This is a genomic window from Alteromonas sp. 4NH20-0104 (assembly GCF_057547795.1).
The window spans coordinates 57,187-100,657 of the sequence record NZ_BAAJLP010000020.1; the positions used below are offsets into that span (position 1 = coordinate 57,187).

Genomic DNA, 43,471 nt, shown 5'->3' on the forward strand with positions numbered 1-43,471 from the left:
CTCAAGATTTTCTTCCAGCAAGGTAATCAGGCGTGGTTCGAAGTGACTGCCCGCTTCACTTTTCATTACCGACAAGGTTTTTTCAACCGTCCAGGCTTCTTTATAGGGGCGTTTACTGGTTAGCGCGTCAAACACATCGGCTACCGCCACAATCCGGCCTTCCACGGGAATGTCTTCGCCCTTCAGCCCTTTCGGGTAGCCATTGCCGTCCCACTTTTCGTGATGAGTCATGGCCACCGATTTGGCAATCCGTAATAAGTCAGAGTCGGCTTCGCCCAAAATTTCTGCGCCAATTTCCGGGTGCGTTTTCATCACCGCAAATTCTTCATCGGTCAGTTTACCCGGTTTGAGCATAATATGGTCGGGAATACCAATTTTACCGATGTCGTGCATCGGCGCCGCATGCAACAGCGTTTCAGCCTGATCCTCGCTCAAGCCATAAGCCAAAGCTAACACTTTGGAGTAATGGCTCATGCGCAGTACATGCATGCCGGTTTCGTTGTCTTTATACTCGGCTGCGCGGCCTAAGCGTTGAACCACCTGCAACCGGGTACGTTTCAGCTCATCGGCCTGCACCAGCGACAAATGGGTTTTGATTCGGGCTTTGACGACCGCCGGTGAAATAGGCTTTGTAATATAGTCTACGCCGCCAACGGCAAATCCTTCTGTTTCGTCCTGCTCCTCACTGAGCGCCGTCACAAAGATTACCGGGATAGCCCGGGTAATCGCATTTTCTTTAAGCGCCTGACAGACTTCAAAGCCGGTCATGCCGGGCATCATTACATCGAGCAAAATCAGATCAGGTAGCTGAGCTTCTGCCACCCGCAGCGCCTCGCTGCCATTTTTGGCAAATGCCAGAGCGTAATGCTCACCCAGGAGGTGTTTGAGTACCCGCAGATTAGCCGGTTCGTCATCCACTACCAGGATAGTGGGTTTTAGGGCGGTTTTATCCATGGTGGTTATTCGTCCAGTTTGCCAATAAGTGCTGACAGCATGGTAATGGCCTGTTCAAATTCAAAATCTTCTATCGCATCCAGTATCGACTGGATCTCGCTTGCAAATCGACTCTGTAAGTAGCCTGCGAGCAATGCCAGCTCCGATTCTTCAATCCGGTTATTCTTAACCGAACGATCGATACGCTCAAGTATAGCGCGTAATTCCTGATTACTGATATCAGCCGACTGTTCAATAACGCTATCCTGCTCTGTTTGCAGGGCACTTTCCACCTCAGGCACCAGCGCGTAGAGCTGTGTAACATGCTCCGTCGGGTTTGAGTTTTCATAGCAATCCTGCTCAATGGCTTTGCAGGCAAGCATTATTTTAATCAGGCCAAGGTTACCGGCCACGCCCTTAAAGCGATGAACCAGGGCTTTTAACTCGGTAAAATCTAACGACTCTGAAAGCGCCGTAAAGGCTTCCCGGGCGTGCATGATATCGTGACAAAAACGGTTAATTTCCTTGACCAGTTTATGTTTGGACCCCCACAAGCTTTCGCCACGTGACCAGTCGATTAACAGAGCTTCCTGAGGTTCAGCACGCCTGGCCAGCGCGCTGCCCTGGATCCCCAGTACCCGGGCAATTTCGTTACATAACACAGGAAAATCAATGGGCTTGTTGGCAAATCCCTCCATGCCTGCCTCGCTGGCTGATTTTTTATCCTGCGCCAGCACACTGGCAGTCAGCGCGACAATGGGCGTTGCTTTCAAGCCGTTTGCTTTTTCAAACTCCCGCCGCTGGCGGGCCGCGCTTAGTCCATCTAACACCGGCATTTGCAAGTCCATCAGCACCACGTCGTACTGATGTTGTGCCATCAGGTCGAGGGCCTGCTGACCGTCGCGGCCAATATCAACACTATGCCCGCCCCGTTTTAGCAGCAAATTGAGCAATTCAATATTTTGTTCAATATCATCAACTATCAGGATCCGTAGCGCAGGGAGTTGGATTGCGTGTAAACGCTGCACATGGCTGGTGCTGTCGATAGCGGAAAGTGGCAGCGTAAAGGAAAACTCGGTGCCCTGTCCCGGTTCGCTGCGTACATCGATGGTGCCGCCCATCAACTCGACCAGCTGTTTAGATATGGTAGTGCCCAGGCCTGTGCCACCAAACCGGCGTGACATTGAGGCGTCTGCCTGGGCAAAAGCATCAAATACCCGCTGGCATTGCTCTGCAGTCATCCCGATACCGGTGTCAGTAATAATAAAAGTAACCTCGTCACCCTCTTCCTGGCGGACCTGCAAACTTACCTGCCCGGATTCGGTAAACTTCACTGCATTACCAATTAAATTACTCAGCACCTGACGGATCCGTTCCGGCGCCCCATGGTAACCTTGCGCCAGCTTATCGCCCAAATTGACCTGTAAATCGAGTCCTTTACGTTTCGCTTCCAACCAGAAAGTCGAAATCACCGTATCAATTTCTTCACTGAGAATGAAATCCACAAACTCCAGTTCCAGCTTACCTTTGTCCAGTTTAGCGCTATCGAGAATGTCATTGAGTAAGTGCAATAAAGAACGTGCAGAGCGGTTAATGGTAGACAGATGCTTATGCTGTTCGGTATTCAGTGGGGTGTCTAACAAAATATCACTAAACCCAATCACCGCATTCATTGGCGTGCGGATCTCGTGGCTCATATTGGCCAGAAACGCCGCTCGTGCAGCGGCGGCTTGTTCGGCCGCATCTTTGGCAATAACTAATTCATCTTCCATTTGCCGACGGTCGGTAATATCCATGATAAACCCATCCAGCCAGAGAATTTCGTCGTTATCGTCGCGTATATATCTACCATGTTCCCGTAACCAGCGAATCTCGCCGGCTTTGTTGAATATGCGATATTCCATACTGTATTCGGTCTGGCCAACCAGCGCCTGTTCGATACTTTCCATATCGTCAGGATGAAACAAATCAATAAAGCTCACCGTGGGATTTGGCAATAAGAATTCATCGGGGGCGTAGCCGGTGATCCGCTTAACGGCGTCGCTGATAAACACCATAGGCCAGTCATGTTTATTCAAACAGCGATAGGCGATCCCGGGGATATTCGCAATCAGTGAGCGGAACTTAAGCTCATTCTCGCGAATGACTTTTTCCATGGCCAGCCGCTCACTGATGTCAGCAAGAAATAAAATAAACAGCGATTCACCAGCCACCTGGGTATGCGATAAGCTTATCCGCAATGGCACTAACTTACCGTCGCGGTTAATCGCTTCCACATCACGACTGTTACCAATAAGCTGAACCCCCTCAGGTTCTTCGGCATATTTAAAAAACCGATGGCTGTAAAGGTGACGGCGGTCCTCAGGCAGAAACTCGGTGAGTGGCATACCAACCAGTTCCATTCGTTGCCAGCCGAGAATGGTGGTTACCGCTTCATTTACGGTTTGAATAATTCCTTCGTCATTAATGGTCAGAATCCCCTCAACGGCAGATTCCATCAGGCTAATCATTCTCACTTGCGAGCGACGGGCATCGGCTGATGCCTCGCGATACTTCACCAACAAACTGATGCCCAGTACCAGAGCAATCATAATCGAAGCAATAAAGGTGACACTGGCTGCCAGATAAAACGACATTTCAGAAGGCTGCTCCGACAGTTCCAGCCCGGGAGGACTAACAAAGCGAGCGGCCGCCATGCCGGTATAGTGCATCGCTGAAATGGCACAGCCCATCACCGACCCGGCCAGAATATTAGTAGAAAACATTGTCAGTTTGTTGTGCAGCAAACGCCGCAGGCCGTGTCTTACCCACAGGGAGAGCATTGCCAGCACCACTGCAACGACCACCGATAGTAAGAAGATGCTCAGGTCATAACGCAGCAGCGGCGCCATATCCATCGCCGCCATGCCGATATAGTGCATAGCACCAATACCTGCACCAACCAGCACACCACCGACGACAATTTGTTTATTATTAATGGATTGCTGGGAAAGCAAATGAAGTGCGACCCAGGCTGCAGCCACCCCGGGTAACATTGAAATAAGAGTGGTAAGCCAGGTATAAGAAACCGGCGTGCACAGCTCAAACGCCAGCATGCCAATAAAGTGCATCGACCAGATGCCACTCCCCTGGGCAAAAGCCCCCACCGCCAGCAACCCACGACGACCTCGGCGGGTTTTGGCATTGGCAGCCTGTGTCGCCACCTGAAATCCCATAAATGACGCAAACACCGCTATGGCAACCGATAAAAGCACTAACGAGGGATTATATTCACCCACCAGGAGTAAGGAGGTATCAGGAATGGAAAACAAGTCCGCAATAGACGGCATTTCAGTAGGCCTTAGTAGTATAAAACAATGTTGCTAACTAAGCGTGCCTGCTTATTGCCAGCCTTCTATTAATAAAAGTAAATATGTAGCGTCCTTAATTTTATAAAGATTGCCGCAAATCTGCCGCACTTGTCAAACGACACAGCAAAACTAAATGATTCACCAACACCCGCTTTATAAAAATATATTATTTACCGGGTTATTTTGCCACGTTCATATTAGAAAACAAAGCGTTAGCTATCACCTTCGGGTGTATAATGGGCAAGATTGTGTATTTTAAACGCAATTTTAAACCCACTATCCGGCTGACTTTCATAATGAATATTACTTTGTAGCATTTCTTTCACTAAATTAAGTACGATGCTGAGGCCTAGCCCTGCATTTCCGGCCCCTCTTCGGGTTGTAAAAAAGGGGTCAAAAACTTTATGCAGAATGTCTTCTTCAACACCTACCCCATTATCGGCAAAAGTCAGCTGATAGCCATCACCAGCAGGTGCCAGGGAAATCGTAATTTCACAGGACTCCAATTTTCCTATCCCTAGTCCATGAATCAGTGTATTTGAGGTTAATGCTGTCAATATTTGTGTGATAACTGACGGGTATGTCACGGCTTCAGCACCAGGAGGGATCATTACTTTAAAAGAAATCTGCGAGTCCTTGGCATGAACACTGTGTGCCGTCACAAAATCATTGATCAGCTCCGCAATATCAACTTTTTCAAGCAAATTAGCCTCGTCGGTATTTTTTACGGCTACCTGTTTGAAGATTGATAATAATTTGGATGCCCTGCGCATATTTTTTAACATGCTGTCAGATAGATCTTTGGCCGTTCCCATAAATTCAGTAAAGGTTTGGGCGTCCAGTGAACCCGTATTATATTTATTGGACACTTCATTTAGCAGTTCGATGAGTAATGTGCAGTTGCCAATGTTCACACCCAGTGGTGTATTAATTTCATGAGACACGCCAGCCACCAGTCCACTGACTGTTTCAATACTGGCTGGCTCGTAGCTTTCAGGCATAGAACTATCGGAATTACTTTTTGACGGTGCTTTTGTCATCTTTATATTCTAATTAATTAACCCTCACTACATAACTCATTGGCATTGCTAACACAAAAAAAGGTTAACGAGTGAAGCATCATAGGTTATTGAAATATAGTGTAGAGAAACCAAAAACACCAATGCAGGACCAGCATAATTTCACTCTACAAAAACAAAGGCAGATAATTACATAGAATAGGTGGCGGGTTAACCACGCCACGCATTATGAGGACAAGTTTGGCAATGAAGCCCGCTAAAATCCATTGCGTTTTACAATCCCGGCATAAACTTTAGCACTCGGTTTTTGTTCGCGCTTAAAGGTTTTTCTGTCAACGGTATGCAGGCCAAAATGCACGTCATAGCCGTGGATCCATTCAAAATTATCAAGTAATGTCCAGTGTACGTAGCCCTTGACGGGCACACCGTCTTGCATAACCTGTTGTAAATGTTTAAGCGATTCAGTAATAAAATGAGCACGGAGTTTATCGTCATTCGTGCCGATACCATGTTCGGTAACAATGATAGGTTTACCGGTCATCTCATACGTATATTTCACGGTATTAGCCAGTGAGGTCGGGTCTATCCAGCTACCGCTGAAGTTTGTCAGCGCATCATCCGGCACGGCTACTTTTCCTTTATCATTCCATTCAACCCTTTCATAATTTTGCACGCCGATAAAATCAGCATGGTCACTGTTCCGTAACCAATCGCCATAATTTTCTTCGCGTTTTTGGGCCTGTAGACTGTTATTGCCGACCGCTTGATCATCCAGCATGGCCAGCGTAAACCCCACGTCAAGATTACTGCGTTCTGCCTTTATTGCCGCTCGACCTTGTTTGTGACCTTCCAGCAAAATACCGTTCATTTTATCCAGGTCTTCCAACCTGGCCGCATTCAACGCACTAAAATAGTTACTGTTAACTTGTTTCGCGGCTGCATCCAGCATTTTTGCCTGAAGATCCCAGACAAAAGGAGGGATACCGATAACTCTGAGTAAACGGATTAAATTTGGTTCGTTAAATGTTACGGCATAGCCAATACCTTCTGCCAGCTGAGCAGCAACCTTAGAGCAATACCTGGCGAAAATTGCGGGCGCATCCGGGTTTGTCCAGCCTCCCCTGGCGGAAAACCAAATAGGGCTGGCAAAGTGATTAAACGTAACCATCGGCAGCATATTACGTTGATGACACCCTTCAATAATACGTTTGTAATGGTCAATCATGGCCTGAGAAAACTGCCCTTCTGCGGGTTCAATTCGAGCCCATTCAATAGAAAAACGATAAGTATTCAGACCAAGGGCCTTAGCAAGATCCAAATCAGTCTCCCAAAGTTCAAGGCTATTACACGCATCACCGCTGGGTTCTTTAAATACCGAAGGTTTTACCTGTTCGAGTAACCAGATATCAGCGTTAACGTTGTTCCCTTCAACCTGATGCCCTGCACTGGCAGCGCCCCATAAAAACCCATTGGGGAACGTTCCCGTCTTTGCCGTTGAAGATGCTGACGCTTTGGCGAGTAAAGGTGTCGTCATTGCCAATGAAGATAAAGATAAAAAGTGTCGCCGACTGATCATGTGTTACCTGACTAAGATGTTTTATAAATGTTAAGCAAAGGTAACGATTTGTAGTTAAAAAATAAAATAATGAATTTTAGTATTAGTATAGATTTAACCTATACATAATGGATAATAAAGATGCGAATTGACCCACGGGCTTTACGATTATTTCTTGCGGTTTGTCGCGAAGGCACAATTAGTGGAGCCGCCAGAGCAGAATACTTATCTCAGCCATCCGTATCCGTTGCCATCAGTCAGCTTGAACGCGTACTGGCAACTAAACTGTTTACGCGTAACCGTCAGGGCATCGAACTGACTGCGGCTGGTCTGGCACTAAAAACCAAATCACAAGCAATAGAAAGCCTGCTCGTTTCAGCAAAGGAAGAGATTGATTTACTTGCCAAAGATATTGGCGGGCCGTTAACCATCGGGGGTACACCAGGTGCCCTGGCGTCTGTAATAGGTAAAGTCATTCCTGATTTTTCCAATCGCTTTCCTAAATTTAAACTGAGAATACTGGAACGTGCGGATACGGTGACTCAGGAAATGCTCAGAAATTACGAAATTGATTTAGCGGTTGTAACGGCTGGAATGCGAGAGGTCACCGATGAGTTTACAGAAAAGCCCGTACTATCTGATCCGTTTTCCATCATTGTCGGTACTGCAAACGCTGACATGCCAGATACCATGAATCTTAAACAATTGAAAAATAAGCCTTGGGTTTTACCGGACGCGGTGGGTGGTTTCCGACGTCAAATCGATGCTTTATTTATTAATAGCTCGGCTTCGATTCCTGCAAATGTCATTTTAAGTGACTCAATTCTCACCACCAAATCCATCATTAAAAACTCCGACTATATTACTATTCTGCCATTGGAAGTGGTCAAAACAGAAATCGAAAATGGCTCTCTTCGTTCAATACAAATTGAAGGCGTGAGTTTTCAACGTAAAGTGGGTTTGTTATGGCTGGCAGAAAGACAGCTATCAACAATTGCAGAAGCCTTCATTGCACATACCACAGCAGCACTCGATGTATAGTTTTTACCTATAGTTAACAAAAAAATAAATATTTGATCGAATACGTCGTTCTGCCAACAATGGTGATATTCCACAGGACAACAGGTTACGCTCATGCGAACAATAATAAATAATGTAAACATCTTTGATGGGACCGGAAAATTACCTTTTCCAGGCGCAATTGCGGTAGAAGGTAATCGTATTATCAACATTGCACCTGAGGCAATCGAACCTCAGTCAGGCGATACCGTAATAGACGGCAAAGGGCAAACATTAATGCCCGGAATGACAGAGGCACATGCGCATCTGACATGGCCCACGTCTGTCGAAAAATTCGTGCCTGGTATGTATCTTCCGCCTGAAGAGCTAGCATTGACCGCAGCGCGTAACGCCAGAATTCTGCTAGATCATGGTTTTACCAGCGCTTATTCTGCAGGTGCCCTGAGTAAATCTCTTGAAATCAGTTTAAACGAGCATCTTAAGTCAGGAGGCATGCCTGGCCCCCGCCTTATCCCATCTTCGGTAGAACGCGAGCCACCAAATACTTCAGAATTAGATCCAGGTCATGTTGAAGCGCATCAAATGGGCCCCGAAGGCATCAAAGCTTTTGTGAAGGATTGTGCAGAAATTGGCGCTAAAGCTGTCAAATTTTTAATTTCAGGTGAAAGTGCACTGAAACCCGGCGCCTCCCATGAGTTACTGTACTCCGCGGAAGAGCTAATAGCTGCAGGAGAGCAAGCACGCGAAAGTGATGTTTGGCTTACTGGTCACGCACACGCAGCAGAAGCTGTAAAGCTCGGAGTTAAAGCCGGATTTCGCATGCTTTATCACTGCACCTACGCAGACGAGGAAGGTATAGAGCTGCTTGCCGCTAACAAAGATAACCTGTTCGTTGCCCCAACTATTGGCATTGTGCAGGCAACACTTGATGCCAACCCGCCTCCGCATATGGACATGAGCCATATGAAAGAAGATGCTGCAATCGTTCTGGCTCATCAAAAAGCTTTAGTTCCAAAACTAAAAGCACTTGGCGTGAAGTTATTACCTGGCGGAGATTACGGTTTCCCCTTTAACCCTAATGGACGTAACGCTCGTGACCTTGAGTTATGGGTAGAACATTTCAACTACACTCCAGCCGAAGTACTCAACGCTGCAACCCAGCTGGGCGGTGAAGTCATGGGCATGGGCGACGAGTTAGGTCTGATTAAAGAGGGCTATCTGGCAGATCTGCTGCTCATCAACGGAAATCCAACTGAAGATGTTGCTCTGTTGCAAGATAAAAACCGCATCACACTGATAATGCAGGACGGTAACCTTTATAAAACGCCGCTTTCACAGCTAAGTCTGGCGTAAGGAGCCTCAAATGTATGATATAGCAATTATCGGCTGCGGGCCGGTAGGGGCTCTTGCGGCCAATTTTCTGGGAAAACAGGGTTGGAATGTACTGGTTGTCGAACGTGAGGCCAATCCCTATCCCCTGCCCCGCGCAGTTCATCTTGATCATGAAATGGTTCGCCTGTTCCAGGATATCAATTTGCACGATACCATTTTACCCGACATGCGAGATACCGAGGGGCATCTTCATGTTGGGGCCGATCATGGTGTATTACGTTATATGGGGACCTCAGGAAAGCCCCGTCCATTTGGCTGGTCAAATGATTACTTTTTCTATCAGCCGGAACTTGAAGAGCATTTACGCAACGCCCTTACGCGTTTTGAAAATGTCGAAGTTCGCCTTGGTACGGCACTGACTGAGATAGAGAATATCGAGAACGCCGTAAAGATCAGTCTTCAAACTGAAAGCGGCACCAATGAAGTGACCGCAAATTACGTGATTGCCTGCGACGGAGCTCGAAGTCAGGTACGCAAATCACTGGGCATTAAACTTGATGATCTGGATTTTGAAGAGCCGTGGCTGGTGGTGGATGCTGAAGTAGATGGCCCGGTGAGCTTCCCACCCATCTCTGATTTACCTGATGGCTGTGATATCCAGCAATTATCGGTCATGATGTGCGATCCTAACCGTCCGGCCACGGTCGTTCCGGGTCGCGGCAATCACCGCCGCTGGGAATTAATGTTACTACCCGGCGAAAACGACGCCGAAATGATGCAGCCTGAAAAAGTAGCAGAATTGCTTAAACCATGGCTACAGAATGTACCGCACAATATTGTGCGGGCAGCGACTTATCGCTTTCATGGTCTGGTAGCAGAACAATGGCGTTTGGGTAATGTATTTTTAGCGGGTGATGCCGCTCACCAAACCCCACCGTTTTTCGGTCAGGGTATGTGCCATGGCTTCCGTGATGCCGCTAACTTAAGCTGGAAACTGGACTTAGTGTTAAGTGGACAGTCAGATGACAGTTTACTTGATACCTATCAGGCTGAACGTGATCCCCATGTTCGAGCAGTCATCAGTGCCGCTGTTAATGCGGGCCGCTATATTTGTATGCTTGATCCGCAACAGGCCGCCGAACGTGATGTCACCATTCGCGAAAAAGTGCGTCGAAATGAATTGCCCACCACGGCTGCGGATCTCATTCCGCCAGTAGGCACTGGCATTATAGCGGCCGACACCCCCAAAGCAGGAGCCCGCTTTATTCAGCCATGGGTCCAAAAAGGTGCCGAAAGAGTGCTTCTGGATGAAATAACGCAGGGCCAGTGGCAACTATTAGTATCAGGCTCCTCTCTCTCGACTAACGAAAGTTCGCTCCTTGCTGCGATCCAGGAACAAGCGGATATACAGGCTACCTTTTTAGATGACATCGACAGCCCTGAACTGGACTCATGGTTGAAAGAGGCCAATGCCAGTGCCGTGCTGTTACGCCCTGACCATTACGTTTACGGTACCGCCTCAGCGGCATCCTTGAGTGATTTGTTACGCTCGTTGGCAGTTCAATTACTCTCTTCAACAACGACTTTTCATTTTCAGGAAAGAACTCAATGAGTCTGACTTTAAAACAAGCTGAATGTATTGCGGATGCAACGCTTGCTTATGCAACAACTAATAATGTTTCTCCTCTGGCCGTCTATGTCCTCGATGCGGGTGGTCAACCGGTCGTGTTTAAACGGCAGGACGGGGCCAGTTTATACCGTGGCAACATTGCACATGCTAAGGCCAAAGGCGCGCTTGGCATGGGGTTTAATACCAGGGGTATTGCCGAGAAAGCCAAAAACAACCCGGTTTTCTTTGGCAGTTTAACAGCGATTCCAGGCATTGAGATTGCACTCTCACCGGGAGGCAATCTCATCAAGGATGCCCGCGGACAACTGCTTGGTGCTATTGGTATCAGCGGTGACACCGGTGATGTTGACGAACAGTGTGCACTGGCCGGAATCGCGGCATTAACAGAGAATAAGGAGTAGCCTTAATGCGATTACGCAGTATTGAATTGGTCCTGCCGAATGCCGCTGAAGCGGCGGATTATCTGGTGAATATCTGGCATTCCGTGCTGGCCGCCAGCCCGGCAGATAAACGCAGTGATTGTCAGCCGGGTACTTATTATATTCGCGGTGCCGGTAACTTTCCGTATCTGGTTGCCTTGCAGGAAGGCGAATCCTCTTATGTGCGCAGTGTCACCTATGTTTGTAGTCAGCAAGCTATCGATAGCATCAGCGAAAAAGCCTGGGCAAAAGGCCTGAATGTTACCACCGAGACGCCTGTGGATTTAGGAGGCGGCAGCGGCATCATTGTAGAATTGGCCGAAGGTGAATTATTCCGCTTTATCACTGGTAGCGAAGAAGTCGACACCATCAATGATCCGGATTTGCCAGTTAAACTCACCCATGTCGTATGCAATGCTGAAGATGCCGAAAAATCGGGACACCTGGTAGAAGAGATTCTGGATTTTACCGTATCAGATCGAACCAAAGGCATGGTGTTTGTGCGCTGTAACAGCTCTCATCACAGCACAGCCTTTGCTCGTGCTGGCTTTAGCTCGCTGAACCACATTGCCTTTGAAATGGCGGATATGGACGCCGTTATGCGTGGTGTCGGGCGCCTGCGCGATCACCAGTTCACCCCGGTCTGGGGCCCTGGTCGGCATGGACCGGGAGACAATGTCTTTGCCTATTTTATCGCTCCCTTTGGTGCCGTCGTTGAATTTTCAACCGCGGTTGAGATTGTACCGGATGATTACCAGGCCGGCGCACCAGAAGACTGGACCTGGCCGGAAAACCGCATCGACCAGTGGGGCATGTCTGATAAAGATTTTTCCGGCTTGAAAGAAGCCGAAGCCGAATTCAGGTTTAAACGTACCTGGCAGCCAGAATAATTGAATTTAAAGAGAACCCAATATGAAATATGTTAGTTTTACTCACGCCGATGGTACTGCAGGCTTTGGCCGTTTAAACGGCGAGCAAATTGAAGTACTCAGCAATCAGGCTGCCGATTTAAAGTCTGCAATCAGTGAAGGTTCACTGGGTACTTTAAGCAGCGATGAAACCATCGCCTTAGAGAGTGTCACTCTGGCACCGGTTATTCCTAATCCGGGTAAAGTGTTCTGTGTTGGACATAACTACGAAACCCATCGTAAAGAAACCGGCCGCGCACCAACGGATTACCCTTCTATTTTTGTTCGCTTTGCTGATTCACTGAATGCACATGATCATCCAATCATAATGCCTAAGGTATCAACGGATCTGGACTTTGAAGGTGAATTGGCAGTCATTATCGGCAAAAGTGGTCGTTACATCAGTGAAGACGATGCAATGTCTCATGTGGCTGGCTACGCCTGCTTCAATGATGCTTCCGTAAGAGACTGGCAATGGCACAGCCGTCAGTTTACGCCAGGCAAAAACTTCCCGACTACCGGCCCCTTTGGTCCTTACATGGTAAGCACTGATGAAGCCGGTGATCTGTCAGAAATCAATGTGACTACCCGTCTGAATGATGAAATTGTTCAGCAACAGCCCATCGGTGATATGATTTTTCCTATCGCCACCGTGATTGCGTATATTTCGAGCTTCACGCCTCTGCAACCAGGTGATGTGATTGCCAGCGGCACTCCTGGTGGTGTTGGCGCGAAGAGAACTCCACCTTTATGGATGAAACCGGGAGACACTATCAGTGTGGAAATCGGTCCAATGGGTGTGCTAAGCAACACCATCGTCGCGGAGTAATACCATGCAGCAGTCTGAGTCGGTTCGTCGCGCTATAGAAGAACTTGGTACGGAGCTTGGCCCTGCTATGATGGAGGGTATGCTGGCCATATTTAATGAAGAGCAAAATGCCATGGCAGAAAAATATCCAGCCATCGCGACTGATCTGGCCTATGGCGAACACGACCGGCACAGACTCGACATTTATGGGCCTCACTCATTAATCGCCAGTGATTCAGAAAAACCTACTGCTGGATTACCGGTACTGATTTTCGCTCATGGTGGCGGCTTTCTGAAGGGTGATAAAGGCGATGAGTCTCGCTGGTATAACGCTTGTGTTGGCCGAATGGCTGCTGAGCGAAATATGCTTGGAGTTGTTATTAACTATCGTCTTGCACCTGAATTTACCTGGCCTTCTGGTGGCGAAGACCTGGCGAAAGTGGTTACCTGGTTAAAAGAAAATGTAGCTGACTGGGGAGGCAATCCTGAAAAGTTATTCCTTATCGGCACTTCCGCAGGTGCAAACCACGTTGCTACGTATAACCAACTCTATCCCCAGCAACAGGAGGTAAGAGGACTGCTGTTTCTTTCCGGCCTTTATGGCGTCACGCCGCTGGATGATCGCGACACTCACTATTACGGCGAACCCGCCTTATATCCAAATAGAATGGCCCTTCCCTCTCTGGTGAGTTGTCCCTTACCGCTTTTTATTGCCTGTAGTGAACATGATCCTCAGCGGTTTCAACAAGAATGGATGGGGTTAGTTCAGCAACGTCTGACAGTTCAGCATAAGCAGGATCGCACACTGGTCCTGTCTGGTCACAATCATTACTCCATTGCAGGCCATCTCGGTACTTCCGACACCCGCCTGGCCGATGAAATCATGACTTATATTAACGCCCGCCTGACCTAATAATCAGCTTTAAACTTACTTTTCGTAACGATCTGTCGTTTACCCGACAGATCGGTCAATATTCCAACCCTGAGGATCAGATAATGCTCACACCTGCACAACGCCGTTATGTCACAATAGAAACCCTGGTTGGGGCCATCATCAACGGTTTATTCAGTGTTTTGTTTGTCTTTTTAATTTTTTCGGGGCAAGCCCATGTGTCCACCGCAGGTGAACAGGGTCTATTGCTTGACAGCCTGCCGCAGGGGTTTGCGATTGGCTTTATGGGCGCTTTTTTTCCGTCTTTTCTTACCCGTAAACGCATCCAGGCCGGTAATATCCAGGCAGCGCCGACTGATTCATCATCGCCTCTGCCTGTCATGCCCGTCCTTAGAGCACTGCTATTTGCCGTAATTGCAGCCATTCTTTCGGTTGTGATATTTACCGTTTTGTCATTATTGGTAAGCAGTTTGTCGTTTACAGTTGCCGCGATTATAAAAACCCTTTGGGGAGTCCTGTTAGGCGGGATCGTTTCTTATATTGCCCTACTCTGCGCACTACGTGATTATGCAGAAAATCAGGAGGCTTAACTGACCTCCTGTTATTCAGGCAACTTATTTAACGCTGCAGCGATTCGTCTTTACTCACTGCTCTTACTACTGCATCCAGTGACTGCATAATTTGATAATAATTACTGACATTAAAGAACCTGGACAATTCATACCCACACCCACTCAGTCGCCTGATGACCCAAAACCAGTAAGCGTCGAGTACTGACCAGGTGTCGCCGTACCACCAGTTGTTTGCGGCCAAGTGTTCATCGAGCTGTTGCAAGGGTAGCTCCAGAGCCAAACTGGCCTTCGATTTCACTACACTAGTAGCCTGCTCATCTGCCAGCAAATCCGGACGGCAGCAGCGTGTAACCAGCGGATGAATACCGGAAGCAAGATAACTCAGGTCACTTAAGTATTGTGTCTGATCAACATGTTGGGGAAATAGCGGTCGCTCTTTGCACTGAGAGTGTAACCACATCAAGATGGCCGGAGTTTCGGTGATAACCCGATGACCAACCTGTAATGCAGGGACTTTGGACTTTGGGTTTAACGCCATATAGTGCGACTGTTTGTGCTCGCCTTTGGCCAAAATAACTGGCTTAGCTTCGTAAGCAACACTTCCATATTCAAGGGCGATAAGCGTGACCAGTGAACAGGCGCCCGGCGAAGCATACAGCGTAATTGTTTGCATGGTTTTCTCCGTAAAAAATAGGTTGTGTAAATAAAACAACAAAGGGGCATTACGCCCCTTTGGTTCACAAAGTTACTGACTTAGGATACTGACTGGCCCCAACAACCCCGATTTCCGTAGAGGAGCTTCCGGAATATAGGTAGGTAAAGTGGTAAATGTGTAAGTGTCTTTGGCACCAGGTTGAACATCGCCAATAAGGCGATTGACCCAGAGATTGGTCACTTTGAGCGTAATGCTGTTGCTGCCTGTTGACAGGTAATCCGTGACATCCGCTTGATAAGGCGGTTTCCAGAGCGTCTCCACTACCTTGCCATTTACACTGACTTCCACCAGCTCTCTGACATCACCCAAGTCCAGAATCAGCGCTTTGCCTTTCGGTAATGTAGTTATCTCGACGGTTTGTTGATAGGTCGCGGTACCAGAAAAATACTTAATACGGCCATCGCTACTTTCAGCCCAGTCACCGGCTCGCATTGTTATCGGTTCAACCGGTGCTCCTCGCCCGGTCTGAAAGCTTACTGTCCACTCATTATCCAGTGATACAAGGTTGCTGGGATTAGATGGTTGGCGTTCAGTAGCCCGGGCATCATCGCTAAACACGATATAGCCGGATTCGAACGGGGCAAGTACGTGTTTGATTTCGGTAAAACCACCCACCTGTTTATAGTCGACAGCAGTAATTGCCCCCGTTACCGCATTGTAGTGATAAGGCGTTTTGCCCGTCACAGCGAAGTGCAGAGTAACTGCTTCAGTACGGTTCTGGCGATGAGTATAGAAGTAAATGTCTTCGCTTTCAGTTTGGCGGTGTACAAAGAACATCTCGGTATCATCATGCTCGGCGTCATAACTAAAATCAGCACTGACTTGTGCCTTTTTTAGCCCCAATGTGATATCAGAAGCTTCAATCACTCTGCCTTTACCGGTTTTACCTGACCACAGGGCGTCAGCCAATGCAGAAAATTCATCCGAATCATCCTGTAACGAGGGTGATGCCTGTGGTTTACGGCCCACGACAGTAGCGCCTTTTTGTACAAGCTTTGCCAGCTTTTTCAGGACCGATAAGCTCATATACTGACTGGTACCGCCTAAGTACAACACCTGATAACGCTGACCACTTGGCGTGACTAACTGGCCATTCTCTACACTCAGAAGATCACGAATGATATCCGCATTAACATAATCGAAGCCATTTTCACGAGGCACATCTTGCGCTGGCTTGTCGTTATACAATGCCGTAAGGGGTGTTTCTTCACCATAAAAATACGCCACGTCAGCGAAGAAGCGACCTTGTTGCAGCATATAAGTATTGCGGCTGATATAGGTTACCCAGGGTTTGGCAAACTCCGCCCAGGTATCCAAGCGGTTAAAGTACTGGCCAAAAACAAACAAGCTAAGGCCCGGAGCGTTATCCAGTGGCTGATGGACTGAGGTATGAATAATCGGACGATTTACACCTAACGCAAACTCCATATCGATCATGGGCTGTAAATCCCGTGGCGAAAAAGCCCAGGGAGACGCCGCAGCAGTCAGGGATTCAGCAGCCACCTTATTTTGCCCATAAATATGTGCAACCGAAGCGGCTTCACGAATATCCGACCAATACTGAGGGGCAGGACCTATTTTTTTCTTCGTATCAAATGACCACATGGCCGCCATGGGGATATCGGCAGTGCGACGCATACGCATGCCGTCACCTAAAGCGGGGCGGCCATTCTCAAGCGCTTCCGAATAGTGCAGCATATTGTGCTCATCGAGTATGTCACTGATCACGCCATAATGATTATCAGCAATCATTTCTGCGAGAGTCAGGCGAAAGTCAAACAAAAACTTATCGCTGTCCATAGCATTATTCACCACCACACCGGTGAGCACGGGTAACCACGGATGCAGATCATACCCACGTCGAACCTTAAACTCTGCGAACATCGCAGGTGTCCAGTTTGATGGACCTATTTCAATACTGTCATTCAGCAGGGCCTGAACCCCCTCCCCTAATGGGTATTCACCGCTGGCTTTAGCATATTTACCCAGGTAATGCTCAAGATAAGCTCTTACCGCAACGGGATCGTATTTATCTACCTCAAGGCCTGTTGACTCAGGGGTGGCTGGATGATTTTCTTTACCGGTTAATGAATAACCTACCCGCAAGATTTTCCAGGTTCCTTTCAGGGGCTGCCAGGTAAGCGTGCCGTCATCTTGCAAGGCATCAGTGACATTTATTATCTCACTGGCGGGGATCCCCTCGGCGCTTTGCTGATAAGAGAGCGGATAATAGTCTTCAGCAATGCCAAAGCCTGCTTTATCCTCAAAGCGATGAACCCGAGATTGTTCGTAAAATGCCACTTCTAACAGATTAACAGGAGATACCTGTGGCTCACCAGTGGGTAATTTAAACCCTGGCGGTGGTGCTGAGCCTGGTGCTGTTGAAGATGGCAATTCAAATTTCCCATTGGGATTGGCACGCATCACGAGGCGCATATAACGAGCCTGAACCGGTGCAAACGACACGGTTTTCTGCACACTGGTTTCCACCACAAACTCTGCAACATCAGTAAACTGTTTTCCGTCCGCACTAGCCTGAACCACCGGTGCAAAAGCCGCAGGCAGGAACATGCCTGGAATAGGCATAGCAAACGAGGCGCTTTGTAAGGTACGGACTTCCCCCAAATCAAAAGTAATGGCCAGGGCTTCATCCGGGCCGGATACCGTGGTCGCGCCAGTAGTATAAGAGCCGTCCAGCATTAAAGCTAAAGACAGCGGCTCACCGTAACTGGTAGTAACGTTGGTAATGTCCACCGTCTCTGCAGTGACAGGAATTGCATAGACCGCAATATCCTCATAGTAATGAGGGCCGTGTTCAGTTGAGTGACTCTCGTCCTGAAACATTTCAGTGCCCTGAGCATAATCCTGAAATACCCCTGTTGACTGAGGTGGTTGAATCAATTTGATGGCTTTTTTCGAACCATCAGTTACATAGGTCTCACTCCAGGTGATTTTTTTCATACCATCTTTGGGTTGTAACCAAGGGCCGCCAGTTTCACTCCAGCCAGGAGAAGCAGCGATACCGAATTCAAAGTCATACTGACGCGCTTTGGCTAACGCAAACTGAAATTTTTTCTGCCAGTCATCGCTCATGTAATTTACTGGCGTCTCGACAATTTTGGGCGTCATTAAATGGGCATCAAAGTTTTGCACCCCGCCAATCCCGACCCGGTTCATCCAGGCCATATCCTTTGCGATACCAGATTCAGTCACATTACCACTCATCCAATGCCACCATACGAGAGGCTTGGCATACTGCGGAGGTTGCTCAAAATCTGTATCGCTCAGAGAACCGGCCACTGCCGACAATGACGCCATAGCACCACCTACTAACACCGCCCGGATAGCCCGGCTGAGAGGAAGAAATGAAAATCGCATAGTGAATCCTGTTATGTGATAGAAATGAAAAAAGGCTGGCAAATCTGGCCAGCCTCGATACGAATTAATGACTTAAAAGCGGGTTCTTAAACTTACCGACATAAATCTACCCATACTCTTATAAGCAACACCTTCATCAATCAGGCGAAACGGAGGGTCCTGATCCAGTACGTTATCAATATTGAAGGACACCTGAGTATCCATACTAATGTCGTAACTTGTGAACAAGGACAACGTGGTAAAGGAATCAATCGTTTCAGCGCCAACTTCTGCCTTACCACGGTAATAAACGGTTCCTGACATATACCAGTCACCATTACGTAACCCAACGGTGGCAACACTATTCAGTGCAGAGATCGGGCTGTTGAAATCTCCTAGTGTTAAGGTGTCATTGAAACCCGCGCCTTTCACATTTTCCTTGTCACGGTTCATGATATAAGTGCCGCTCAGGTTAACGTCGAGGTCACCCAGTGAAGTATCAGTATAATACTGAACTGAGTAGTCGAGACCATTCACTTCATAAGCACCCATATTTGCTTTTCGCTGATCCGATACTACATAAGGTGTACCGAAGACCGCGAACAACGTATCCAGGCTATCAAAACCCGCTACCGGAAATTCACCAAACTTCGCAATGACTTCTTCTGCTGAAGTCGGGCCAAGAATGAAATAGTCCTGGTTGACTTCTTCGTCGTAGTACGAAGGACCGAAGAAGAAACCGGCGTTTTGATCCAGACGATCTTCGTATTTTACGCTCCAGTAAGTCAGTGACATTTTTAAATCATCAGATACATACCAGTCTGTCCCTAATGACATGGTTTCTGCATTTTCTGGCTCTATACCCTCAGACGCACCGGATAATAAAAATGAAGGTTTAAAAAAGTCTGGCACAAACGGACTGTCAGAAGCGCGGAACGGGCTGAATGGCAGGAATAATTCATATTGCAGTGGTGCTGCTAAATCTGCCAGTGCCGGCGCATGGAATGACGTACCCCAGGTACCACGAACGGTCACGTTCTCACTAGGATTCCAGGTAACAGCAACCTTTGGATTGGTTGTTGAACCCACATCGTTATAGGAGTCGTAACGTGCCGATAATGAGACATCCAGATGTTGAATCAAAGGCAGTGCATTATCATCACTGATTAGCGGTAAATACAATTCACCGAACAGTGATTTAACGCTTCGATCAATATCACGTACAGAGGAAGTTGCCGGAGCAGATGCCATGCCTGTATCCACTTCCTGATAGAAGGATTCTTCACGATACTCACTACCCACTGCTGCTCGCACCGTTCCGCCAGTAATATCGAAAAGTTCACCATTAGCGATTAACTTGGCTTCAGCGAGTTCCTGCTTGGATAACGTAAACTCCTGCCAATCGGCAATTGAAGTCAGTACTGATGCACTGGTCTGACTGACATCATATGGATTAAGCGCCGAATCTGCACTTGTCGCGCTCAGGGCGGCCATTTGCGCTTCAGAATTGATTTTATAATCATGATAAGTCGATTCACTTTTACCATAGTTAAGCGTGCCTTTTAGTTTCCACGAATCAGTCAACTGGTATGTTAAGGTTGGTGTGACCTGCCACTGTTCATAGACTGAAGGATTCTGACCAGCTTTCCCCCATACATCTTCATAGCTAAAAGCGACGGTATTCGACGTTTCATCACCTACCGCTACAAAATAAGGATTTGCTGAGGTAATTTCTGCTGAGGTACGCACGTCAGCCGGATCATAATCCACGGCATCACGACGTGAGTAATAAGCCAGTACATCAACGGTAAGCCCCTTAGCCAACTCCTGATTTAAATTCGTAAATAATGAATAACGTTCTTCTTCAGGATAGTATGACTGTTCATCATAAGTTGAACAGTAATTAGGGTTCGCTGCATCAACGCCCGGTAATCCATACAAGGTATTATCCAACAGGATATTACCGGGGTTACATCCGGTAGAACGATAGTCTGCACCGCCCTGACTGGTTAAATCTTCTTTGATGTAATCCAGTTCCTTACCAAACATGGCACTACGGTCACCATAAGAGAAAGCAGCAACAAGATTACCACTGCTCCAGCTATGACCAAAACCGCCTGAAACATCGATACGATCATAGTCACCATGGCCCATGCCATACTGCACACTGATTTCTCCGCCTTCCATGTCTTTCTTCGGAATAAAATTGATCACCCCGGCAACCGCATCCGACCCATATATTGAAGAACCGCCATCAGGAATAACTTCAACCCGCTCTAACAAGCTGGCAGGGATCATAGAAGAATCTACCCAGTTTAGCGGGCCAACTGGCACTAAACGATTGCCATTAAGTAATACCAGTGTCGCCATACCACTTAAACCACCAATCCCACGAATTTGTGGCGGCTCAAAGGGAATGGAAGAACTCAGGGTATTTTCAGGTACTTCATTAAACGCATCCATTTGCGGAATCCGGCGAAGTACGTCGGTAGCAGATGTCACACCCTGCTCTATAATCTTTTCTTGATTAAGACCAATCACATTGGAACCAACCGGATTGACACCCTCAATAAGAGTACCCGTTACAGAAATGACTTCAACTTGAGCCTCTTCTGTTTTTGCAGTGCCATTGTCCTGTTGTGCAAAAACGTTTCCGCTCGAACATTGCATTGCTAGTAAAACAGACAATGCGATTTTATTTCTTTCCAGTGTGCGCTGCTTCATGTTGTTTTCTCTTTGTAAAATTGTTGTTTCAATCAGCTTCATTCACAAAAATCTAACAACCGCAACATAAAAGTAAAATAATTAATTTTCCACCAAGTATAGCTTCAGTCTATACATAATCTGTATTGCGCACGTTTAAAGGAGTTGTGGGGCTATCGAGTCCTCTATTTTTTCAATAAATACTCAGAATATTTATCCACATCCAAGCTAAAATAATCATTAACAATCATATTTAATAGGATAAGTCATTATTTATGCCTGTGGTTTTCTCTGAAAATCCCTTAGCTGTCTAACTGCAGATTGTTTGTAATACGGGTTTGTGTTGCAAAAAATGGGGATAATTGACGAACGCGCCGTCACCAGAACAGTTCACGGCGTGTAATTTAAACACTAACTTAGCGAATCAAACTAACTGGGACTCTTTATTTCATCATCACTTTATCCGAAATGGCTTTAATGCCATATTGCTGGGTTTTATTTTGCCAGGCAGCTATAAGTGAATGATAAAAATCGGGAAAGTCATCTTTTACATCTACACTTTCGGCAGGGTCATCCATCAGGTTGTACAGGGCAAAGCCATTTTCGGCATAAGAATCTTCCTGTGCCACCAGTTTCCCTGACGCACCAAAGCACGATTGTTATGATCAAGCACCGTGACATAGTCATCAGCATGTGCCGATGCCGTTTCACCACTAAACATCGGGACTAAAGAGGTACCTAACAACTGGTGTTTCTGATTTTGAGGGTAAGTCGTACCAGCCAGTGCTAAAAAGGTTGGAGCCAGATCCATCACCGTAAAATAAGCACTGTTAACACTGTCATCCCGCACCATGGGACCAGCGGCAATAAACGGAGCTCTTATCCCGCCTTCGGTGGTATAACCCTTGGTATACTTAAACGGAGCAGAAGCTTCCGCCCACGGGTAACTCAAACTCAAAAACGTATCGGCTTTTCCGTAATCGGCTAAATCGTCATTATTATACTTATTGCGTAGTGCTTTTACGAAAGGACCTCGGTTGTATAAATCTGAAGGCGCTGCACCATTGTCCCCATAAACACAATCAGCGTATTTTCCAGTTCACCACGTTCAGCAAGGTACTCAAGTAAACGGCCAATGTTGTCGTCCAAATTGGACACCATGGCAGCATATAGCTCCATTTTCCGGGATTCGCGGGCCTGCTCATCCGCAGTGAGTGAACGCCAGGGTTGCACTGTTGGATGAAGCTCTGAGAGAGTCTGATTTTCGGGAATTAAACCTGCTTTTTTGAGATTTTGCAGGTTTTCTTTTCTTAGAGCCTCATAGCCCTCATCATAAGCACCTTTATAACGGTTTAACTCATCTTCAGGAACCTGTAATGGCCAGTACGGACTGGTGTAGGCAGCGTAAATAAAGAAAGGCTTATCTTCCTTTTTGTCCTTCTCGAGGTAACTAATTATTTTATCGGTATAAAAGTCTGTGGAATATTGCCGTGCCGGCCAGGAAGTTAAGTTGCCATCATCATAATAACGGCTGTCTTCAGCCATGAAACCACGTCCGTCAAAGTGATTACCGCCACCATCTTCCAGTGCCCAGGAATGTTTGAAGCCTGCGCTGGCAGGACTGTATTGCGTGGAATATCCCAAATGCCACTTACCGGCCATCTAGGTATTATATCCGGCTTCTTGCAGGAGTTTTGGAAAAGGCACAATGCGGTCAGACAAATGATGCTCAAAACCCGGCGTATTATCGAGGATTTTAGATGGTAGTTGGTTGCCTATACCAGCGATATGATTGTTATTACCGCTTAATAACATTGCCCGGGTTGGCGCACACATTGGCGCGGTATGAAATTGAGAGAATACAGTGCCCCTTCCTGCCAGCGCATCAAGGTTAGGCGTTTTGATTCGACTGCCATGAACACCGATATCAGCAAAACCCAGATCGTCTGCAACGATGAGTAATAAGTTAGGCTGTCTGGTAACGTCAGTCGGGGATACCGAATCAACTTCTACGCCGGGCTGCTCATTATTACAGGCGGTCAGGCTCAGAATACTCACTGCACAGCCCACTATCATTTTTAACTTCATAATTTCTTCCCCAGATAGTCACAAATATTAGCGTCATGAAGAAGAGATTATCTATGTAGGCATCAAATGAATAATCAGAATTACAAACAGGCTACATTAAATTAACAATTAATAGGGGTGGTTCGGGTTGAAAAGTGGCCAAACGATTACTATCGCAGAGTACTGTAGTCTTCCATATCCTGACGCTTATCAATTTTGTGTTGATCTTCTGAGCGTCCTTTTCTCCAGTAACTGGTGAGGTAAACCTGACTGCGTGGGATCTTAAATTGTTCATCCAGTTCAGAGCGTATCACCCGCATAGACGAAAATTCACAGGCCGCCCAGACTGATGGCAAGCCAGATAACCATTCAATATCATGCAGTGCACTGGCAAGCGCATGATGGTCTTCAGCTTTAATTTGTATAATCTGGATACCTGGTGGCGTGGTAATACGGAGGTCTGTAATCTCATCTTCAACAGCCAGAATCACATATCCCTGAGAGTCAGCCGCTAAGGCTTCAACCTGAGCACTAATCGCGGGTAATGCAGTCAGATCTCCCATCAGTAACACCCAGTCACCCTGCTGTGAGATATTTTTCGAAAAGCCCGGGCCTTGTACCGCTATCTTGTCGCCGATTGTGGCAGTACTTGCCCAATAGGAAGCTGGCCCATCTTCAACCGTGCCACCATGCAGCATAAAGTCGATAGTGAGTAACTGATGTTGCTGGTCAAAATGACGTACCGTATAAGTGCGCACTAAAAGTTTCTGCTTAGAGTCAAGAGTGCAATGTACCGGCTCACCAAATTGATTAAATAACAGCTTTAAATAGCTGCCGGGCGGCGTGTTGGCAAACGGTTGTAAATCCTTGCCAGTAAAGACAATGCGTTTCATCCCCGCACAAAGGGAATTAACCGAATGGACTGTTAATACATAACGATTAGTTTTTTTCATACTACTCAACTTTCTGGAACTCAGGCTGATGTCAGTAACAATCCATTAGCCACCAGCACACTTAGTGTTTTATCCCTTTCGAACCCTGCGTTTTCAGCTCCAGGAGTAAATAATGGAGGCTGCTTTCCAAAGCCTTCTTCTAACCCCGGATCCGGTTGCCATGAGACTAACGACAAATCGGCTCCAGTTTGCTCTGCGATCTCTTCTACCAGTTCAGTCATCCCCACTCTCAACGCTGGCAAAGTGACCACCCGGTTAGTCGGCATCAAAGCACTGTCTAGCTGACTGGCATGAAACAAGTTTAATGCACATTGTTGAACGGACATTAACCACATTGTAGCTTGTTCTGAAACCGGTGAAATGAAAGGCTCTTTGCAGGCCAACAGATGAAAAACATTACTTAGAAACGCCGATTTCAAGCCGTTCTTTGCCAGCGGTCTGGCAATGATACCCGGCAGGCGTACAGCTACTGAATCAACCAAACCTCTGCGACTTAAATCAGCCAAAGCCAGTTCTACCATAGCCTTGTGAGCGCCATATGTCATGGCTGGCACTATTGGGCTGGCATCATCAACCACTTCTGGCATGGGCGCCCCCAAAACAGCAATGGTGCTGGTAAATACAATTCGCGGGCAGTTGTCCTGGGCGGCAGCACGTTCAAACATCGCGAGGGTTGCATCAAGGTTAACCGCTTTAGACAGTGCAGGATCCTGTTCTGCCGCCCCGCCCGGAACCGCAGCCAAATGAAATAAAATATCACATGGGCTGGCAAACACTTCATCAAGCACGCCGGGGCCCTGCAGACTGTTTTCTATTAGTGTTACTCTTTCCGCAGGCAAAGTAAGATGCGATAGCACATTATCAATTAGCACTAAATGCCAGTCGGTTTGCTTTGCCAATACCTCACATAACTGCCTGCCAACAAAACCACCTGCACCGGTCACAATAACCCGCTTCATACTTACTCCCGTAATACGTACATCATGTCATATGCACTATCATAAACGCCCCCTTTATTAATGCCTCATTCGTTTTACCGATACATTCTATTAATAATTGCAATGCGAATTATCCCCTGTTCCAATTGACAGACTTCATCCTCAGGCGCACTATTTTGCATAGCTATGCAATCACATCTAAAAATTATTAGTTACTGTTTTGTATATAGTTTAAATATTCTCACCGAAGGTATTTATGGGTGAAACAACACTTCATTTTTGCCAGAGTAGCCAAAACAAATGTTAAATATTTGTTTTATTTTCAACGGGATAAAATGATGATTCATGAAGTCGCTGAACTAACCGTCTCCCCGCAGGATATGCAGGCATTTGAACAAGCGGTTAACGAGGCCGCACCTCACTTTCAGGCAGCAGAAGGTTGTCACGCACTGCGACTCGAAAAAGTTATCGAGCACTCAGGTCAATACCGGTTGATTGTCGCTTGGGAAAGTGTTGAGGCGCATATGGTGACATTTCGTGAATCAGCCGGATTTCAGGCCTGGCGTTCACTAGCAGGGCCATTTTTTACTGAGCCACCAAAGGTATATCACCTGGAACTGGTGGTAGCAGGATTCTAACCGTGACAATCAGCGTTAAAAATGTGCCTGCTGCCATGGACGTTGCCCGGTTAGCCGGTGTTTCACAATCTGCGGTGTCAAGAGCATTCACCAACGGTGCCAGCATATCAGCCAAAACCCGGGCAAAAGTCATGGCGGCTGCAGAGGAATTGGGCTACCGGCCCAATCAACTGGCCCGTTCCTTATTACGCGGCCGTTCGCAGTTGATAGGCGTGGTACTGGGCAATATGGAAAACCCTTTTTTTCCACTGGCTCTGGACACCTTAACAAAGCAACTGGACGTCCACGGTCATAAAACACTGGTTTTCACCGGTGAAGCAAATCAACAGGCCGACACGTCCATTGAAGACATGCTTAATTATCGGGTTGACGCATTGATTCTGATGGCTACCACCCTCTCATCGTCTCTGGCCGAACGTTGCCAGGCCGCTGGCATACCGGTGGTCTTTGTTAACCGTATAAGCCATGTAAAACGATGCAGTTCGGTCATCGGGGATAACCAACATGGTGCAAGACTGATCGCCCGGCATTTGGTCGATAATGGGTATCAGCGAATTGCATTTATGGCCGGCATTGAAACCTCTTCTACCAGCCGCGATCGGGAACAGGCCTTCATCGATGCTTTGATTGCTTTAGGAAGATCAAAACCAATGCGCGTTGTGGGCCACTTTAACCGTACTGGCGGCATGCAGGCAATGCGGAAACTGCTTGAGCAAGGTGACCGCCCTGATGCCGTTTTCTGCGCTAACGATCATATGGCCATGGCGGCCATCGATGTCGCACGCTACGAATTTTCACTGGAACCAGGCAAAGACATTGGTGTGGTGGGCTTTGATGATATTCCACAAGCTCAGTGGCCTGGTTATGACTTAACGACTTACTCACAACCACTTCATGAACTCATTGGTCATGCTGTAGAGAGAGTACTGTCACAAATCAACCTTGATGAAGCGGTTCACACCGTGGTGAAAGGTAATTTAATTTTGAGATCCAGTACAGACGCTAATTATTAGCGGCTCCCTGTACCCTACATTAACCTTGGAGAAGAAAATGGCAACCTGGCTAAAACGCGGCGCCGCCGCTGAATATAAAGCAGACGTGGACCGTAAGGTCCGTGACATCGTAGAAGGCACTCTGGCCGACATAGATGCTCGCGGTGATGCAGCAGTACGCGAGCTGTCAATTAAATTTGATAACTGGGATCGGGAAGATTACCGTTTGACTGACGCTGAAATTCAGGCTTGCATCGATACCCTGTCACCTCAGGATTTAAAAGACATCGAATTCGCTCAAACACAAGTACGTAACTTTGCCCAAATTCAGCGTAATTCAATGAAAGACGTAGAAGTTGAAACCATGCCAGGTGTGATACTTGGTCATAAAAATCTTCCGGTAAACGCTGCTGGTTGTTATGTACCTGGCGGTAAATACCCTCTTCTGGCATCTGCCCATATGTCGGTTATTACTGCGAAAGTCGCTGGTGTACCAAGTGTTATCACTTGTGCCCCACCCTTTAAAGGGAAACCCGCTCCGGCAATCGTTGCCGCACAGGCTCTTGCGGGTGCTGATGCAATATACGCATTGGGCGGTATCCAGGCTGTTGGCGCAATGGCACTCGGTACAGAGTCGATTTCACCGGTTGATATCCTGGTAGGTCCGGGTAACGCGTTTGTTGCCGAAGCGAAGCGTCAGCTTTACGGTCGTGTTGGTATTGATCTGTTCGCAGGTCCAACTGAAACCTTAATCATCGCTGATGAATCCGTTGACGGCGAAATGTGTGCAACGGATATTCTGGGTCAGGTAGAACATGGTCCCGACAGCCCGGGAGTACTGCTGACCAACTCCGAAAAACTGGCTCGCGAAACCATGGCGGAAATTGAACGTCTGCTGGAAGTTCTACCGACTGCGGATCATGCCCGCAAAGCTTGGGAAACCTATGGTGAGGTTATTGTCGCAGACAGCTACGAAGAGATGGTACAAATTGCCGATGACATTGCCAGCGAACACGTACAGGTTATGACTCAGGATCCGGACTATTTCCTGAATAATATGACGAACTATGGTGCTTTATTCCTCGGCCCACGTACCAACGTAGCCTATGGCGATAAAGCGATTGGTACTAACCATACGCTGCCAACCAAAAAATCAGCGCGTTATACCGGCGGTCTGTGGGTCGGTAAATTCCTGAAAACCTGTACTTACCAAAAAGTGACCACGGATGAAGCATCCGCACTGGTAGGTGAGTATTGTTCACGTCTTTGTGGACTGGAAGGTTTTGCTGGTCATGGTGAACAAGCTAACCTGCGTGTTCGTCGTTATGGTCAGCAGGACGTACCTTACGCAGGTACTGCATCACCGAGCGATAAAACCAAAGCCTAAGGAGAACACCATGAGTACTGTCGAGCTTCCAGCAATGCCTAGTTTTAGTTTGTCGGGAAAACGGGCAATAGTAACCGGTGCCGGCCGCGGTATTGGCTCTGCCATTGCTGCCGGTATGGCAGAAATGGGAGCCGAGGTAACTCTGGTGGCGCGCAGCGAAGGCGAAATTACCGCCGTCGCTGACGCTATCAACGCCTGCGGCGGTCGCGCAAGTGCTGTTACACTGGATGTCAGCGATCTATTTGCCGTTGACCGCTTTTTTGAAGAACGCGATGCCTTTCATATCCTGGTAAACAATGCGGGGACTAACCGCCCCAAGCCTATGATGGAAGTTAGCCAGGACGATTACGATGCGGTGTTGGATCTCAATTTGAAAAGCGCCTTTTTCGTCGCTCAGGCCTGTGTTAAAAAGATGATTGACGCTGAAATTAAAGGCTCATTAATTCACATTGGTTCACAAATGGGGCATGTGGGCGGCCCCAACCGTTCCTTGTATTGTGCCTCTAAATGGGCAATGGAAGGTATGAATAAAGCCTTTGCGCTGGATTTAGCCCAGTATGGCATCCGTTCAAATACCATTGCTCCCACCTTCATTGAAACGCCACTCACCAAACCATTTTTCGAGGACAAAGCCTTTTTAGCCTCAGTCCTGGAGAAAATTAAGATTGGACGCATTGGTAATGTACAGGATTTAATGGGAGCAGCTGTCTTTCTGGCCAGTGATGCATCAACCTTAATGACTGGCACCAGTATGGTGGTCGACGGTGGCTGGACTGCAGAGTAAAGATAAGTAATGAGTAATATACCTGAGTTTTCATTTCACCATGGTGGCGTTAGCGTACCGGATCTGGACGCAGCAATCGCCTGGTATGGCGACACCCTGGGATTTGAACTGGAGCGGCGCTTTTTTATTGAAGCAGCTAACGCCCATGTTGCCATGGTAAAACGTGGCCCGCTTCGTTTTGAAATTTTTGAGGTCGCCGGTGCCTCCCCCTTGCCTGAGGAACGCCGTCACCCGCCATCTGATGTAAAAACCCACGGAAACAAACACGTCGCGTTTATTGTGGACGATTTGGAAGCGTTTTTAACCGTTATGGAAGAAAAAAAAGCAGACGTTGCTTTTGTGGTGCGTGAGAAATTTGGTAAAGGTTGCTTTATCCGCGATTGTGCAGGTAACCTGATTGAATTTGTTGAAGAAAACAAACCTTAAAAAATGACACTGCAGTAACAAGGGATGAAGCTTTCATCCCTTTGTCGTTTCAATTACCAGGCGATGGCACCGGCATCAACAGAAAAATCTGCGCCGGTCACAAAAGAAGCTTCGTCGCTGGCCAGATAAACCGCGCACCAGGCGATATCCTCAGGCTGTCCTAACCGTTTCAGCATATTTTTCGCCATCACAGCATCCAGAAATCCCGGTTGCTCGATAACTGGCGCTGTGGCGCCCGTAACAATTAATCCCGGAGAAATAGTATTGGCACGCAGTTTAAACGGTCCGCCTTCCATCGCCAGTTGACGGGTAAGTGACAACACGCCGCCTTTGCCAGCACAGTGTGCCAGGGCCGGCGAGCCATCCAGTGCCATGTAGGCATTAGCCGATGCAAAATTAATGATCGAGCCCGACTCACTCGCTTTTAAATGCGGCCAGGCTGCCTTACATACCAGAAATACCGAGTCCAGTTCAGCACGCAATGTCAACTGCCATTCTGCATAATCCAATTCTTCAATCCATTTAAAAACGGCGGTAGCCGCCGCATTAACCAGAATATGCAGCGCTCCATGCTCCGCAACGACCTGATCAACCATCTTATTTACCTGGCTTTCGTCAGTAAGGTCTACCGCTTGGGAAAAGTGAATGGTTAACCCTTCCTCAGCGGCTTCAGCAACCGTATTCTGAGCGCCTGGTGCATTCAGATCTGTCCCTACAACGATTGCTCCCTGACGGGCAAACATCAGTGCACAACCTTTGCCTATCCCACTACCGATACCGGTTACCAAGGCAATCTTACCTTTCAGCCGATCCCCTTTCTTAATCCTAAGCTTGTCATTTTGTTCCATAGTAAACCCTAAGTACTCTTTTTTGTCAGATTATCAAAGGGCCAGACAACAAACATTAATTTAACAATCCGATTTATCAATACACTAAATTCATCTCCAAAATAGGCCGCCACACCTTGCAGTATATATGTGTTATCGCATCGACAAATATCGACTATCCGAACTACCAATTTTTAAAATATTGTTAACTGCTTTAGCGTTCAGCTTGTGAATATTGTGTAAACAATTTATTCAGAGAATGTGGGGCAGTGCCAGTAATACAGGCATTATCAGGACAACCTGCCGGGCAGTCTAAACTTCTGTCAGAAGTCTGACCGGTTAAAAAAAATAACAATGTCCAGCGCCACAATAGTTAATTTCAATGCAGGAAAACACTATGAAGTTAAAACACTTGTCAGCATCAGTGGCTGTCGCTTTACTTACTAATTCCACCATGGCTCTGGCTCAGGAAGAAAATACAAAAGAAAGTAAAGCAACAGAAGTCGAGCAAATTGTCGTAACGGCTAATTTTAAAGAACAGTCGTTACAAGAAACCGGTATGGCGATAGATGCGATTAGCGCTGACCGCCTGGCGAAAGAAAACATTACCAGTGCTGCTGAACTTGCTACCCTTGTTCCCGCTTTGACTATTACCAATAGCGGTGGTATTGCCTCACAGGTTTATATGCGTGGTGTGGGTAACAAAGCGAACAACAACTACCTTGATCCAGCCATTATCCTTACCTATGACGGCGTCGCACTCGCCCGCGGCAGTGCAACGGCAATTGGCGGTTTTTTCGACCTGGCCCGTGTTGAGGTACTTAAAGGTCCGCAAGGAACCTTATATGGCAAGAATGCTACCGGCGGTGTTTTAAACCTTGTTCCTGTAAAGCCCAAGCTGGAAGAAACATCAGGTTTTGTCTCGGGGTTACTGGGTAATTACGGGGCCTCCAATATCAGTGGCGCACTTAACCTTCCCGTTAGTAAAAACAGCGCGGTGCGCATTGCGGCAAATAAGATAAGCCGCGATGGTATCAATAAAGATGGCACCAATGATGATGATCGCACCACTGTGAGAGTACAGTACCTGCATGAGTTTGGTGATGAGTGGAGTCTGCGCATCGCTGGTGATATGACAGACATTGGTGGTGTCGGCTTTAATACACAAGCTATGGGCGCATACGATCCTGATTTTAATTATATTCCCAGTGGGCTGGATGTGACCGAAGGCCCTGCTTCTGAGGCGTCCAATGCTTACCGGAATGGCGTGCTTTCCGCCCCGGGTTTTGGTTACCTGAATTCGATTGACGGCGATGAGTTGTATACCGATGCAACACTAAAAGGAATTAACGCGGAACTCATTTATCGCGGTGAAGATTTTACCATGACCTTTATACCTGCCTGGCGTAAATCAGAACAGGATTCACGTTTTGTAGGTCCGGGCTTTAATTCCGGTTGGTGGCAGAATTCAGCTGAGCAACGATCTGCAGAATTACGATTTGCAGGCATGGTTGGCGATAACATCGATTACATCGCTGGTTTATATTATTTCGATGAAGACCTGACCGGTAATAATACCTTTAACCAGGAGTTTGTGCTGCCGTTTCAGGACTATACCTCCAGCGGTACCTCTAAAGCCATTTTCGGCGAATTGACTTATCATATAAACGATGAAATGCGCTTAATTGGCGGGGCTCGTTTTACTAAGGACGAAAAAGAACTTACCGGTGAGATGAATAACTTCATCACATTCTGTGGTGGCTTACCACCAGCTTTAATAACGCCTCCGGCCTCTTTTGAACAAGGCTGTCATATTGAGGGTAACTTACCGCATTATCCAACGCTTGATACACCGGCTGAAGCCAGCCAGTGGTTAGTGGATAATGGCTGGGCCAGCAACTTTATTGAAATTCCGCCGGGTTATCTGATTCCACTGGATAACGGTGTCGGTCAAATTCTTAACGCAATCAATGTAACGGATACGTCTTACTCCGATAGCGAGCCAACCTTCAAGATTTCTTATGAGTGGGACATAACCAACGATTCAATGCTTTATATGACCCTGGCAACCGGTTATCGCTCAGGCGGCCTGCAACCCGCTACGAATGAGCCTTATGAGTCAGAGTTCATTAAAGCGTATACGCTGGGTGCAAACAATATCTTCCTGGATGGCTCTCTACAGTTAAATGTCGAAGCGTTTTACTGGGATTATGAAGACCAGCAGATTTCATACTTCAACGTGAATGAGCAAAACGTTCTGGAAAATACTACTACGAATGTCGGCGCCTCAACCAACAAGGGGTTTGACGTTGACGCACTTTGGCGTGCGACTGAAAACACAACGATTACAGCCAAAGTACAGTATCTGAAAGCAACTTATGATGATCTGAAATTTACCACGTCGCCACCTCGTCACAATATAAACTGCCCGATGGATGTAGTGGGGGCTCTGGATGATGGTACACCGGTAATGGAATTTGATTGTTCTGGTAATCAGTCAATCTACTCACCTGAATGGTCCTATCAACTCGGCGTAGAACACGTAGTGCCATTTAATACAATGAACCTGGTACTGGCGCTGGATACACGCTGGCAGGATGATCAGGTGTCTGGTTTTAATAACCTTGCCCATGAAAACATCAAGGCCTATTCAACCACTAATATTAACGTGACCCTGGAAGACGTTGATGGTGACTGGACCGTTGGCCTGTTTGCTCACAACCTGGAAGACAAGCACCGACTGACCTCTACTCAGACCCCGTTATTAGGGGTAGCTATGGGCCAGTACGGTCTGGATATGACCTACGGCATCCGGGCTACAGTACACTTTTAATCTCAAATGGTTCCCCCCCGTTCGCGAAAAAATTTAGGACGGGGGGAGAACCAAAACCACCTCTAACAAACTGTATTTACTAAATAAAATATTCATTTGTTACCGCAATAAGTGCTATCAGCACAACGAATTTGTGAACTCAGGTGAAGCATTTACACTGCTATTTTATTAGATACATGTTACAGATATGAAAGTGAGACGTTAATGGGTAGACTAAATGACGTGCGCCGTGTAGTGACCGGACACAATAAAGACGGCAAAGCAATTTTTAAAGATGATCAAAAATTCGAAACCAAACTGGTCAAAAGTGGTGACGCAGAGTTTGCGCTAATCTGGACTGCGCCTGACCTTCCGGTAGACAACAATGACGAAACTGATGGTCGCTTACGTGATGCCGGTTTAACACTTAACGGTGGCTCTGTCATACGCGTCGTCGATATGTTGCCCGGCAAGGAGTCTCCATTTCATCGTACCAACAGCCTTGATTACGGCATTGTGATGTGTGGTGAGTTAGAACTTGAGCTGGACGATGGGCAAATAACCCTGCTGGGCGCGGGTGATATCGTCGTGCAACGAGGCACTATTCACCTGTGGCGTAACCCCAGTGAAACCGAAGTATGCAGAATTGTGTTCATTTTAACTGAAGCTACTGCAGCTGAAGTGAATGGCGAACCTCTTCCAGAAAAACACCCTTAAGCAGTCAGGAGCGTTTTCAGATGTCCAATTATGATGTAATTGCCATGGGTGCGGGCCACAACAGCCTGACAACCTGTGCGTATTTAGCCAAAGCAGGTAAAAAGGTGTTACTGCTTGAGCGTCATGGCTACGCCGGTGGCGGTGTTGCCACCCAACAAATTTTAACACCAGGCTATCATCACGATCTGCATTCCAGTGTGCACATCATGATCCAGGCTAACCCCATGATCACCAATGATGAGCTGGATTTGTTCGCTAAATATGGCATGAAGTACAAGTATTCTGATGTGCCTCATGCAACTATATTTGCTGATCAATCAGTATTAATGACTTATCAGGACCTGGATAAAACCTGCGAATGTATGGCCAAAGTTTCTCCTCAGGATGCAGAAGCCTATCGCAAATTCGTTCAGCTAGGTCAAACCATGCTTCCTATGATTATGCCAGGCATGTACAAGCCACAACCTCCCCTTGGTGCGTTAATGGCGATGCTGGACAGCAGTGAAGAAGGCCGTCTGATGATGGACTTTATGCAACGTAGCAGCCTGGAGATTATCAACACCTGGTTTACTCACGACAAAGTCAAAATGCACATTGCCCGCGCGGTGTCTGAAAATCTTCAGTTACCGGATGAACTGGGAACAGGCATGGGTACCATCATGTTTACTGCCCTGATGCATACCTACGGTGTATCTCAGCCCTGGGGTGGTTCCGGTAAACTGTCAGAATCCATGGTCAAAGCCATTGATGCAACCGGCGGTGAAATTCGTTACAACAGCGAAATTAAACGCATCCTCGTATCAGGCGGAAAAGCCGTTGGCGTTGAGTTGATGGACGGCGAAAAAATCATGGCTAAAGATGCCGTCATCGGCTCCATGCATCCTCATAAAATCCGTCAGTTCGTTGATGGTGTGCAGGAACCCGTTCTTAAACGTGCAGAAAATGCCAGTCTGGCGGCGTTCAGTCTGTTTGTTTCTCATTATGATTTACGCGAACAAATCCAGTTCCACACTCCAGAAAAAGATGTGGAAAAAGCTATCATGCTGACCCTCTGTCAGCACGAGAACATGGCTGATATGCAGCGAGACTTTGATGCATTAAAACGTGGTGAACTGACTGACATCATGTTCTCCGCCGGCAATGACGAATCGAAAACCGATCCGACCCGGGTCCCTGAAGGTGCAGGCATGTGGCACAGTACCGGCTTTGCACCTTATGAGCTTTTCGAAGGAGGCACCTCTCGCTGGGATGAGTACAAGGAAGAGTACGGTGAAATTCGCCGTCAGCAACAAAGTAAATTTGTTTCTAACTTAAACAGCGACAATATCGTTGCCCATAAATTCTATTCACCTCTGGATTTAGAACGTAACTCACCAAACTCCATGGTTCGTGGCGATGTACATGGTGTAGCGCCCTATTTCTATCAAAGTGTGGGTCACCGCCCTACTCCGGATTTAGGCCAGTTCCGCATACCCGGGCTGGACAGCCTTTATCTGGTAGGTCCTTCAATGCCTCCTGCTGGTGGTGTTGTTGGCGCAGGTCGCGCTGCAGCAATGGTCATGTTCGAAGATTTCGGAATGGACTTTGACAGTACCTTTCAGACAGGCGAAGGCAAAGAGGTAATTCGTCAGAAAGCGCGTTCAACAGCACCGAAGGACGGCGCCATGCGTTTATTTGACGAGAACGATGCGGAGTTAATGCAGGTAAACAGCATAGAGACCGAGGACGATGAGCTCGTCATTAAAGGAAAGACCTTCGGGACTATGCCTTTGGTCGCTCGTCTAGGACCCGGTGACCTGCGCAGAGCAATGAAACTGGCCATAACACCCAAAAAGCTTGTTTCCATTATCGGCATGCTGTTTGGCAAAGACTAAACAGCACCACTCCCCCTTAGCGAGTAATAATTATGACAACAAGAACAGCGGGTACCCTACAAGGCATTATTTTAATACTGCCAATCACCTTAACTGTAATGGGGGCTGTGTTACTGGCTCCTATTATGCCCAAACTAATGGAAGCTTTTGGTGATATAGAGGGAGCTAACTATCTGGTACCGATGCTGATATCAATACCCGCCTTGTGTATAGCCCTTGGCGCCCCCGTTGCCGGCTGGCTTGCTGATAATATTGGTCGGCGTCGCCTGCTTATCTGGTCGATGGGCCTTTATTCAATCTGTGGTTTACTGCCCCTGGTTATTGATAATTACTGGCCATTGTTAATTTCTCGAATTGGTGTGGGAGTTTGCGAAGCAATAGTTATTACCTGCAGTACCACTCTGATCGGAGACTTTTTTACCGGTGATCAGCGCGATAAATGGCTCGGTAGTCAGGCTGCAATGGCTTCATTATCAGCGATGTGTTTGTTCCCACTGGCAGGTTTCCTCGGCTCAGAGTACGGCTGGAGGGGTCCATTTGCAATCTATGGCGTTGCACTGATAATGATGGCCGGAGTCATCTTTTTTACCTGGGAAATTGGTAAAAAAGAAGGACATCAGCATGATCTAATTGATCACAGTGCCAAAGGCGACGAGCCTACCGTTTTTCCCTGGTCGCACATGCTAAAGGTGTGCGGTTTTACACTGGTGGGTGGCGTGATGTTTTACATTTTGCAATTCCAGTTAAGTACGGCTTTGGGTACCTTTGACATCAATGATCCGGGTAAAGCCGGACTGTTGCTCGCCATTGCCAGTATTGGTGTACCTGCAGGGGCTATTGCCTACCGCTATGCTCATCATCATCTCTCGGTCAGAAATCTGGTTATACTTGAGTTCGGTATTCTAGCACTGGGCTTTTTTGGTATGTCGCAGTCGACATCGCCGGAAATGCTGATTGTTACGGGCTTTATTAATCAGTTTGGAGCAGGGTTATTATTACCTACCATGCTGACCTGGGCGGTTTCAAAGTTAGAGTTTACCGTTAGGGGCCGCGGCACAGGCATGTGGCAATCAACTTTCGCCATCGGCCAGTTTGCTTCCACATTAAGCTTTGCGTTTGTGCTGACTCAGGTAGGTGAGGAAAACTTTTTGCAGGCTTTTCAGGCCTTCGCTGTTGTTGCTCTGGTGATGTGTTTCATCGCTGTCTTTTTCGTCCAGAACAGCCGTGTCCAACCCGCTAAAGAAGTGTCTTCTCACTAAGGCTTGTAAAGCTTTAGTGCATGCACTAGTCACAAACACTGCCCTTCAGGTTTGTACTTGAAGGACTTTATCTTTTATGACTTAGAATTTCTAAGCCGCTTTCGCGATTTAAATGCCTCCGTAATCAAAAAAATTCCCTTGCTCTAAACAGGTGCTAACTATTTCAATTACTAAAAAGCCGGGGTGCTGTTTTAAACGCCCCGGCTTATTCTTGGTAAAACGATGTTTGAGTTATCGCTTTTACGCTTTAACCATTTTGTGATCAATCATACCGAAAACAGACTGACCCTCTGCATCTTTAACATCAAATTGCAGAGTTTCACCAAACTTCAAAAAGTCGGTTTTTACTTCACCTGTCTCAAGGATATCCAGCGCACGACGTTCGGCCAGGCAGGCAGAGCCTACTTCTTTCCAGCCTTTATTAGAGACTGTACCGGAACCTAACACCATGCCAGCTTTGATGTTGCGGTTATAAGCGATATGGCCTAGGATCTGACCAAAAGTGAAGTCCATCTCTCCACCATTTGGATTACCGAACCATTCACCATTGCGGCTTACGTGCATATCAAGGTGAATACCCCCCTCTTTCCAGGCATCACCAAGTTCATCAGGCGTAACAGCAACTGGTGCAAATACAGTGGCCGGTTTAGCCAGGATAAAACCAAAGCCCATCTGCAACTCGCGGAACAAGTGCTTACGCATACTCATGTCGTTTAACATGGTTACTAATTTGATATGCGACTCAATCTTATCGGCTGGCGTGCCTAAGGGAATATCATCAGTAATGACCGCGAATTCCCCTTCAAAATCGGCGTTATCTTCTTCAGTGATAAACGCGTAGTCTTCGTGAGGGCCCTTAAAATCGTCACTCTGACGCTGAATCAGGATAGGTATATTCGGATCTTTCTTAACGTCCAGATTAAAGGCCTTTTCCATGATATTGCCATGATTTAAAAAAGCCGATGCATCAATAAACTGATGACAGCGAGGCAGAGGCGCCATGGCCTGATAAGGGTCAAAAGTAAAACTGTTATGACATTTTCCATCATTAAGCGCTTCATAAAGACTCGATAACAGCCCCTCTACTTCTGACCAGTTTTCAATGGCGTATTGCATTGTCACGGCAATGTCTGCAGCTTCAACAGCCTGGCTCAAATTCTTCGACACAACGACTAACTTTCCGTCTCTTGTACCGTTCTTAAGGGTTGCTAATTTCATAAATTACTCCGTTAAAAATTTACGCCGCCGTCACAATTAATGACTTGGCCCGTGACAAAACCACATTCTTCCGACGTCAAATACAACATAGCGCCCACTAAGTCCTGGGGCTCTTCGGTTTGTTTGATTAGCTGAAGGTTGTTTTTCACGGCATCAAAAAGTTCAGGTGGTAAATTTTTTGCTGACTCTGGTGTGCGGGTAAGCCCCGGTGACAGTGCATTGACTCTCACCCCATTACTGCTGAATTCAGCCGCCAGTGCTCGGGTTAAACCAATACCAGCCATTTTAGTGGTTACGTACGCGCTGAACCCCGGCATTGGTGTACCGGTGGTACTGGACGCTATTTGCAGAATTCGACCATAGCCACGTTCCACCATCCCGCTACCAAAACGCTTAGCCAAAATGAAAGCAGCTTCAACATTGATGGCTTCAAACTTTTTAAACTCGTTAATATCCAAATCTGCTAGGGGAACCACAGGCATGTAGGCAGCATTATTAATAAGAATATCCACTCGACCGAAACCGGTTAATACATTTGCAGCAAATTGAGCGACCTGATTATTATCAGACAAATCGACAATTTCGCTGTAAACCCGGCGACCCAGGGCTCTGATTTCGGCTTCAACCTCAGAGGCATCCTTTATATCAGCGATGGCAATGTCACAGCCTCGCTGTGCCAGAGCCAGTGCAAACTCGCGACCTAATGCACCTGCAGCACCAGTAATGACGGCAATTTTGTTGTTGTGGCCTGCCATAAGTTTTACTCCTGAATTATTTGTAAACAAAGTGTAACAGCAGTTTTTTGCTGACACTATTCAGGAATACGGAGGCCTGTTATTTGTTGAACAAATAGTGGCGCAGGATAGTTCAGGGGGAACCAGCCAGGGGTCTATCGCTGCTAACAATAATGCTCTTTTGCTGTGGCAATAATTTGCTCACGCATCCATTTCAGACCCGGATCATGGTCTCGAAACTTGTGCCATTGTATAGCCCAGGTCACCTCAGGTAATTTCACCGGGACTGGCACTATTTTGATTGGTAAGAACTGTTGCCAGTGCTCAGCAAGATGACGATATACCGTAGCAATACGTTTGGTGCCCGGCAAAAACTGCGGGATTGCATTAAACGTTGAGGTTATAATTTCTGTTCGTGGTTCCAGGCCATACTCAACTTTTAGTAACAGCTGATCCTGGCTGGCCACACGGTTGGTGCCAAACTGCACCGTCACATGGCCTAATTTCATATAGTCTTCCAACGTCATCTGCTCGGTAACCTTACTATTGTTTTCGCAACCTATACAGACAAAGCCTTCAGAAAATAAATCAGTGGATGGGTGTGTTTCGTGAATTACTGCTCTTGGCATAATCATGAAATCCACATGCCCTCTTTCCAACTCTTCGGTGGGTTTATTGGTGGGCATAAAAAATTCCATTTGTATGCCAGGCGCTATTTCAGCTATTCGTTGGGCAACGTGGGTCATAAAAACCGACGCATTATAATCACCAATGTAAAATTTGAAGTTACGCATGCAGGATGCCGGGTCAAATTCTACCCCCCGTTCAACCGTCGCCTGAATTTGCATAAGAATGTTGTGTACGGGTTCAGCAAGGCTTTCACCGAGTGGAGTTGGTTGCATTTTAGACCCAACCCGAACCAGCAACTCGTCGTCAAAGAATTCACGCAAACGCGACAATGCACCACTGGTGGCAGGCTGACTCAGGCAAATGCGCTCTGCCGCCACAGTAATGCTTCTTTCCGTTAACAGTGCGTCCAGCGCTACCAGTAAATTCAGGTCAAGTCGATTTAATCGCACAATAACTTCCAATAAGAGTTTGATATCAAAATAGTAGAATACACATCAGTAACATATAAGCAACACCATGCAGCACTTCTTTACATTTGCCGTTAGAAACCGTTTCGCCAGACTAGTTTCCGTCGGTTATCACAGTGCCGCCGTCCACAACCAGCGTTTGACCTGTGGTAAATGCACCGGCCTGGCTGGCCAGATATAAAGCAGTTGCAGCAATCTCATCGGGTTCGCCAATTCTTCTGAGTGGTGTCATTTGTAAACGACGTGTCATGAAGGCCTCATTTGCCTGTAAATGCTGTGACAATGGCGTATTGATGAGGCCCGGAGCAATGGCATTGGCCGTGATGCCGTCAGGTCCGCACTGCACCGCATAATTCCGGGCCATCGACATAAGTGCCGCTTTAGCCACACTATAAAGTCCAAGCGCCTTGTTACCTCGCAGACCTGCAATACTGGCGACATAAATAAGCCGTCCCCCGCCTTTCTTTCGCATGGTCGGGATCACTGCGGTACTGAGCTGCTGACAGGCGAGTAAATTAATCTGCATTAATTGTTGCCATTGCGCTGGCGAACAATCTTCCAATCCACCCACCTGCCCTTCAATACCGGCACAATTAACCAGAATATCAACAGGTTGTCGGTGTAATAAATGACAAAGACCATTGACGCTGTCCGGGTCGGACAAATCAGTGATACGCGAATCAATATCGGTTTGCTCAGCGAGACTGACAGACAGCTTTGATAATGTGTCATCATCGCGATCTGTCAGCAACAAGCTGGCTCCGGCATCCGCAAACAGAGTGGCAATAGCACTGCCTACTCCCCCCGCCGCACCGGTTATCAGCGCACGCTTCCCTTCCAGGCTAAATAGCTGGGTGACGGCCAGCATGGTTAGATTGGTGCCATCAACGCACTCATCGAGAGCGCCATAATTTGCATATGCTCTACTTTTGAGCCTCCGGTTTGCTCGATTTCTCCAAGCCGTTTTGAGTTGGCGACGATCAGACTACAGCGCGTCCATCTGCGATCTTCAAAACGCTTCAGAATCTCTTCTACCGTACCGCCAGCTTTCACTTCATCGGCCAGAACGACTGCATCTTCATGGCCCATACCCGCGCCGGAAGCCAGGTGCGGCGTAGTGGCATGTACCGCATCGCCCATCAATAATACCCGGCCTTTGGACCAGGGGCGCTGCATAATCATACCTTCCAAGGGACGGGCCAGAATGCTGGAGTTTTCGTTTAACTCTGCTTTTACTTTCTCAATAACAGGGGCAGTGAATTCGGCAATTAAACCTTTTAAATGAGGCAACAGTTGCTCATCCGGAATACGAATCTTTTGGGGCTGCTGCTCGGTATAGTTGAGATACATATGAGTATTGGAAACCGGTGTGAAACCACATTTCCCGTTCGGACCATAAAATAATGCAGGACGATCCAGACCATGGCGTTCAACGACTGCTCGCCAGACTACCTGCCCGGTGTACTGTGGTGTAGGTGCATCAGGAAAGATCATCTGACGGGTTTTCGAAAACACCCCATCCGCTGCTGCGACCATATCGTAGTTATCTGATTCGCCGTTGGTAAAGGTAACCTCAACTGTGTCGCCTTTATCTTCAAGCGTTTCATAAGTATGGCCAAGAAGTACTTTTACACCGGCCTTTTTCGTTTCTTCTGCCAGAATTTTCGCCAATACCGGACGCATAATGCCGCCACCGCCAACAATGGAGCTGCCTGGTACTGCGGGAGTCGGAATTTGACGCAGATGGGTACCATCCGCAGTAAACATATCCACGTTCTGGCAAATGGCGCCATGTTGTTTAAATTGGTCAAGCACACCAATTTGCTCGATGGCTCTGAGCGATGGTCCGCTTACGGTTATTCCGGCACCATCGGTACGCCAGTTGTCATCCAGCTCAACCAAATGAACTTCAACGCCTTGCTGTTGAAGCAGAATAGCCGCTGACATGCCGGTAAAACCACCGCCAACAATAAGGATTTTCTTCACAGATTCGCTCATAACATTACTCACTTAAGTATGTGGCCACCATATCAGGTTACCGTTGCTGTCAACGGTGACCTTTTCAGGCGTTAAAAACTGGCCTTCACAGGGCCCCTGAATGCATTCACCACTGTTCAGGGTAAATAAAGCACCATGAGAACCACATTTTATATATTGCTTACTACCGTCCAGATACCTGTCGCGCCGCCATGCCATTGGCGCAGATTCATAACCCATGTGCGGGCAAGAATTTCGGTAAGCGACGATCCTGCTGGCAGTTAACCGAATGACAAATAATCGGTCCTGCGTTTCACTATCGGGGCGATACCCTTTGGATTCACCTGGTGGAATCTCTGCAAGTTCGCCAAGATAAACACCCTCACTCAATGAGGATCGCCTCCCGGCATCCAGTTAGCCGCCAGGGTAAAGTTAAAGATTTGAGATGCATCCGCTTCGGCCATTGTTTCACGAGGCACCCAGCTATCATCGTGTAAGTCCATATCGGCATCGTATTCCACATGCACGCCCATCGGACTGTTGAAATACCAGAAGTAATTGGAACCAAAGATATGGCGGCCAGGTCCCCAAAAACTTTCGTAGCCTTTATCCTGAAATCGCTTACCAGCTAGTAATAGCTCATTCGGGCCCGCGACGTGGAAGGTAAAATGCTCACAGCCCTGCATATGCGGCGGTGTTTCAATAATAAACAGGGTATGGTGTTCAAGGGTACCTGAAGGACGCAGAAACGGCCCTAACTGGGTGAAGCGATCCACTACTTTAAAGCCAAGCCTGTTAATGTAGAATGACTCCGCTTTTTTGCCATCGGGCACAAAATAAACAACATGCGATAATGATGCTGGAACGATATCGTATGAGGTATCAGCACCAATTTGATTTGGTCCGCGTACCGCGTCAAACCCTGGCGAATTCACCTGCTCGTTTTTGCCGTCAAAAGGTTTGCGGCAGGTCACCTGAAAACCCAGTGCAAAACCGCTGTCATCGACCGTGGTTAATTTGCCAGAAGCCTCTTTTCCAACCTCGCGGTCTTTACTTAATTCAGCCTCAATGGCATCCAAAGTGTCCTGATCAGCAACACCATATACGGTCTCACGTAACATTGAGCCGGTTGGCAATGGAGCAGGTAAGCTGGCATCGTCTCGATGCTTAATCACTACAGCTGTGCCATCGAGTCCTTCGAACCGGCCACCAGAGGCATCAACATTCAAAGGGATCAGGCCGTAGTCTGTCATGTACTGACAACATGCTTCGACGTCATCAACACCAAACACCAATTCATCAGGTCCGATAATATTCATATAACACTACTCTTCTAATGATTATTTATTTAAACCCAGTCTAATCAGAGATGAACCACTCTAGAAATTGTTTGCGCAGATACACTTTATTTACATTAATGATAACGATCAAATTAAAAATCAAAATACCAAAAATCAATCACTTAACTAAACGAACTCGCCCCACCAAAAAACCTGAACAATCGTTTCAATTAACAATTTTGACACAGTTCAAAGCGTACTTTGTTTTCCTTAGACTG

General features: G+C 47.2%; 35 protein-coding genes and 1 pseudogene (1 of these 36 cut by a window edge). 17 read left to right on the forward strand and 19 right to left on the reverse strand.

Annotation, left to right across the window (positions count from 1 at the left end; all coding sequences use genetic code 11):
- The 4 genes from AC27IB_RS14875 to AC27IB_RS14890 form a co-directional block, all read right to left on the reverse strand.
- On the reverse strand, positions 1–954 hold the 5' portion of the coding sequence (locus tag AC27IB_RS14875) for a response regulator (RefSeq protein ID WP_296046728.1). 39 nt of this gene lie to the left of the window's left edge; only the first 954 of its 993 coding nucleotides appear in the window; the start codon lies at positions 952–954; its stop codon lies beyond the left edge, outside the window.
- Between the two features lie 5 nt (positions 955–959).
- Positions 960–4,262 carry an MHYT domain-containing protein gene (locus AC27IB_RS14880; RefSeq protein ID WP_487121892.1) on the reverse strand — a complete coding sequence of 1,101 codons (3,303 nt, stop codon included), beginning with the start codon at positions 4,260–4,262 and terminating at the stop codon, positions 960–962.
- Positions 4,263–4,495: 233 nt separating this feature from the next.
- Positions 4,496–5,323: a sensor histidine kinase gene (locus AC27IB_RS14885; RefSeq protein ID WP_296046725.1), complete on the reverse strand. Its 828-nt coding sequence runs from the start codon at positions 5,321–5,323 to the stop codon at positions 4,496–4,498.
- A gap of 235 nt (positions 5,324–5,558) precedes the next feature.
- Entirely contained in the window at positions 5,559–6,878 is a 1,320-nt protein-coding gene (locus AC27IB_RS14890; protein WP_487121895.1) for a family 1 glycosylhydrolase, read from the reverse strand.
- 120 nt (positions 6,879–6,998) lie between these two features.
- On the opposite strand from AC27IB_RS14890, the gene AC27IB_RS14895 reads away from it, so the two are divergent.
- The 8 genes from AC27IB_RS14895 (at position 6,999) to AC27IB_RS14930 (ending at position 14,456) form a co-directional block, all read left to right on the forward strand.
- The gene (locus AC27IB_RS14895; RefSeq protein ID WP_487121897.1) at positions 6,999–7,898 is read left to right on the forward strand and encodes a LysR family transcriptional regulator; all 900 of its coding nucleotides are present in this window, start codon (positions 6,999–7,001) and stop codon (positions 7,896–7,898) included.
- Positions 7,899–7,991: 93 nt separating this feature from the next.
- A complete protein-coding gene (locus AC27IB_RS14900; protein WP_487121899.1) occupies positions 7,992–9,230 on the forward strand; it encodes an amidohydrolase family protein in 1,239 nt (412 codons plus the stop codon).
- A gap of 10 nt (positions 9,231–9,240) precedes the next feature.
- Complete coding sequence (gene mhpA / locus AC27IB_RS14905; RefSeq protein WP_487121901.1) at positions 9,241–10,821, forward strand: bifunctional 3-(3-hydroxy-phenyl)propionate/3-hydroxycinnamic acid hydroxylase MhpA; 1,581 nt, start codon at positions 9,241–9,243, stop codon at positions 10,819–10,821.
- Positions 10,818–11,240, forward strand: a complete 423-nt coding sequence (locus AC27IB_RS14910) for a GlcG/HbpS family heme-binding protein (protein ID WP_296049145.1) — start codon at positions 10,818–10,820, stop codon at positions 11,238–11,240. The genes mhpA and AC27IB_RS14910 overlap by 4 nt, the downstream gene beginning before the upstream one ends.
- A 5-nt stretch (positions 11,241–11,245) precedes the next feature.
- The gene (locus tag AC27IB_RS14915) at positions 11,246–12,148 is read left to right on the forward strand and encodes a VOC family protein (protein WP_487121903.1); all 903 of its coding nucleotides are present in this window, start codon (positions 11,246–11,248) and stop codon (positions 12,146–12,148) included.
- Between the two features lie 22 nt (positions 12,149–12,170).
- Positions 12,171–12,995, forward strand: a complete 825-nt coding sequence (locus AC27IB_RS14920; protein ID WP_487121905.1) for a fumarylacetoacetate hydrolase family protein — start codon at positions 12,171–12,173, stop codon at positions 12,993–12,995.
- Between the two features lie 4 nt (positions 12,996–12,999).
- Entirely contained in the window at positions 13,000–13,887 is an 888-nt protein-coding gene (locus AC27IB_RS14925; RefSeq protein ID WP_296049139.1) for an alpha/beta hydrolase, read from the forward strand.
- 83 nt (positions 13,888–13,970) lie between these two features.
- Positions 13,971–14,456: a hypothetical protein gene (locus AC27IB_RS14930; RefSeq protein WP_296049137.1), complete on the forward strand. Its 486-nt coding sequence runs from the start codon at positions 13,971–13,973 to the stop codon at positions 14,454–14,456.
- A gap of 28 nt (positions 14,457–14,484) precedes the next feature.
- Here the strand turns inward: AC27IB_RS14930 and AC27IB_RS14935 are convergent, their stop codons facing one another.
- The 7 genes and pseudogenes from AC27IB_RS14935 to AC27IB_RS14965 all read right to left on the reverse strand — a co-directional run bounded on the left by AC27IB_RS14935 (position 14,485) and on the right by AC27IB_RS14965 (position 25,192).
- On the reverse strand, positions 14,485–15,111 hold the full coding sequence (locus AC27IB_RS14935) for a glutathione S-transferase family protein (protein ID WP_296049135.1): 627 nt from the start codon (positions 15,109–15,111) through the stop codon (positions 14,485–14,487).
- A 72-nt stretch (positions 15,112–15,183) separates the two neighbouring features.
- Positions 15,184–18,531, reverse strand: a complete 3,348-nt coding sequence (locus tag AC27IB_RS14940) for a glycosyl hydrolase (RefSeq protein ID WP_487121908.1) — start codon at positions 18,529–18,531, stop codon at positions 15,184–15,186.
- A 72-nt stretch (positions 18,532–18,603) separates the two neighbouring features.
- Complete coding sequence (locus AC27IB_RS14945) at positions 18,604–21,234, reverse strand: TonB-dependent receptor domain-containing protein (RefSeq protein WP_487121910.1); 2,631 nt, start codon at positions 21,232–21,234, stop codon at positions 18,604–18,606.
- A 422-nt stretch (positions 21,235–21,656) separates the two neighbouring features.
- The gene (locus tag AC27IB_RS14950) at positions 21,657–21,842 is read right to left on the reverse strand and encodes a hypothetical protein (protein WP_487121912.1); all 186 of its coding nucleotides are present in this window, start codon (positions 21,840–21,842) and stop codon (positions 21,657–21,659) included.
- A 391-nt stretch (positions 21,843–22,233) separates the two neighbouring features.
- Positions 22,234–23,301: pseudogene (locus AC27IB_RS14955) on the reverse strand (sulfatase-like hydrolase/transferase).
- Between the two features lie 149 nt (positions 23,302–23,450).
- Entirely contained in the window at positions 23,451–24,233 is a 783-nt protein-coding gene (locus tag AC27IB_RS14960; RefSeq protein WP_487121914.1) for a siderophore-interacting protein, read from the reverse strand.
- Positions 24,234–24,253: 20 nt separating this feature from the next.
- Positions 24,254–25,192: an NAD-dependent epimerase/dehydratase family protein gene (locus AC27IB_RS14965; protein ID WP_296049128.1), complete on the reverse strand. Its 939-nt coding sequence runs from the start codon at positions 25,190–25,192 to the stop codon at positions 24,254–24,256.
- A 239-nt stretch (positions 25,193–25,431) separates the two neighbouring features.
- On the opposite strand from AC27IB_RS14965, the gene AC27IB_RS14970 reads away from it, so the two are divergent.
- From AC27IB_RS14970 to AC27IB_RS14990, 5 genes are read left to right on the forward strand one after another with little or no spacing between them, the layout of a single operon-like run.
- The gene (locus AC27IB_RS14970; RefSeq protein WP_296049127.1) at positions 25,432–25,809 is read left to right on the forward strand and encodes an antibiotic biosynthesis monooxygenase family protein; all 378 of its coding nucleotides are present in this window, start codon (positions 25,432–25,434) and stop codon (positions 25,807–25,809) included.
- Positions 25,810–25,811: 2 nt separating this feature from the next.
- Positions 25,812–26,822 carry a LacI family DNA-binding transcriptional regulator gene (locus AC27IB_RS14975; protein ID WP_487121917.1) on the forward strand — a complete coding sequence of 337 codons (1,011 nt, stop codon included), beginning with the start codon at positions 25,812–25,814 and terminating at the stop codon, positions 26,820–26,822.
- A gap of 37 nt (positions 26,823–26,859) precedes the next feature.
- Positions 26,860–28,188 (forward strand): histidinol dehydrogenase, encoded by a 1,329-nt coding sequence (gene hisD, locus AC27IB_RS14980; RefSeq protein ID WP_296049123.1) that lies wholly within the window; start codon positions 26,860–26,862, stop codon positions 28,186–28,188.
- Positions 28,189–28,198: 10 nt separating this feature from the next.
- On the forward strand, positions 28,199–28,972 hold the full coding sequence (locus AC27IB_RS14985) for an SDR family NAD(P)-dependent oxidoreductase (protein WP_296049122.1): 774 nt from the start codon (positions 28,199–28,201) through the stop codon (positions 28,970–28,972).
- Positions 28,973–28,981: 9 nt separating this feature from the next.
- Positions 28,982–29,398, forward strand: a complete 417-nt coding sequence (locus AC27IB_RS14990; RefSeq protein ID WP_487121919.1) for a VOC family protein — start codon at positions 28,982–28,984, stop codon at positions 29,396–29,398.
- Positions 29,399–29,451: 53 nt separating this feature from the next.
- Here AC27IB_RS14990 and AC27IB_RS14995 read toward each other — a convergent pair whose 3' ends face one another.
- A complete protein-coding gene (locus AC27IB_RS14995; RefSeq protein WP_296049119.1) occupies positions 29,452–30,246 on the reverse strand; it encodes an SDR family NAD(P)-dependent oxidoreductase in 795 nt (264 codons plus the stop codon).
- A gap of 376 nt (positions 30,247–30,622) precedes the next feature.
- Between AC27IB_RS14995 and AC27IB_RS15000 the strand changes: the two genes are divergently transcribed.
- From AC27IB_RS15000 to AC27IB_RS15015, 4 genes are all read left to right on the forward strand, one after another.
- Complete coding sequence (locus tag AC27IB_RS15000) at positions 30,623–33,058, forward strand: TonB-dependent receptor (protein ID WP_487121922.1); 2,436 nt, start codon at positions 30,623–30,625, stop codon at positions 33,056–33,058.
- 204 nt (positions 33,059–33,262) lie between these two features.
- The gene (locus tag AC27IB_RS15005; RefSeq protein WP_487121924.1) at positions 33,263–33,754 is read left to right on the forward strand and encodes a cupin domain-containing protein; all 492 of its coding nucleotides are present in this window, start codon (positions 33,263–33,265) and stop codon (positions 33,752–33,754) included.
- Between the two features lie 20 nt (positions 33,755–33,774).
- Complete coding sequence (locus tag AC27IB_RS15010; protein WP_487121926.1) at positions 33,775–35,628, forward strand: phytoene desaturase family protein; 1,854 nt, start codon at positions 33,775–33,777, stop codon at positions 35,626–35,628.
- Positions 35,629–35,660: 32 nt separating this feature from the next.
- Complete coding sequence (locus AC27IB_RS15015; protein WP_487121928.1) at positions 35,661–36,887, forward strand: MFS transporter; 1,227 nt, start codon at positions 35,661–35,663, stop codon at positions 36,885–36,887.
- Between the two features lie 240 nt (positions 36,888–37,127).
- Here AC27IB_RS15015 and AC27IB_RS15020 read toward each other — a convergent pair whose 3' ends face one another.
- The 7 genes from AC27IB_RS15020 to AC27IB_RS15050 all read right to left on the reverse strand — a co-directional run bounded on the left by AC27IB_RS15020 (position 37,128) and on the right by AC27IB_RS15050 (position 43,232).
- Positions 37,128–38,105, reverse strand: a complete 978-nt coding sequence (locus AC27IB_RS15020) for a fumarylacetoacetate hydrolase family protein (RefSeq protein ID WP_296051211.1) — start codon at positions 38,103–38,105, stop codon at positions 37,128–37,130.
- 11 nt (positions 38,106–38,116) lie between these two features.
- Positions 38,117–38,860, reverse strand: a complete 744-nt coding sequence (locus AC27IB_RS15025; protein ID WP_296051209.1) for an SDR family NAD(P)-dependent oxidoreductase — start codon at positions 38,858–38,860, stop codon at positions 38,117–38,119.
- 143 nt (positions 38,861–39,003) lie between these two features.
- On the reverse strand, positions 39,004–39,918 hold the full coding sequence (locus tag AC27IB_RS15030; RefSeq protein ID WP_296051206.1) for a LysR family transcriptional regulator: 915 nt from the start codon (positions 39,916–39,918) through the stop codon (positions 39,004–39,006).
- Positions 39,919–40,030: 112 nt separating this feature from the next.
- Complete coding sequence (locus AC27IB_RS15035) at positions 40,031–40,804, reverse strand: SDR family NAD(P)-dependent oxidoreductase (protein ID WP_296051203.1); 774 nt, start codon at positions 40,802–40,804, stop codon at positions 40,031–40,033.
- 2 nt (positions 40,805–40,806) lie between these two features.
- The gene (locus AC27IB_RS15040) at positions 40,807–41,934 is read right to left on the reverse strand and encodes an FAD-dependent oxidoreductase (RefSeq protein ID WP_487121931.1); all 1,128 of its coding nucleotides are present in this window, start codon (positions 41,932–41,934) and stop codon (positions 40,807–40,809) included.
- Between the two features lie 12 nt (positions 41,935–41,946).
- Positions 41,947–42,303 carry a Rieske (2Fe-2S) protein gene (locus AC27IB_RS15045; RefSeq protein ID WP_487121933.1) on the reverse strand — a complete coding sequence of 119 codons (357 nt, stop codon included), beginning with the start codon at positions 42,301–42,303 and terminating at the stop codon, positions 41,947–41,949.
- Positions 42,300–43,232 carry a VOC family protein gene (locus AC27IB_RS15050; protein WP_487121935.1) on the reverse strand — a complete coding sequence of 311 codons (933 nt, stop codon included), beginning with the start codon at positions 43,230–43,232 and terminating at the stop codon, positions 42,300–42,302. The genes AC27IB_RS15045 and AC27IB_RS15050 overlap by 4 nt, the downstream gene beginning before the upstream one ends.
- Between the last annotated feature and the right edge of the window lie 239 nt (positions 43,233–43,471).

Coding starts and splice junctions, on each gene's coding strand:
- AC27IB_RS15050 (WP_487121935.1), bottom strand. CDS start 43,232: ATGAATATTATCGGACCTGATGAATTGGTGTTTGGTGTTGATGACGTC.
- AC27IB_RS14915 (WP_487121903.1), top strand. CDS start 11,246: ATGCGATTACGCAGTATTGAATTGGTCCTGCCGAATGCCGCTGAAGCG.
- AC27IB_RS15005 (WP_487121924.1), top strand. CDS start 33,263: ATGGGTAGACTAAATGACGTGCGCCGTGTAGTGACCGGACACAATAAA.
- AC27IB_RS14940 (WP_487121908.1), bottom strand. CDS start 18,531: ATGCGATTTTCATTTCTTCCTCTCAGCCGGGCTATCCGGGCGGTGTTA.
- AC27IB_RS14965 (WP_296049128.1), bottom strand. CDS start 25,192: ATGAAGCGGGTTATTGTGACCGGTGCAGGTGGTTTTGTTGGCAGGCAG.
- AC27IB_RS14885 (WP_296046725.1), bottom strand. CDS start 5,323: ATGACAAAAGCACCGTCAAAAAGTAATTCCGATAGTTCTATGCCTGAA.
- AC27IB_RS14925 (WP_296049139.1), top strand. CDS start 13,000: ATGCAGCAGTCTGAGTCGGTTCGTCGCGCTATAGAAGAACTTGGTACG.
- hisD (WP_296049123.1), top strand. CDS start 26,860: ATGGCAACCTGGCTAAAACGCGGCGCCGCCGCTGAATATAAAGCAGAC.
- AC27IB_RS14895 (WP_487121897.1), top strand. CDS start 6,999: ATGCGAATTGACCCACGGGCTTTACGATTATTTCTTGCGGTTTGTCGC.
- AC27IB_RS15020 (WP_296051211.1), bottom strand. CDS start 38,105: ATGAAATTAGCAACCCTTAAGAACGGTACAAGAGACGGAAAGTTAGTC.
- AC27IB_RS14920 (WP_487121905.1), top strand. CDS start 12,171: ATGAAATATGTTAGTTTTACTCACGCCGATGGTACTGCAGGCTTTGGC.
- AC27IB_RS14900 (WP_487121899.1), top strand. CDS start 7,992: ATGCGAACAATAATAAATAATGTAAACATCTTTGATGGGACCGGAAAA.
- AC27IB_RS14945 (WP_487121910.1), bottom strand. CDS start 21,234: ATGAAGCAGCGCACACTGGAAAGAAATAAAATCGCATTGTCTGTTTTA.
- AC27IB_RS14995 (WP_296049119.1), bottom strand. CDS start 30,246: ATGGAACAAAATGACAAGCTTAGGATTAAGAAAGGGGATCGGCTGAAA.
- AC27IB_RS15015 (WP_487121928.1), top strand. CDS start 35,661: ATGACAACAAGAACAGCGGGTACCCTACAAGGCATTATTTTAATACTG.
- AC27IB_RS14880 (WP_487121892.1), bottom strand. CDS start 4,262: ATGCCGTCTATTGCGGACTTGTTTTCCATTCCTGATACCTCCTTACTC.
- AC27IB_RS14935 (WP_296049135.1), bottom strand. CDS start 15,111: ATGCAAACAATTACGCTGTATGCTTCGCCGGGCGCCTGTTCACTGGTC.
- AC27IB_RS14890 (WP_487121895.1), bottom strand. CDS start 6,878: ATGATCAGTCGGCGACACTTTTTATCTTTATCTTCATTGGCAATGACG.
- AC27IB_RS15025 (WP_296051209.1), bottom strand. CDS start 38,860: ATGGCAGGCCACAACAACAAAATTGCCGTCATTACTGGTGCTGCAGGT.
- AC27IB_RS15000 (WP_487121922.1), top strand. CDS start 30,623: ATGAAGTTAAAACACTTGTCAGCATCAGTGGCTGTCGCTTTACTTACT.
- mhpA (WP_487121901.1), top strand. CDS start 9,241: ATGTATGATATAGCAATTATCGGCTGCGGGCCGGTAGGGGCTCTTGCG.
- AC27IB_RS15035 (WP_296051203.1), bottom strand. CDS start 40,804: ATGCTGGCCGTCACCCAGCTATTTAGCCTGGAAGGGAAGCGTGCGCTG.
- AC27IB_RS14990 (WP_487121919.1), top strand. CDS start 28,982: ATGAGTAATATACCTGAGTTTTCATTTCACCATGGTGGCGTTAGCGTA.
- AC27IB_RS14960 (WP_487121914.1), bottom strand. CDS start 24,233: ATGAAAAAAACTAATCGTTATGTATTAACAGTCCATTCGGTTAATTCC.
- AC27IB_RS14985 (WP_296049122.1), top strand. CDS start 28,199: ATGAGTACTGTCGAGCTTCCAGCAATGCCTAGTTTTAGTTTGTCGGGA.
- AC27IB_RS15040 (WP_487121931.1), bottom strand. CDS start 41,934: ATGAGCGAATCTGTGAAGAAAATCCTTATTGTTGGCGGTGGTTTTACC.
- AC27IB_RS14930 (WP_296049137.1), top strand. CDS start 13,971: ATGCTCACACCTGCACAACGCCGTTATGTCACAATAGAAACCCTGGTT.
- AC27IB_RS14910 (WP_296049145.1), top strand. CDS start 10,818: ATGAGTCTGACTTTAAAACAAGCTGAATGTATTGCGGATGCAACGCTT.
- AC27IB_RS15010 (WP_487121926.1), top strand. CDS start 33,775: ATGTCCAATTATGATGTAATTGCCATGGGTGCGGGCCACAACAGCCTG.